The sequence below is a fragment of the Natrinema sp. H-ect4 genome (assembly GCF_041894845.1).
Classification (GTDB): Archaea; Halobacteriota; Halobacteria; order Halobacteriales; family Natrialbaceae; genus Natrinema.
Genome location: NZ_JBHDYC010000008.1, coordinates 172,099 through 227,621 on the forward strand (window position 1 = coordinate 172,099; position 55,523 = coordinate 227,621).

At 61.7% G+C, this 55,523-nt stretch carries 57 protein-coding genes and 1 pseudogene (1 of these 58 running past the window's edge); 24 read left to right on the forward strand and 34 right to left on the reverse strand.

Going from position 1 to position 55,523, the window contains the following annotated elements; all coding sequences use genetic code 11:
- Together ACEWFR_RS12240 and ACEWFR_RS12245 are read right to left on the reverse strand one after the other, a co-directional pair.
- On the reverse strand, positions 1–420 hold the 5' end (the start) of the coding sequence (locus ACEWFR_RS12240) for an MFS transporter (RefSeq protein WP_374061289.1). 870 nt of this gene lie to the left of the window's left edge; 420 of the gene's 1,290 nt are visible here — the first part of the coding sequence; it begins with the start codon at positions 418–420; the stop codon falls past the left edge of the window.
- Between the two features lie 3 nt (positions 421–423).
- Positions 424–1,545: a rhodanese-like domain-containing protein gene (locus ACEWFR_RS12245; protein ID WP_374061290.1), complete on the reverse strand. Its 1,122-nt coding sequence runs from the start codon at positions 1,543–1,545 to the stop codon at positions 424–426.
- 89 nt (positions 1,546–1,634) lie between these two features.
- Between ACEWFR_RS12245 and ACEWFR_RS12250 the strand changes: the two genes are divergently transcribed.
- The 3 genes from ACEWFR_RS12250 (at position 1,635) to ACEWFR_RS12260 (ending at position 4,066) form a co-directional block, all read left to right on the forward strand.
- A complete protein-coding gene (locus ACEWFR_RS12250) occupies positions 1,635–2,369 on the forward strand; it encodes a helix-turn-helix domain-containing protein (protein WP_374061291.1) in 735 nt (244 codons plus the stop codon).
- A 142-nt stretch (positions 2,370–2,511) separates the two neighbouring features.
- A complete protein-coding gene (locus ACEWFR_RS12255) occupies positions 2,512–2,955 on the forward strand; it encodes a pyridoxamine 5'-phosphate oxidase family protein (protein WP_374061292.1) in 444 nt (147 codons plus the stop codon).
- Positions 2,956–3,115: 160 nt separating this feature from the next.
- Positions 3,116–4,066 carry a hypothetical protein gene (locus tag ACEWFR_RS12260; protein WP_374061293.1) on the forward strand — a complete coding sequence of 317 codons (951 nt, stop codon included), beginning with the start codon at positions 3,116–3,118 and terminating at the stop codon, positions 4,064–4,066.
- A gap of 26 nt (positions 4,067–4,092) precedes the next feature.
- Here the strand turns inward: ACEWFR_RS12260 and ACEWFR_RS12265 are convergent, their stop codons facing one another.
- From ACEWFR_RS12265 to ACEWFR_RS12275, 3 genes are read right to left on the reverse strand one after another with little or no spacing between them, the layout of a single operon-like run.
- A complete protein-coding gene (locus ACEWFR_RS12265; RefSeq protein WP_374061294.1) occupies positions 4,093–4,662 on the reverse strand; it encodes a VIT1/CCC1 transporter family protein in 570 nt (189 codons plus the stop codon).
- 13 nt (positions 4,663–4,675) lie between these two features.
- Positions 4,676–4,969 (reverse strand): DUF211 domain-containing protein, encoded by a 294-nt coding sequence (locus ACEWFR_RS12270; RefSeq protein ID WP_374061295.1) that lies wholly within the window; start codon positions 4,967–4,969, stop codon positions 4,676–4,678.
- 45 nt (positions 4,970–5,014) lie between these two features.
- Complete coding sequence (locus ACEWFR_RS12275; RefSeq protein WP_374061296.1) at positions 5,015–7,591, reverse strand: calcium-translocating P-type ATPase, PMCA-type; 2,577 nt, start codon at positions 7,589–7,591, stop codon at positions 5,015–5,017.
- 147 nt (positions 7,592–7,738) lie between these two features.
- Between ACEWFR_RS12275 and ACEWFR_RS12280 the strand changes: the two genes are divergently transcribed.
- Entirely contained in the window at positions 7,739–8,812 is a 1,074-nt protein-coding gene (locus tag ACEWFR_RS12280) for a CNNM domain-containing protein (RefSeq protein WP_374061297.1), read from the forward strand.
- A gap of 322 nt (positions 8,813–9,134) precedes the next feature.
- Here ACEWFR_RS12280 and ACEWFR_RS12285 read toward each other — a convergent pair whose 3' ends face one another.
- Positions 9,135–9,599: a pyridoxamine 5'-phosphate oxidase family protein gene (locus tag ACEWFR_RS12285; RefSeq protein WP_374061298.1), complete on the reverse strand. Its 465-nt coding sequence runs from the start codon at positions 9,597–9,599 to the stop codon at positions 9,135–9,137.
- Between the two features lie 268 nt (positions 9,600–9,867).
- Here ACEWFR_RS12285 and ACEWFR_RS12290 point away from each other — a divergent pair, with 268 nt between their 5' ends.
- Complete coding sequence (locus ACEWFR_RS12290; protein ID WP_374061299.1) at positions 9,868–10,956, forward strand: hypothetical protein; 1,089 nt, start codon at positions 9,868–9,870, stop codon at positions 10,954–10,956.
- Positions 10,957–10,967: 11 nt separating this feature from the next.
- Here ACEWFR_RS12290 and ACEWFR_RS12295 read toward each other — a convergent pair whose 3' ends face one another.
- Both ACEWFR_RS12295 and ACEWFR_RS12300 read right to left on the reverse strand, forming a co-directional pair.
- On the reverse strand, positions 10,968–11,876 hold the full coding sequence (locus ACEWFR_RS12295; RefSeq protein ID WP_374061300.1) for a universal stress protein: 909 nt from the start codon (positions 11,874–11,876) through the stop codon (positions 10,968–10,970).
- 196 nt (positions 11,877–12,072) lie between these two features.
- Entirely contained in the window at positions 12,073–12,777 is a 705-nt protein-coding gene (locus ACEWFR_RS12300; protein ID WP_374061301.1) for a DUF2270 domain-containing protein, read from the reverse strand.
- A gap of 128 nt (positions 12,778–12,905) precedes the next feature.
- Here ACEWFR_RS12300 and ACEWFR_RS12305 point away from each other — a divergent pair, with 128 nt between their 5' ends.
- The gene (locus ACEWFR_RS12305; protein ID WP_374061302.1) at positions 12,906–13,283 is read left to right on the forward strand and encodes a hypothetical protein; all 378 of its coding nucleotides are present in this window, start codon (positions 12,906–12,908) and stop codon (positions 13,281–13,283) included.
- 191 nt (positions 13,284–13,474) lie between these two features.
- On the opposite strand, the gene ACEWFR_RS12310 is transcribed toward ACEWFR_RS12305, so the two are convergent.
- Positions 13,475–13,645 (reverse strand): hypothetical protein, encoded by a 171-nt coding sequence (locus ACEWFR_RS12310; protein ID WP_374061303.1) that lies wholly within the window; start codon positions 13,643–13,645, stop codon positions 13,475–13,477.
- A gap of 131 nt (positions 13,646–13,776) precedes the next feature.
- Between ACEWFR_RS12310 and ACEWFR_RS12315 the strand changes: the two are divergent.
- From ACEWFR_RS12315 to ACEWFR_RS12330, 4 genes and pseudogenes are all read left to right on the forward strand, one after another.
- Positions 13,777–13,879, forward strand: a pseudogene (locus ACEWFR_RS12315) (universal stress protein); the annotation flags it as partial.
- Positions 13,880–14,123: 244 nt separating this feature from the next.
- A complete protein-coding gene (locus tag ACEWFR_RS12320; protein WP_374061304.1) occupies positions 14,124–16,058 on the forward strand; it encodes a NosD domain-containing protein in 1,935 nt (644 codons plus the stop codon).
- Positions 16,055–16,792 carry an ABC transporter ATP-binding protein gene (locus ACEWFR_RS12325; RefSeq protein ID WP_374061305.1) on the forward strand — a complete coding sequence of 246 codons (738 nt, stop codon included), beginning with the start codon at positions 16,055–16,057 and terminating at the stop codon, positions 16,790–16,792. Before ACEWFR_RS12320 ends, ACEWFR_RS12325 begins: the two co-directional genes overlap by 4 nt.
- Positions 16,789–17,697, forward strand: coding sequence for an ABC transporter permease (locus tag ACEWFR_RS12330; RefSeq protein ID WP_374061306.1), 909 nt, complete (start codon positions 16,789–16,791; stop codon positions 17,695–17,697). The genes ACEWFR_RS12325 and ACEWFR_RS12330 overlap by 4 nt, the downstream gene beginning before the upstream one ends.
- A 39-nt stretch (positions 17,698–17,736) precedes the next feature.
- On the opposite strand, the gene ACEWFR_RS12335 is transcribed toward ACEWFR_RS12330, so the two are convergent.
- Together ACEWFR_RS12335 and ACEWFR_RS12340 are read right to left on the reverse strand one after the other, a co-directional pair.
- Positions 17,737–18,333 carry a nitrous oxide reductase accessory protein NosL gene (locus tag ACEWFR_RS12335; protein WP_374061307.1) on the reverse strand — a complete coding sequence of 199 codons (597 nt, stop codon included), beginning with the start codon at positions 18,331–18,333 and terminating at the stop codon, positions 17,737–17,739.
- A 181-nt stretch (positions 18,334–18,514) separates the two neighbouring features.
- Positions 18,515–19,171, reverse strand: coding sequence for a helix-turn-helix domain-containing protein (locus ACEWFR_RS12340; protein ID WP_374061308.1), 657 nt, complete (start codon positions 19,169–19,171; stop codon positions 18,515–18,517).
- A gap of 110 nt (positions 19,172–19,281) precedes the next feature.
- On the opposite strand from ACEWFR_RS12340, the gene ACEWFR_RS12345 reads away from it, so the two are divergent.
- Both ACEWFR_RS12345 and ACEWFR_RS12350 read left to right on the forward strand, forming a co-directional pair.
- The gene (locus ACEWFR_RS12345) at positions 19,282–20,631 is read left to right on the forward strand and encodes a hypothetical protein (RefSeq protein ID WP_374061310.1); all 1,350 of its coding nucleotides are present in this window, start codon (positions 19,282–19,284) and stop codon (positions 20,629–20,631) included.
- Between the two features lie 998 nt (positions 20,632–21,629).
- Positions 21,630–21,986 (forward strand): SHOCT domain-containing protein, encoded by a 357-nt coding sequence (locus ACEWFR_RS12350; RefSeq protein WP_374061311.1) that lies wholly within the window; start codon positions 21,630–21,632, stop codon positions 21,984–21,986.
- Positions 21,987–22,088: 102 nt separating this feature from the next.
- Here the strand turns inward: ACEWFR_RS12350 and ACEWFR_RS12355 are convergent, their stop codons facing one another.
- The gene (locus tag ACEWFR_RS12355) at positions 22,089–23,102 is read right to left on the reverse strand and encodes a nitroreductase (RefSeq protein WP_374061312.1); all 1,014 of its coding nucleotides are present in this window, start codon (positions 23,100–23,102) and stop codon (positions 22,089–22,091) included.
- Between the two features lie 244 nt (positions 23,103–23,346).
- Between ACEWFR_RS12355 and ACEWFR_RS12360 the strand changes: the two genes are divergently transcribed.
- Positions 23,347–23,703, forward strand: a complete 357-nt coding sequence (locus tag ACEWFR_RS12360; RefSeq protein ID WP_374061313.1) for a GerW family sporulation protein — start codon at positions 23,347–23,349, stop codon at positions 23,701–23,703.
- Positions 23,704–23,827: 124 nt separating this feature from the next.
- Here the strand turns inward: ACEWFR_RS12360 and ACEWFR_RS12365 are convergent, their stop codons facing one another.
- The 5 genes from ACEWFR_RS12365 to ACEWFR_RS12385 all read right to left on the reverse strand — a co-directional run bounded on the left by ACEWFR_RS12365 (position 23,828) and on the right by ACEWFR_RS12385 (position 27,160).
- The gene (locus ACEWFR_RS12365) at positions 23,828–24,601 is read right to left on the reverse strand and encodes a 2-oxo acid dehydrogenase subunit E2 (protein ID WP_374061314.1); all 774 of its coding nucleotides are present in this window, start codon (positions 24,599–24,601) and stop codon (positions 23,828–23,830) included.
- Between the two features lie 181 nt (positions 24,602–24,782).
- Positions 24,783–25,418: a DUF1641 domain-containing protein gene (locus tag ACEWFR_RS12370; protein WP_374061315.1), complete on the reverse strand. Its 636-nt coding sequence runs from the start codon at positions 25,416–25,418 to the stop codon at positions 24,783–24,785.
- Positions 25,419–26,561: an NAD(P)/FAD-dependent oxidoreductase gene (locus ACEWFR_RS12375; RefSeq protein ID WP_374061316.1), complete on the reverse strand. Its 1,143-nt coding sequence runs from the start codon at positions 26,559–26,561 to the stop codon at positions 25,419–25,421.
- A 1-nt stretch (position 26,562) separates the two neighbouring features.
- Complete coding sequence (locus tag ACEWFR_RS12380; RefSeq protein ID WP_374061317.1) at positions 26,563–26,802, reverse strand: sulfurtransferase TusA family protein; 240 nt, start codon at positions 26,800–26,802, stop codon at positions 26,563–26,565.
- Between the two features lie 4 nt (positions 26,803–26,806).
- A complete protein-coding gene (locus ACEWFR_RS12385; RefSeq protein ID WP_374061318.1) occupies positions 26,807–27,160 on the reverse strand; it encodes an SHOCT domain-containing protein in 354 nt (117 codons plus the stop codon).
- Positions 27,161–27,514: 354 nt separating this feature from the next.
- Here ACEWFR_RS12385 and trxA point away from each other — a divergent pair, with 354 nt between their 5' ends.
- Positions 27,515–27,955, forward strand: a complete 441-nt coding sequence (gene trxA / locus ACEWFR_RS12390) for a thioredoxin (RefSeq protein WP_374061319.1) — start codon at positions 27,515–27,517, stop codon at positions 27,953–27,955.
- A gap of 111 nt (positions 27,956–28,066) precedes the next feature.
- Positions 28,067–28,606 carry a DUF1684 domain-containing protein gene (locus tag ACEWFR_RS12395; RefSeq protein ID WP_374061320.1) on the forward strand — a complete coding sequence of 180 codons (540 nt, stop codon included), beginning with the start codon at positions 28,067–28,069 and terminating at the stop codon, positions 28,604–28,606.
- A 334-nt stretch (positions 28,607–28,940) separates the two neighbouring features.
- Here ACEWFR_RS12395 and ACEWFR_RS12400 read toward each other — a convergent pair whose 3' ends face one another.
- Positions 28,941–29,411, reverse strand: coding sequence for a cupin domain-containing protein (locus tag ACEWFR_RS12400; protein ID WP_374061321.1), 471 nt, complete (start codon positions 29,409–29,411; stop codon positions 28,941–28,943).
- Between the two features lie 176 nt (positions 29,412–29,587).
- The gene (locus ACEWFR_RS12405) at positions 29,588–29,866 is read right to left on the reverse strand and encodes a hypothetical protein (RefSeq protein WP_374061322.1); all 279 of its coding nucleotides are present in this window, start codon (positions 29,864–29,866) and stop codon (positions 29,588–29,590) included.
- 91 nt (positions 29,867–29,957) lie between these two features.
- Here ACEWFR_RS12405 and ACEWFR_RS12410 point away from each other — a divergent pair, with 91 nt between their 5' ends.
- Positions 29,958–30,311 carry a thiol-disulfide oxidoreductase DCC family protein gene (locus ACEWFR_RS12410; protein ID WP_374061323.1) on the forward strand — a complete coding sequence of 118 codons (354 nt, stop codon included), beginning with the start codon at positions 29,958–29,960 and terminating at the stop codon, positions 30,309–30,311.
- Between the two features lie 41 nt (positions 30,312–30,352).
- Here ACEWFR_RS12410 and ACEWFR_RS12415 read toward each other — a convergent pair whose 3' ends face one another.
- The 5 genes from ACEWFR_RS12415 to ACEWFR_RS12435 form a co-directional block, all read right to left on the reverse strand.
- Positions 30,353–31,996: a TrkA family potassium uptake protein gene (locus tag ACEWFR_RS12415; RefSeq protein ID WP_374061324.1), complete on the reverse strand. Its 1,644-nt coding sequence runs from the start codon at positions 31,994–31,996 to the stop codon at positions 30,353–30,355.
- Positions 31,997–32,067: 71 nt separating this feature from the next.
- Positions 32,068–33,240, reverse strand: a complete 1,173-nt coding sequence (locus ACEWFR_RS12420) for an anion permease (RefSeq protein WP_374061325.1) — start codon at positions 33,238–33,240, stop codon at positions 32,068–32,070.
- Positions 33,241–33,293: 53 nt separating this feature from the next.
- Positions 33,294–33,755: a YeeE/YedE family protein gene (locus tag ACEWFR_RS12425; RefSeq protein ID WP_374061326.1), complete on the reverse strand. Its 462-nt coding sequence runs from the start codon at positions 33,753–33,755 to the stop codon at positions 33,294–33,296.
- Entirely contained in the window at positions 33,752–34,309 is a 558-nt protein-coding gene (locus ACEWFR_RS12430) for a YeeE/YedE family protein (RefSeq protein ID WP_098728040.1), read from the reverse strand. The genes ACEWFR_RS12425 and ACEWFR_RS12430 overlap by 4 nt, the downstream gene beginning before the upstream one ends.
- A 6-nt stretch (positions 34,310–34,315) precedes the next feature.
- Positions 34,316–35,509: an MBL fold metallo-hydrolase gene (locus ACEWFR_RS12435; protein ID WP_374061327.1), complete on the reverse strand. Its 1,194-nt coding sequence runs from the start codon at positions 35,507–35,509 to the stop codon at positions 34,316–34,318.
- 267 nt (positions 35,510–35,776) lie between these two features.
- Between ACEWFR_RS12435 and ACEWFR_RS12440 the strand changes: the two genes are divergently transcribed.
- Entirely contained in the window at positions 35,777–36,022 is a 246-nt protein-coding gene (locus ACEWFR_RS12440; RefSeq protein WP_098728042.1) for a sulfurtransferase TusA family protein, read from the forward strand.
- On the forward strand, positions 36,022–36,612 hold the full coding sequence (locus ACEWFR_RS12445; protein ID WP_374061328.1) for a DsrE/DsrF/DrsH-like family protein: 591 nt from the start codon (positions 36,022–36,024) through the stop codon (positions 36,610–36,612). The genes ACEWFR_RS12440 and ACEWFR_RS12445 overlap by 1 nt, the downstream gene beginning before the upstream one ends.
- A 373-nt stretch (positions 36,613–36,985) precedes the next feature.
- Here ACEWFR_RS12445 and ACEWFR_RS12450 read toward each other — a convergent pair whose 3' ends face one another.
- Positions 36,986–37,717 carry a ZIP family metal transporter gene (locus tag ACEWFR_RS12450; RefSeq protein WP_374061329.1) on the reverse strand — a complete coding sequence of 244 codons (732 nt, stop codon included), beginning with the start codon at positions 37,715–37,717 and terminating at the stop codon, positions 36,986–36,988.
- Positions 37,718–38,381: 664 nt separating this feature from the next.
- Here ACEWFR_RS12450 and ACEWFR_RS12455 point away from each other — a divergent pair.
- Entirely contained in the window at positions 38,382–39,437 is a 1,056-nt protein-coding gene (locus ACEWFR_RS12455; RefSeq protein ID WP_374061330.1) for a hypothetical protein, read from the forward strand.
- Between the two features lie 438 nt (positions 39,438–39,875).
- On the opposite strand, the gene ACEWFR_RS12460 is transcribed toward ACEWFR_RS12455, so the two are convergent.
- Positions 39,876–41,621: a hypothetical protein gene (locus tag ACEWFR_RS12460; protein WP_374061331.1), complete on the reverse strand. Its 1,746-nt coding sequence runs from the start codon at positions 41,619–41,621 to the stop codon at positions 39,876–39,878.
- Positions 41,614–42,438 carry an ABC transporter ATP-binding protein gene (locus tag ACEWFR_RS12465; RefSeq protein WP_374061332.1) on the reverse strand — a complete coding sequence of 275 codons (825 nt, stop codon included), beginning with the start codon at positions 42,436–42,438 and terminating at the stop codon, positions 41,614–41,616. The genes ACEWFR_RS12460 and ACEWFR_RS12465 overlap by 8 nt, the downstream gene beginning before the upstream one ends.
- Before the next feature lie 427 nt (positions 42,439–42,865).
- Here ACEWFR_RS12465 and ACEWFR_RS12470 point away from each other — a divergent pair, with 427 nt between their 5' ends.
- Both ACEWFR_RS12470 and ACEWFR_RS12475 read left to right on the forward strand, forming a co-directional pair.
- Positions 42,866–43,573 (forward strand): YqjF family protein, encoded by a 708-nt coding sequence (locus ACEWFR_RS12470; RefSeq protein ID WP_374061333.1) that lies wholly within the window; start codon positions 42,866–42,868, stop codon positions 43,571–43,573.
- Positions 43,574–43,675: 102 nt separating this feature from the next.
- Positions 43,676–44,677 (forward strand): ArsR family transcriptional regulator, encoded by a 1,002-nt coding sequence (locus ACEWFR_RS12475; RefSeq protein ID WP_374061334.1) that lies wholly within the window; start codon positions 43,676–43,678, stop codon positions 44,675–44,677.
- 39 nt (positions 44,678–44,716) lie between these two features.
- Here ACEWFR_RS12475 and ACEWFR_RS12480 read toward each other — a convergent pair whose 3' ends face one another.
- Positions 44,717–45,580 carry a polymer-forming cytoskeletal protein gene (locus ACEWFR_RS12480; RefSeq protein ID WP_374061335.1) on the reverse strand — a complete coding sequence of 288 codons (864 nt, stop codon included), beginning with the start codon at positions 45,578–45,580 and terminating at the stop codon, positions 44,717–44,719.
- Entirely contained in the window at positions 45,577–46,854 is a 1,278-nt protein-coding gene (locus tag ACEWFR_RS12485; protein ID WP_374061336.1) for an MFS transporter, read from the reverse strand. The genes ACEWFR_RS12480 and ACEWFR_RS12485 overlap by 4 nt, the downstream gene beginning before the upstream one ends.
- A 492-nt stretch (positions 46,855–47,346) precedes the next feature.
- Between ACEWFR_RS12485 and ACEWFR_RS12490 the strand changes: the two genes are divergently transcribed.
- Together ACEWFR_RS12490 and ACEWFR_RS12495 are read left to right on the forward strand one after the other, a co-directional pair.
- Positions 47,347–47,898, forward strand: coding sequence for a DUF998 domain-containing protein (locus ACEWFR_RS12490; protein WP_374061337.1), 552 nt, complete (start codon positions 47,347–47,349; stop codon positions 47,896–47,898).
- Positions 47,895–49,847: a serine hydrolase gene (locus ACEWFR_RS12495; protein WP_374061338.1), complete on the forward strand. Its 1,953-nt coding sequence runs from the start codon at positions 47,895–47,897 to the stop codon at positions 49,845–49,847. Before ACEWFR_RS12490 ends, ACEWFR_RS12495 begins: the two co-directional genes overlap by 4 nt.
- Before the next feature lie 365 nt (positions 49,848–50,212).
- On the opposite strand, the gene ACEWFR_RS12500 is transcribed toward ACEWFR_RS12495, so the two are convergent.
- Together ACEWFR_RS12500 and ACEWFR_RS12505 are read right to left on the reverse strand one after the other, a co-directional pair.
- A complete protein-coding gene (locus ACEWFR_RS12500) occupies positions 50,213–50,392 on the reverse strand; it encodes a hypothetical protein (protein ID WP_374061339.1) in 180 nt (59 codons plus the stop codon).
- Positions 50,393–50,724: 332 nt separating this feature from the next.
- Positions 50,725–50,982, reverse strand: coding sequence for a hypothetical protein (locus ACEWFR_RS12505; protein WP_374061340.1), 258 nt, complete (start codon positions 50,980–50,982; stop codon positions 50,725–50,727).
- 314 nt (positions 50,983–51,296) lie between these two features.
- On the opposite strand from ACEWFR_RS12505, the gene ACEWFR_RS12510 reads away from it, so the two are divergent.
- On the forward strand, positions 51,297–52,442 hold the full coding sequence (locus ACEWFR_RS12510) for a hypothetical protein (protein WP_374061341.1): 1,146 nt from the start codon (positions 51,297–51,299) through the stop codon (positions 52,440–52,442).
- 115 nt (positions 52,443–52,557) lie between these two features.
- On the opposite strand, the gene ACEWFR_RS12515 is transcribed toward ACEWFR_RS12510, so the two are convergent.
- From ACEWFR_RS12515 to ACEWFR_RS12525, 3 genes are all read right to left on the reverse strand, one after another.
- Positions 52,558–53,355 carry a DUF2182 domain-containing protein gene (locus ACEWFR_RS12515; protein WP_374061342.1) on the reverse strand — a complete coding sequence of 266 codons (798 nt, stop codon included), beginning with the start codon at positions 53,353–53,355 and terminating at the stop codon, positions 52,558–52,560.
- 32 nt (positions 53,356–53,387) lie between these two features.
- Positions 53,388–53,999 (reverse strand): DUF1326 domain-containing protein, encoded by a 612-nt coding sequence (locus ACEWFR_RS12520; RefSeq protein WP_374061343.1) that lies wholly within the window; start codon positions 53,997–53,999, stop codon positions 53,388–53,390.
- 693 nt (positions 54,000–54,692) lie between these two features.
- A complete protein-coding gene (locus tag ACEWFR_RS12525; protein ID WP_374061344.1) occupies positions 54,693–55,130 on the reverse strand; it encodes a DUF6653 family protein in 438 nt (145 codons plus the stop codon).
- Between the last annotated feature and the right edge of the window lie 393 nt (positions 55,131–55,523).

Genomic DNA, 55,523 nt, shown 5'->3' on the forward strand with positions numbered 1-55,523 from the left:
GCGCTGGTCGGGGCTGGCGAGATCGATCTTGGCATTGATCGCCATGCTCCAGGTCAGCGCCTGGTTGATACCGAGGAGGATATTCCCGACGGTGATCCAGCTCCAGCTCGGGGCGTAGATGAGGATAATCGGGATCGGGAGCGCGGTGATCCAGCCGAGTACGAGCACCGGTTTGCGCCCGTACTCCTCGCCCCACTTGCCGGCGTAGAGGTTAAGCAGCGCCTTGACGAAGCCGAAGGAGACGACGAACGAGCCGATGACGAAGAACGACTCGACACCGAGTACTTCCTCGCCCAGCACGGGGACGACGGTTCGTTCCGAACCGATCGTCAGGCCGGTCGCAAACACCAGCAAGACGTGCAGCGAGAACTGTCCGAGGTGTTCGCGAATTCCCTGTTTCAGTTTCGTTTGTCCACTCATCGGTTACTCAGCAGCACAGCGGTTGGGGCCTAGCTCGAGCTCGGACAGCTCCTCGTCGGGGACGTCCTCCTGCCCGACGTTCGTGCGCTTGACACGCTCGAAGTTCGGCGGGTGGTCCGGGATGTCCGAGGCGAGCGTCTCGACGAACTCCTCGCGCTCGCGGTCGAGATCCGCGTTTTGCGCTTTGACGTCACCGAGTGTCGCAGTCACCGGCGGTTCAGGCGACCCCGGATCGTGTGCCGGGAGGACGACCGCGTCGTCGGGCCGGTCCAGCAGGCGCTGGAGGCTCTCGTAAAGCGTCGCAGCGTTCCCTTCGACGTCGGAATCCTCGAGCCCGGCCTCGACACCGAGTTCGACGCGACCGACGCTCTCGTGGAAGAGCGTATCGCCCGTGAGCAGGGCTTCCCCCTCGAGATCGAACGAGACGCTGCCTTCGCTGTGGCCGGGCGTGTGGATAACCTCAACGTCGACCGACCCGATCGCGACCGATTCGCCGTCTTCGATCGGGGTCGCGTCGATCGCGATCGCGTCCGTCGGATGGAGGAAGTACGGAACGTCGTGTCGCTCGGCGAGGTCCGCACCGCCGGAGACGTGGTCGGCGTGGGCGTGCGTGTCGAAGACGCCGACGAGTTCGGCGTCGTGGGCGTCGATGATCGCCTCGTACTCCTCGAGGTAGTGGGAGGGATCGAACACCGCGGCCTCGCCGTCCGAAATCAGCACGTGCGAGAGACAGCCCTTCCCGGGACGAGCGACTTGAACGAGCGTTCCCTCGAGGTCGGTCGGGACGGGGGCGCTCCGGTGAACGCGGCTCCACCCGTTCATGCCGTCGGTGAGCGTGCTGGCGTCGTAGCCCATCTCGCGCAGGACCTCTGCTGCGGTCTGTGAAACGATCCCTGCGGTACAGACAGTGACGATCTCGCGGTCGGCCGGGAGATCCTCGAGGGCGTCTTTCGCCGTCTCCGGATCGTCGGTCAGTTCGTCGTAGACGTCGACGTTGACGCTGTCCGGAACGTGCCACTCGTCGTACTCGTCTCGGTGGCGTATATCGAGGACGAGGACGTCCTCGCTCTCGTCGTCGCCGTCCCGCAACCGATCACTGAGTTCCGTCGGACTGATTTCTGCCATCGATACTCATTCATACGGTCAGTACCCGAATAGGAGTGGTGCGGGACATGACCGGCACCGTTAATTTTCTCGAGGCCGAACGACGGTATATGAGTCTGTACGAGGCCTCGTTTCGACTGAAACACGAGTGTCCCTACCGGGAGATCTCGGAGCGATTCCCGGATCTGACGATTCGCGAGTGGTACCTGAGCGACTGTCAGGTGCTCGAGATTAGCTCCGCGGAGGCCCCCACCGACGAGTTGCTGGCGGAGATCCGGAAGATCGGAACGGTCCTCCACGAGTCGATCGACGACTCGGGGACCCACGTCGTCACCCAGTCCTGTCTCTGCGCGCTCGAGGGGTCGATCCTGGAGCGGTTCGAGGAACACGACTGCCTCTACCAGCCGCCGACGATTCACCGGCAGGGGTGGGAGCACTACACGGTGATCGCGTTCGACGAGTCCGATGTTCGGGCCTTGCTTCGAGACCTCGAGGCGGATCGGGACATCGAACTGCTCTCCAAGACCGCCATCACGGAGCAAGGGATCCCACACAGCATGCTGGCACCGGTCGATCGGCTGTTCGAGGACCTCACCGACCGGCAGCTGGCGGCGTTACAGCTGGCGCTGGAGCAGGGCTACTACGAACAGCCGCGAGGAACGTCGCTCCGAGAACTGGCGTCCCGGACGTCCGTCGCCCGCTCGACGTACGAAGAACACCTCCGGAAGGCGGAGAACAAGCTCATGGCGAACGCCGGCACGTATCTGCGGTTGGTGACGTCCGGGACCGCGGCGAATCCGCTGGGGGTCGATCGGTCGGGACGGCCCGAACAGCACGCCGATTGATCGCTCATCGAACGCGACGCGTTCGACGGCTCGCTTCTCCGTCTCCGACGTGATCCCCACACGGCGGGGTCAGCCGCTGTCGGCGCGCAGGACGAACACCCTACCCCCGTTCTTCATGCTGATTGCGCGCGTTCGTTCCCGCATGGAGCATGTCGAGTACGTCTACACGGTCGGGATGACCGACGAAGCGGTCCGAGAGCACCTCGAGCGCGTCGATACCGGGATACTCGCGCTCGCGGCCGACGGCGACGCGTACGCGATTCCCGTCGCACACCACTACGACGCGGGTTCGCTCTACGTCCGACTATCGACCGACGGCTCGAGCACGAAGCTCTCGTACCTCGAGGAGACGGAGACCGCGTGTTTCACGCTGTACGACGTCGACGAGTCCGGCGACTCCTGGAGCATCGTCGTCACCGGGCCGCTCCGGAAACTGACCGGTCGCGAGCGGACGCAGTTCGACGAGGCGGCGGTCAACGAGTCGTTCCTCGAGCTTCGGATCTTCGACGAGGATGTCGCGGCAGTCGACCTCGAGATCTTCGAACTCGAGAGCGAGTCGATTACCGGGCGGCAGACCGGCGACTAACGCGGTCGGTCGGACGGCACAATACCGGCCCAGTGGCCGGCAGCCGGCGTGTTCTCACGGTCTCGCCGTTATTCGCGGCGAGGAGTGCTCGAGGACGGATTCACCGAATCGAGGCTACCGATTTAGGTCCACTGCCGTTGCAGTGATCCGGTGAGTGCGCATGAGACGAAACCCCTTCGCGAGCGATCCGTCAGTCGGCACCGATTCGTCGATGCTGATCGACCGTCAGCTCCCCGAGTACGACGTCACGACGATCAGACACGCGGTCGTCGACGCCGATCCCGAGACGACGTACGAGGCGATGCTCACCGCCGATCTGCTGGACACCGGGCCGATCGTCCGCGCCCTCGGCGCGCTACGAAACGCACCGATGGTGATCGTGCGCCGGATTCGGGGGAATTCCGGATCGCCACCGCCCGAACGAATGCGGTTCATCGACGTTCCGGAGACCGATGAGTGGACGCTGCTCGACGAAACGTATGGGGAGGAGTTCGTCTTCGGTGCGGTCGGGAAGTTCTGGCGACCGGCGATCGAGTGGCGACAGGTGGAGTCAGACGAGTTCTCGGCGTTCGAAGAGCCGGGGTACGCGAAACTCGCGATCGGCCTGTCCGTCCGACCGTACGGCGAGGACCGGACGCTGTTGTCCTACGAGGCGCGCACTGCGACGACCGACGACCCCGCCCGCCGGAACTTCCGCCGGTACTGGCGCGTCATCGGCCCGTTCGCGGGCTACCTGATGTCGCGTGCGCTAGAGCGCATCGCGGCCGACGCTGAAGTCCGTCCGAATCGGAAACCGCCGGAGACGGCGTCCGGCCGCGGCCGCTCGAGCCGACTCGTCCGAGGTACCGTCGCGGCCGCGGCGCTCCTCGCCGCGAGCGCGTACCACGTCGCGATACGCCCCTGGCACCGTCGCTGGGGCACGACTGAAGGCGAAGCGCGAGGTCCCCTCCCGGGCGACGACCTCCTCCCGGACGCGACGGATCAGGTCACCCACGCGATCGAGATCGATGCGCCCGCCGAGTCGGTCTGGCCGTGGCTCGTCCAGATCGGTCAGGGGCGCGGCGTTACCGCGGTCGCCGCGTGGCTGTACCGACCACTGTTGCAGAGCTAACGAGGCCCCGCGGCCGCCTCGGGACGTCACCCGGGCAAGAATAGGTTCAGAAATGCGACGACGATCCCAGCGAGCCCCATTCGGATCCCGGCGACGATCCAGTTCTGTTTCGAGATCGAGCCGAGATACGCACCGAAGACGAAGAGCACGCCGACGCCGACTGCGATGGCGACCAGCGTCGCCTCGAGCATAGAGAGGACGATGCCTTCGGCGAGAAACGGTGACAGCGGCAGCAAAATGCCGATGAGGGGTCCGATTCCGCTCGCGACCGCATTGATTTTGCGAGCGCCCACCCGCCGCTGCTGGACCGCCGTCTCCTCGAGGTCGGTCAACATCGCTCGCTCGATGACCAGCAGTTCGGCCTGTTTCTCGGCCCGTTCGATCTCCCAGACGCTCCAGACGCCGGACGTCCCCAATCCGACGGCCGCGCCGAGACCGATCGTGATCACGGTGAGCCCGTCCGAAATGCCCGACAGGTAGGCCCCGACGACGACGCCGATGCTCGTCAGCGTCCCGTCGAACCCGTTGGAGATGAAGTATCGCCGCGAGATCGACCTGACCTCGTCGTCCTCGAGGAGGTCGCCGATGGAATTCACGTGTCGCCTCCGGTCATTTGTCCTGCGGCGTCTCGACCTGTTCGACGAGGCGATCGCCACAGACGACCTGATCGATCGAGTGCACCGTTCCGCCGAGGTCGGTGATGGCCTCCTCGAGCGCGTTGGCGTCGATCTCGTCGCCTTCGATCGTCAGCTTGAGGTTCTGGACCTCGCGATCGGTCTCGACCAGAACGACGTTGACGGCCTCGACGCCCGGACTGTCGGCGACGGTGTCGGCAAACTCGAGGATATCCGGCTCCTGTGGTTTCATGACGTCGAGAACGAGCCGCTTGATTGCTGCGGTCATAAGGCGTACCGTCGTTCTCGACGCCCTTAGTGTCGAGGGAGGCTTTCATCGCTCGATTCGTCGGACGAGCGTGGCGACCGCGACGTAGGCGGGCAGACACACCGCGAGCACGACGCCGATGAGTCCCCAGTCCGCCGGCTCGAGCGGCACGGTTCCGAAGTACCGGTTGAGCGGCGTGTACAGCACCGCGAGCTGGAGAACGATCGACACCGCGACCGCGATCGTGAGCCACGGATTCGACAGCATCGGCGTCTCGCGCAGCCAGCGGATGACGTACAGGCCCACGATCTCGAGGAAGACGAAGGCCGTGAACACCATCGTCATCGCGTACGGCGTGATGGACGCCGCCCCCTCGAGCGTGTAGAACATGAGCGCGAGCAAGACGAGCGTCGTGGCGGCGCCCATGCCGCCGATCAGACCGAGCATCGGCCGCCCGATGATCCCTCGATCGGGCTCCCGCGGCGGCCGCTCCATTACGTCACCGCTTTCCGGATCGGCGCCCAGCGCCAGCGCCGGCAGTCCGTCGGTCAGCAGGTTGATCCACAGTAACTGCACGGCCGGCAGGATGAGATAGCCATATAGCGAAGCGATGAAGACGATCGCCACCTCGGCGACGTTCGCACTGAGGAGGTACGCGACGAACTTCCAGATGTTGTCGAAGATCGCCCGTCCGCGTTCGACGGCCCGCTCCATCGTCGCGTAGTTGTCGTCCAGCAGGACGATGTCCGAGGCCTGCCTGGCGACGTCCGTCCCGCGGATCCCCATCGCGACGCCGACGTCGGCGTTTTTCAGCGCCGGCGCGTCGTTGACGCCGTCGCCTGTCATCGCGACGTCGTTCCCCTGCGCCTGTAACGCTCGCAGGATCCGGACCTTGTGATCGGGCGACGTCCGCGCGAAAACGTCGACGGCCGCCACTCGCTCGCGGAGCGTCTCGTCGTCCATCCGTTCGACTGCCGGGCCCTCGAGTACGTCCGTCCCGATCCCCAGCGACTCCGCGATCGCTCGCGCAGTCCGGACGTTGTCGCCGGTGACCATCTTCACGGCGATGCCCGCGCGTTTCGTCACGTCGATCGCATCGGCGACCTCCTCGCGGGGCGGATCGATCATCCCGGTCAGGCCGACGAAGGTCAACCCGTCCGCGAGGTCGTCGGCCTCGGCCGGGTCGTCGCGATAGGCCATCGCCAGCACGCGGAGCGCGTCGTCGCCGAACTCGCGGACCGTCGTTTCGATCCGCTCGCGCCGATCGTCGGACATCGGTTTCGCCCCGTCGGCGGTCAGGATCCGGTCGCAGTTCTCGACTACGACCTCCGGCGCACCTTTGACGTAGCCGACGTCGTCGTGGACGGTCCCCATCCACTTGCGTTCGGAGGAGAACGGTACCTCGTCGGTCCGTGGATTGTCGGACCGGAGCCGGTTGACGTCGAATCCGCGGCCATCGGCCGCCTCGAGCAGCGCCAGTTCGGTGGGATCGCCGCCCTCGTCCTCGAGCGTCGAATCGTTACAGAGGGCGCCGATTCGCAGGAGGAGTTCCGTCCGGTCGGCGCGGACGTCAGCGTCGGTGTCGGCCGAATCGACGTCGATCACGGTGTCGTTCACCCAGAGCTTGCTGACGGTCATCTGGCCTTTCGTCAGCGTCCCCGTCTTGTCGGTACAGACGACGTCGACCGCGCCCAGCGCTTCGACCGCCGGAAGCCGACGGACCAGCGCATTTTCTTCGGACATCTTCCGGACGCCGAGGGCGAGCGTCAGCGTGACGACGGCCGGCAACCCCTCCGGAATCGCCGCGACGGCGAGCGACACCGCGGTCAGCGCGGCCTGGACCGCGGTCGTTCCGCGCACGAGTAACAGCGGCGCGACCAGCGCCGAGAGACCGAGCACGCCGAGTCCGAGGGTCCGACCCAGCTCGTTGAGTTCGTCCTGCAGGGGCGTACGCGTCTCCTCGGTCGCGGCGAGTTCCCGAGCGATCCCGCCGACTTCGGTCGCCATCCCCGTCCCGGTGACGACCACGACGCCCTTCCCTCGAGTGACATTGGTCCCCTTGTAGACCATGCTCTCGCGCTCCGCGAGGGGCGCCCCTGACTCGACCGGCGCGGCGGATTTCGTGACCGGGACACTCTCACCGGTCAGCGCCGCCTCGTCGGCCTCGAGGTCGGTCGCCTCGAGCAGTCTGCCGTCCGCGGGAACGACGTCACCGCCGCGAAGAACGACGATATCGCCGGGGACGAGTTCCGTGGCGTCAACCTCGCGCACCTCGCCGTTCCGGCGAACCCTCGCGGTCGGGGACGCCAGTTCGCGCAGCGACTCGAGGCTTTGCTCGGCACGATAGTCCTGGACGAATCCGAAGATGCCGTTGGCGACCACGATAATTGCGATCAAGACCGCATCGACGGTGTGTCCCGCCCAGACCGAGAGGACGGCCGCGGCCAGCAGCACCCAGATCAGGACGCTGTCGAACTGCGCGACGAAAATGTCGATTGGTGACCGTCCGCCGCTTCGAACGACGTCGTTCTCGCCGTGTTCCTCGAGTCGGCGTCGGACCTCGTCGTCCGTCAGTCCGTCGTGTCTCGACTCGAACCGATCGACGACGCGCTCGGCGGGTAGCTCATGTGGGTCTTCGGACACGACGCGGTTTTACAGGCGAAACACCATAGCTGTATGCGCTGGACGGACTCGCGACCGCCGTCTGGACGCCGGTCACCGGCGCTTGCGTTCCCACGGTGAAGTAGGTGACGGCAATTTTATACGACGCTAAAGCGAAGCCCCGATCGAGTGAACTCCCTCGAAATCGGTCTCAGGCTGTTCGCCGGAATCGGGCTGATACTCGCGAACGCCTTCTTCGTCGCGATCGAGTTCGCCCTCACCCGCGTCCGACAGTACCCGGAATCGGCGTTCGACGAGCCGGGACTCCGACGGGCGTGGGAGATGACGGACGACCTCGAGGTCTATCTCACGAGTTGCCAGGTCGGGATCAGTGCGACGAGCATCGCCGTCGGAATCATCGCCGAGCCGGCCCTCGCGACGCTGGTCAGTCCACTGTTCGAGACCACGACGCTCGCGTCCGCGGGCGCTGGCGCCGTTATCGCGTTCGTCATTATCAACCTCCTTCACCTCACCCACGGCGAACAGACGCCGACCTACCTCGGCGTCGAGCGGACGAAGTTCGTCGCGAGATACGGCGCGACACCGCTGTACTGGTTCGCGTGGCTGCTCTCACCCGTCATCTGGTTCGGCGACGCGGTCGCGAAGTGGACGCTCCGACGGTTCGGCGTCGAGATGACCGGCGCGTGGCTCGAGACCGAGACCGAGATCATCGAGACGCGGGCCGACCTCCGGAACCGACTCGCGTCCATCCTCGAGCGGGGCGAACTCCCCGACGAGCGGCGCGAGGAGATACTCAACGCGTTCACCGTCGGCGAACGGCCCGTCGACGACGTCATGACCGACATCGACGACGTCGTCTTTCTCTCGCGGACGGCGTCGGTCGAGGAGAACCTGGACCGGATCGGGTCGAGCCGACATACGCGATTTCCGCTGATCGAGGACGAACCCGAGAAATTCGTCGGTATCATCTACGTCCCGACAGTCGTCGACCGGATCGACGACCTCCGAGCCGGTTCGGTCACGTTCGACGACCTCGCGACGCCGCCGATAACGCTCTCTGCTGACACGCACGTCAGTGACGCCATCGACGACCTCCAGGCGGCCCATCAGGAACTCGCACTCGTCGAAGCCGACGGCGACATCGTCGGGCTACTCACGGCGACGGACGCGCTCGAGGAACTGGTCGGTGCGTTCGACGATCCGCTCGACACGGTGGACTTCGTGGCTGACCGGCATCGGTGAGCGACTCCCGGCCAGTCCAGCCGAACGCACCACGGAGGCCGACCGATGGCGAACGGATCGCGACCACGTCGCTCACGATCGACCCACGAACAGGGATACCCGACTCCCACTCGAGCGGGTCACATGGCCGAATTCGCCCTCGTTCCCCCTCGATGGCAGCGAGCTGTCAACCGTCACGCTCGAGATTTCAAGACGAATGCGTTCTACGCGTCTTCTGCTGGGTATCAGCATCGTCATCGGAACTCTCTGAGTTCTGCTTGGCTCGAAACCGCGAGCGCTTTTCGAACGGCGTGACTGTCGTCTGTGTCGGTCAGTGAACCGATCAGACGACGCTCTCGCGCGATCCGACGAACTGACCGCGGCCGGTCTTTTCGGTAACGTCCAGTTCGTACCACACCGTCTCGTATTCGGTGACCGGGTTATTGAACACTTCGAGGGCTGCTTCTTCGCCGACCTCGGAGAACAGCGTCGCCGCGTCGGTCAGATCGGAGTGATCGACCTGTCGGATCCGTCCCCGGAGAACGACGCTCTTCCATTGATCTTTGGTGGCCCACTCGTAGACCGTGAGGCTCGCGACGTTCGTCTCCGTGACGAACGATCGTTTCGTGCTGTCATCATCCATTATAAATCGGAAGAAACACCGATTCGAACCGCTGTCGTACGCGAACGCGATCGGGATCGTGTAGGCCTGCCCGCCTTTCGCGATACCCAGTACGCCGAGGCCCTGCTCCCGCAGAAACGCGTCGGTCTCCTCGGCGTCTAGTTCGACACCGATGTCTGGTGACATACCGCATCGTACGACGGCAGGCGAGAAAAAACCGGCCCCGGTCGACCGTCTCCCTCGAGACGGCCTTGCAGGACGATCTCTCGAACGGGGATCGGTGGTGGGCTACCGCCGATGCGATGGGGGGAGACGAAAGCCGCACGGAGAAGCGCCGCCGACCGATACTCGGCGAGACCGTCGCTGGTGTGCACGTAACCGCCCGTCCCCAGCAGGAACGCGAACCGACCAGTGGCACCCATCGTTTTGATTCCGTCGCCCGTACCGTGTACCGATGAGGCGTAGATCGGCCGGACCGAACTCGAGTCGAGCGTCGTTTCGATCGGTTCGCTTCGTAGTTCTGTTCTGCTTCGCAGTACTCTCGCTGTTCTTCGCCGTCCAGTTGCTGGGCGCGTCGATGCGTACGCTCTCGCCGGCCGTTCGACCGATCCTGACCCGACAAACGGGTCCGCTTTCGTTCGTCGGGATCAGCTGGCTCTCCGCGTACGTGATGTTGAACGGATCGATCGTGGCGGCGATCGCGCTTTCGCTGTACTCGGCCGATCTGATGACCGTTCTCGAGCTGTTTCTGCTCGTCGCGGGATCGCGCCTCGGCGCCGCGGGGATCGTTCTGTTGATCGGCGCGCTGGAGTACCTCCGAGCGTCGGAATACTCGCTTCCCGAGGCGATGCGGCTCGGGACGTTGACGTTCCTCGTGAACCAGACGATCTACGTACCGGCGACGGTGATCGGTGCGACCGCGGTCTGGTTTACCGAACGGAGTGCGTGGGAACGCGACGTGGCCGTCGACGTTCGAGCGGGCAGTGCCGGCGTCTTCGAGCCGGTCACGACCGCGACGATCGACCACTTCGGCGCGGCACCCAGCGCCCTGCTGGCCGTGATCGCCCTCGTCGGGAGTTTTCACCTCATAGACACCCTGTTGAACGGTTTCTCCGTCAACTGGCTCAGAGAACGGGTGTTCGTGTATCTCCGGCACCGCTGGCTGTCGTTCGGTTTCGGGTTCATCATCACCGCCGTAACGACGAGCGTAGCATTCTCGATGGGCCTGATCGTACCCGTCTACAATCGGGGCTACATCCGACGAGCCGAGATCGTCCCGTACACCATGGGTGCCAGTATCGGAACGCTCACGGACACCCTGCTGGTCGCGGTGGTCCTCGAGTCCGGCGCGGGGATCGCGATCGTCCTGCTCCTCTTCGGCGCGGCGGCCGTCACCACGGTCGCGGCGTTCTCCGTGTACGACTCCTACTACGCGTTCCTCGAGGCTGTTCAGGACGCACTTCTCGAGAGCGACCGTGCGTTCGCGGCATTTATCGCGATGCTCGCCGCCGCTCCGTTTGCGCTGGTGATCATTCCTGGGTGATGTGAACGCGACTACGACCCCTCAGATGCCGATTCACGGACCGTTAGGACGGGGACCGGAGCCGTTCGAATGAGGTGCTCGGTGACGCTTCCCAGCACGTACCGATCGAAGCCCGTCCGGCCGTGGGTCCCGACGACGACGAGATCGATGTCCTGGTCTTCGATGTACGAACGGATCGCCTCCTGGACCGACGGCTCGTACGCGACCGTTTCAGCGGCCGGCTCGACGCCACGGGTTTCCGCGACCGACGACGCCTCATCGAGGATCTCGTCCGCAGCCGCCTCGAGCATCGCCGTTTTGATATCGGAGCGGACGTCGACGCCAACGCTGACGACGTCGACGACCGTGAGGAGGTGAAGCGCCGCGCCGGTCGTGCTCGCGACGTCGACGCCTAACTCGAGCGCGTCCCTCGCACACTCGCTTCCGTCGGTCGGGGCCAGCACGTGTCGGTACGGATACGTCAACTCGGTTTCGGCGTCCGGGCGTATCGTCAGTACAGGGCCGTCCGCACGCCTGACGACGCGCTCGGTGGTACTGCCCAGCAGGAACCGCTCGAGCCCCCGACGGCCGTGCGTCGGCATGACGGTGAGGTCGATATCGTGCGACGCTGCGTAGTCGATAATCTCTCGATACGGTTCTCCGTTCTCGACCGCGGTGACCGCGTCGATTCCCCGGCCCTCTGCTCGGTCGGCGGCGTCGCGCACGATTCGGTCGCCCTCCCGTTCGAGGGCGTCGACAACGTCGCCCTCCATCTGAAACGGGCTGTACAGCACCGTATCCATGACGGTGAGAACGTGCACCGTCGACCCGTGTTCGGCAGCGATATCGAGGACGTGCTCGAGCGCGGCGGCCGCCCCCTCACTGCCGTCGGTGGGAAAGAGGAGGCGGTCGAACGTCGCGCTCGTTTCGGGAGCGGTCACGTTCGGACACCTGCCGTCGCGTTTCGGGGTCCGGATCCGATTCTCGTCCGTAACAGTCGTCGTTCCGTCTCGCGGCGTCCCATGACCGTCCGATACGCGAGAAACGGGGATAAACTGCAGGGGTACCTGGACAAAGCGGCACAGCAGGTGTGGGGCACGTTCCGGCTCCGCCCCGACCGGTGTCGTCGCTCCCGGCTCAGCGGTGCCGGCCGATTTCCGCCTCGTGGAGTTCGTCCTCGGCCTCCCACGTCCGCGGACGGACCGTGACGAACACCGCGAGGAGGTAGTACGCGGCGATCGTCGCGGTGACGACGAGACCGGAAACCCCGCCGATGGCGGCGCTTTCGGGCCACGGTCGGACGGCGAACGCCGTGACGCGGATGACCCACGCACCCAGGATGATCGTATAGAGGAGCAGGTAGATCCGACGAAGGCGGTGGGCGATCGCCTCTTCGGTGGAGATCTTGATCGTGGGGCGTCGGTAGTCCCGACTCAGCTTCTCGCGCCACGACGGATCGACGACACCGGCGGAGGGGTCGAGCCCGTACGCGAAGACGTTCTTCTGGAGCGTTCGGACGCGCCCGCGCCAGATGTCGTACCCACGGTAGCGATGGGCCTCGATGACCAGAAACGCAGTCACCGCCGCCGCACCCAGCAACACGACGTAGTGGGGGTTGTTCCGACTCGAGAACGACCACGTCAGGATTGCGCTCATCATGACGATCGCCCAGTACGTCGTCTGATCGAGCCGCTCGCGCCAGAACTTCATCCGGTGGATCTCGCCGCGGTAGAGGTGGGCCATGGCCGAACTCGGTCCCATGTCTTCGTCCAGGAGGCCGGCCCCTATCTCCCGGTGTTCTGCGTCGTTCGGATCGACGTCTTTCGTCGACTCTCTGTCCATCGTTGTTGATCGTTCTCGAGCGACGACGAAAAGCGAGGTGGATTCCGCCGCGCAGCGGCCGAATCTCAGCTGGGAAGAATGTGGACTCGAGTATATCCCGTACCGACACGTCTGTCCCAGTGATACACATGAATTTCGGATCGATCGGTCGTCTCGTCGCCACCGGTCTGGCGACCTTCCTGCTCGTCACCGTTACGGTGACGGAACTCCTCCAGTCGCGCATCGAATTCTCGCTGCTGGTCGGTATCCCGGCAGGGCTGGTCGCCGGCGCGGTCGCCGGTGGCGTCGTCGCTTGGGGATTCGCCGACGGCGCGCCGGAACGGCGGCGGCGGATCGCGTCCTCGTTTGGCGCCTTCGCGATGACCGTTCTCGTAACGATCGTCGTGGGACTGCTCCTTCCGATCGGGATTGCACTGACCATCGTCGTCGGCATAGTCGTCGGTCTGCTGACCGCCGTCGGGGCCTACCGCCACGACGGCGGCCGCGCTCGTGCCCGCCGAACGTGACTCCGTGTGCTTCGGCGACGGGATACGCAGTTTGGGGGCGAGAACGAGCGCAGCGATCGTGCCGAGAGCGTCGCCGATTTCGACGAACGCGACCATCGATCGGAGGCAGTGAGGACCACCGAACGGAGCGCGACGGCGATCACCAGCAGTCGCCATGCGCTCCAGTCGGTAAGCGTGCCGGCGGCAACCCCTTACAGATGTCCGAAGACGCGGGTTCTCGTCTCCTCGATATCGACGATTCCGCCGAGCGGCGTCGTTCCATCGCTGAACTCGGCGACGCCGGCCAATTCCGGAGACATTGCCGTCTCGCGGTGAGGGACGAGTCCGCGGGCGGCCATGAGCAGCGCGGCCGGATACAGCACACCTCAGTCCGTCGGCCCGTTCCGTTCGGAGCCCGACAATAGCGAGTCGAACACCTTTCGTTGCGTTTCCGAAAGTGCTGATTGAACGTCGCCGAGGCGATGTCGAACGCCTCGGCGACGGCAGGACCCGGACGACGATCCTCGTCGACTCGCGCGGTCACAGCAGGCTCCGCAGGCTCCTGCCCGGGAGCGTCTCCGAAAGATGTCGTCGCGCGGGCGAACAGGAACTCATAGCTCGTTTCACCGTCGCGCACCGCGTGAGCGCCCGGGCTCACCTACTCGTTGACTGAGCCGATTCCCAGCCCCGGAGCCCCCACCCCGATTCCGATCGGCCCGGACGATTGCTGTCGTGACTCCGTGCCACGCCGGTCCCGACCTCTGCTGGACTATATGCGGCCGGCAGTCGGGCACGGCCGCTGGAGACAGCTTTCGAGTGGTGGACCAGAGGCGCTTTTTCCTCCACGTTCGAACTGCACCTGTGTACTGGCCGTCCCGAAAGATCGTCCTGATCGCCGTGATGCTCACCGCCGCACTCGGTACCGGCAGTCTGTTCGTTGGCGGCACCGATCCGGCGCCGCCGGATCCGGTCCCGTTCGACGAAACCGTCTCCGTCGGACTCACGCTCGAGGCGGAACAGAGCCTCGACGAGAACGTCACTCTCCCCCGGACACAGGTGTTTTACTCGCAGTACCAGTACGTCGTCGGCTACTACGGCGTCGAGACGTTCGTCGACGCCAAACGTCAGGAGGGACACGATCAGCGGTTCGGATATCCGCTCGCAGTGTACGTCACCGACTACGGCGACGCAACGGTCGAGTTACAGGATGACGGGTATCCGGTCACCGACCGACCGCTGCCGTGGATCGATGCGACGGACGCGTGGTTTGTCGTCGGCAGCGAGGCGCGGACACCGTCGGGCGAAACCGTCGTTCCGTTCGCCGACCGAGCGGATGCGGCGGCGTTCGCAGCGGCGCATGGCGGCGAGGTGTACACGTGGGAGGAAACGCTCGAGGAGTCGTTCGACACCGACGATGCGACAGTCGTCCGCGACCGCGTCGACGAGCAGGACCGCCGCGCCGACGCCGTCGTGGAGTCGGCAGTCGCGCAGGCCGACCGACCAGTATCGACCGTCGTCGGGGAGGATGTCGACACCGTCCAGGAGGGCATCGACGAGGCGCCCGCGAACACTACGGTGCTCGTACCCGAAGGCACGTACGAGGAGACGCTCCGGATCGATCGGCCAATCACGCTCGCCGGGGAGGGGGCGGCGACGATCCGCGGCGACGAGAACGGATCGGTCGTGACGGTAACCGAACCGCGGGTCGGGATCCGGAACCTCGAGATCACCGGCGTCGGGCCGCTGACCTCCGGCGCCGAGGAGGTCCCCGGAGCGTCGATCGCCGAGGACGCCTGGGACGACAAGTTCATGACCTACTACACCGGCGCGGACGCCGCCATCTCCGCCCACGTCGCCGCCGAGCTGTCGGTCGAAAACGTGTCAATCGAGACGCCGTCGAACGGGATTATCCTCCGTGAGAGTCCCGATACTGTCGTTCGTAACGCGACCGTTCGGGGCAACGAGCGCTGGGAGGACGGCTTCGCCGGAATCATGGCGTTCCGGTCGCCGGGCGTAATCGAGGAGACGACGCTCGTCGACGGGCGGGACTCGATTTACGCGTACCGATCGGAAGGGATCGTGGTTCGGGAGAACGAGATAGCGGGAAGCCTGCTGGGGGTCCACCTGATGCACACTGACGGCGCACTGCTCGCTGACAACCGCCTGACCGATGTCGTCGATACGGGGATCTACGTCATGACTGGACCCGAGCGGAACGCAATCGTCGGCAACAAGGTCAGGGGCGCGGAGACCGGGTCCTACATCGGCGGCACCGATACGTACGTCGCCGAGAACGTCTTCGAAGCCACCGACGTCGGGCTGGAACTGGCGGCGGCCGCGTCGATCTACGAGCGAAACGTCTTCGCGGGGAACCGACTGGGCGTCAACGATCGGGTGATACTCCCGACGAACCGTGTCGTCGAGAACGACTTTGTCGGCAACGACGACCACGCCACTGCCGGTGCTGGGCCGCTGCGCATCTGGTCGCACGACGGACGCGGTAACTACTGGCAGGGCGGGACCAGTATCGCGGACGGCGACCCGCCGTCCCGATCGTACTCGCCGACCGACCCCGTCGACCGACGGATGCACCGTACCGACGGCGCGGCGACACTCGCCCGGGCGCCGGCGCTCGACGCGCTCACCGGGTTCGAGGAGTCGGTGTCCGGACTACGAACCGGCAGCATTACCGACGTGGCACCCACGTGCGAGCCGAACAACCCGGAACGACTCGAACGGACCGCCCAGGCCGATCGCGCTCGGGGCTGTGACGGACCACTCACGATCGAACCATGACTACAGAGACACCCCTACTCGAGGCATCGAACGTCGACTTCGCATACGGAGATGTGACCATCCTGCGGGACGTTTCCGTTCCGATTCGATCGGCGGCTGTGACGGCGCTGATCGGGCCGAACGGGACCGGAAAGACGACGCTGCTCCGCACGCTCGCTGGGCTCCAAGAGCCCACCGGGGGAACGGTCGCGTATCATGGGCCAGAGGCCGCACGCGAGATCGGCTACCTGCCCCAGCAGCCCGAGTTTCGGCCCGGATTCACCGTCCTCGAAACGCTTGCGTTCTACGCGTCGCTCGTCGGCGGCGGGCGCGACGAGGCCACGGCGCAACTCGAACGCGTCGGGCTCGTGGATGCCGCGGACCGACCGGTCGAGGCGCTCTCCGGCGGCATGACGCGACTCGTCGGGATCGCACAGGCGACGATCGGCGACCCGCCGCTGGTCGTCCTGGACGAACCCGCATCCGGACTCGATCCGGGGATGAGCAAACACGTATTCTCGGTCGCCGACGAACTCGCCGCCACTGGAACCGCGGTGGTGTTGAGTTCGCACGATCTCGAACTCGTCGAGCGAACGGCCGATGAGGTGGTCGTACTCGACGGCGGCACCGTCGTCGGGCGCGGAAATCCCGCGGCTCTGTGCGACCAACTCGAGGCCGGCTCGTTGGAGACCGTCTACGAGGAGTCGATCGTCGGCGACCTCAGTAGCGTTCGAGTGCAGGGTGAGACTGCGTGACTGGCACGCCAAACTCGGTGAGCGAAGACGTCGCGTCAACGGACACCGACGCCGATGTGCCCGCGACGAAATCGACCGTGGCGACCGAGCCGCCAGACTCGGGCAGCCGAATCGAACGCGTCGTCGTCCGCGAACTCAGGACCGTCTCCCGGACCCGAACGTTTGTCGTCCTCGGGGCGGCGCTCGCGGCCGTCCTGGTCGGAATCGCGTGGGTCGGCGGCGGTGTCAGGGCAGGCTTCGTGCCAACCGTCGTCGACCTCCTGACGCCGCTCGAACTTCTCGTCCCGATCGTGGCCGTCGCGTTTGGCTACCGGGCGATCCTCGGCGATCGGCGTCGGGGCGAACTCGACGTTCTCGACACGTATCCGATCGCGCCTCGCGAACTCGTCCTCGGCGTCTACGTGGGCAGGGCCGTTGGCCTTCTCGGTACGGTCGTCGTCCCGCTGTTACTCGTCGGCGGTGCGGTCTTCGTCGGTCGCGAAGAGCCGTTCAGCCGGTATGCCTCCCACGCCGGTGCCGACTCCCCGATCCTGTTCGCGCGGTTCGTTGCGCTGACGGCCCTGTTCGCGCTGTCCATCCTCGCCGTTTCGCTCGCCATCTCGGCGCTCGTGAGTGGGACGCGAAGCGCTCTCGCACTGTCCGTCGTCGCGCTGGTCGTCCTGCTGGTCGGACTCGATCTCGCGCTCGTCTACGGGTTCACCAACGGCTATCTGGCTGATTCATCGCTCGTCCACGCGCTCGCGGTGAGCCCCCTCAGCGCGTATCGCGGACTCGTCTTCGAGAGCGCTGTCGTAACGGCGTCGGGGACCGGGCCGCGGACGGCGTCGCCTGTGGCCAGCCTGCTGGGCCTTGCGAGCTGGACGGGCGCCTCGCTCGCCGTCGCGACCTGGGCGATACAACGGTAGTCTTCGCTCGAGAAATCGATTCCGTCGAGTCGTTCCCGATCACATCAGCGACATTAGTAGTTCCTGCGTCACGTCCTCGTGTTCGTAGCGATCGCCGCCGTACTCGTCCTGGAATGCGGCCGCGTCGTCGGGATCGGAAAATCCGATTATCGACGCGCCCATCGCGCCCTCGACCTCGCTATCGACGACGTACGTGAGGTCGGCTGCCGGCGCGAAGTACTCCGCTTCGACGTGGCTGCTGATTTCGGGCGCGTCGCCGCCGGTGTCGATCTCGTAGTCGACGCTCGAGTAGTCGGTCACGTACGTCGCGATCGGGTCGGACTCCTCCTCGTGGTCGAACGTGAACGCGTACGTACAGCGGGTGCTGCAGAACTGTGCCGGACGGTCGTCCCCGAGCAGTTCCTCGGCGTCTTCGTAGAACGACTCCCCGACCGGGCCCGGGTAGTCGACGATTGCCATCGTACAGTTGTCACAGCTCGTCCCGGCCTCGATTGTGATCGGGTCGGGGGCGTCTGCGTCCTCGTCCCCGCCGAGGCACCCGGCCAGTGCGGTCAGTCCAGTGAGAGCCGACCCGACGAGAACCGTTCGGCGAGACACGCGTCGATCGGCACCGTTGTTGGAAGGGAACCCATCCATATGCACAATTGGGAGCAGGCCGATAAGGCTAATCTGGTCCAATCGCCGAAATAGCGGCTGCTGGGCGAATACTGCGATTCGTCCGCACCGACGCGACAGCGGCCGTCGGCTCCCCGTCCGACACTCGCCATCCGATGGCGTCGCCGGCTCACGCGCGGGTGAACGAGACGATAGATCGCACTCACTGCTCGTACGAGGCGCGGCTGACGTGTTCCTCGGCGAACCAGTGGGCGATCGAGCTTTCCGCCCGGTGCAGGACATCGCTACAGGTGGACTTGGTCACGCCGAGAGCCGATGCGACCTCCGTCAGCGTCGCCTCGCGGGGAACGTCGTAGTACCCTGCCTCGAGAGCGGTACGGAAGACCTCGAGCTGTCGATCCGTCAGCGGATTCTCCGCGCGGGTCGCGTCGACGGCGCGGACGTACTCGATGCGATACTCGATGCCGCGCTCGTCGAACGCGTTGCCGAGCGTCGACAACCGATCCGAGCTGGTCGTCAGCTCCCACGTCACTGCACCGTCTGCAACCGCGAACGGGGTCTCCATCGGAACGCCGGCCCGCTGCATGGGACCGAGCAGCGACGGATTCGACGTCTCGACCTGCAAGAGCGCTGTCTCGTCGTGTTTCCAGAGCAACTCGAGGTCCCGGATATCGCTCCGGTCGTCGATCGCGGCGAGTATCGGGACCGGATTCGGTGCCATCAGTTCGATAACACCGATCGCGACGTCCGATCCCGGCAGCACTGAACTGACTCGAAACGTCGTGTCGGGATAGGCCGTCGAAATCTCGTGGATCCAGAGCGATTCGGGGAGGGAGACAGTGAGTTTCGCTCGCGGCATCGGTATCTACAGTCGGGGCTCGAACGCCGTAGGGAAAGCTTCGAACATGTTCGAACCGATCCCCGATGTTCGCGATAACCGATACACGACGGCCGGGCAAACGAACGTGTATGGCCGAAACGAATCCGCGCGACTCGCACCAGACCGACGCCGAACGGCGGTCGTCCAGCCGGCCGACCGACGGACCGTCGCTTTCGATGACGCCGTTTCACGTCGCCGGCATCGCGTTCCTGTTCGTCGGATTCGCGCTCGCCTGCTACCAGGGACTTCAGGGGTTCGGACTCGTCCCGGCGGTGTCGTGGATCACGTGGACACATATCCACTTCGTCACGATCGGTGCGTTCACGCAGTTGCTCTTCGGCACGCTGCCCCAGTTGGCGGCGCGGAAACTCGAGCGTCCGGGACCGTCACCGTCGACGTTCGGCGTCGCGTCCGTCGGATTGAACGTCGCGCTGGTGCTCGCCTGGTACGGGCGCGCCTTCAGCGAGCCGCTGTGGTTCGACGTCGGTCTCGGGACGATCTGGCTGCTCACAAGCTGGCTGTTCGCCGTCGTTCTCGTGATGGTACGCAGAAGCGACGGCGGGCGAGCGCGCGACCCGACCATTGGCTTCTACCTCCTCTCACCGTTCGTCTACCTGATCGGGCTCGCGTTCGCGTTCGGACTGTACAGCCACGGCTGGGACGCCCCCGGCGGCTGGTACGGACTCCGGGAGGCACACGTCCACGCCAACGCGTGGGGCTTTCTGGGCCTCGCGGCGATCGGCACGCTGTACGACCTCTTCCCGCGGCTCGTGGACGTGGAGCTGTACAGCGAGCGCCTGAAACGCTACTCGTTTCCGCTGTTTGCGCTCGGTATCGTCCCGCTCGTCGTCGGACCGGTACTCGGCATGGGGAAGACGGTGACCGCGATCGGACTGATGCTGTACGCCGCCGGCTACGTCCTCTACATCTACACGCTCGCTCGAACCTACCGGGCCGGCACGCCGAACGGGACGGCGCTCTCGGTGCTCGTCGCGCAGCTGTGGATCCTCGGCCCGGCGAGTTTCGCTCCATTCATCCTGTTCGGCGTCCCGCTGGGAATCCCCGACCCGTGGATCGAGACCGGTGCGCTGCACTTCTTCTTCCTCGGCTGGGCGCTTCCGATCGCGCTCGCGGGCTCGCTGCTCGTCGCCCGCTCGCTCGAGTGGTCCCCCGGAATCGCTCGAGGTGACGGCAGCGACAGCCGCGTCGACGGACTCGTCCCCCCGAAGCGTCTCCCGTCGGCCGTCGGACCGAAGTCCGTCCTCGCCTGGAACCTCGCGGTCCTCGTCGTCGGGATCGGCTTCTTCTATCAGGACCAGTCGTGGTCGGCGCTACTGCACGGCTCGGGATTCGCCGTCCTCCTCGGACTCTGGGGCTACTATCTGTTCAAAATCATCGAGCAACGGTGGGCGGTGCGGGCACATGCGTCGCCGGCCTGAGTGCGATTCCGAACTCGGTCGGCACGAGTGCCGTGTGCACCACTATCGTCTGGATGGGTGTTCATCGCTGCGAACAGTTGGTGGACCACGTCAGTCCGACTGCCCGCCGGGTGATCGTCGGTCGTCGACGGAGTTCGGTTGCGGTTGGCGAGCGGGATTCAGGTGCATCCCGATACCGTACAATATCAGGCCGAGGCCGACGAAAATGGGCGAGGGGAGTATCGATTCGATCGCCTGCGAGGCGCTCTCGAGATTCGCCGGCAGGACGTCCCAACCGCCAGGAGGAATGCACTCACGATCACGAGAAAGCCGGTGCGGACTGCGCGGGAGTACGTTCCTATCTGTCGAATGCGACCCTCGATCTCGTCGGTGGAGGAAGTCGATTTGTCGGAACTCATGGCCGTCTGCGAGTGACTATAGTAGCCACTGAAACGATTCACACACTGATCGTATAGCTGTCGGTCGATCAGGCGTGCAATGACTTGCAGTGGCTACTATAACGGCTTCGATCGAATAACGGGTTAACTTGCAGTCCACCGATCGACTCATTCACACCATCGCTGTCACAGCACTCGCCCGGATCGATCGCCGATTGTCGAAATCGTCGTGCTCGACGAGGCGTTGATGCTGCTCCGATTCGGCGTTCCGAACCGATAGCGGTCGAACGAGATGACCGTCCGAAACGCCCGCACGAGTATCGAGCATGACCTCGACACGCACCACGGAGGGTTCGTCGAACCGGCAGACGACTACTACCCTCGCTCGAGCACCGTTCCCTCCACGAGGCGGGTATTCCGACCGTGTCGGACGGCGAGTTCGAGTTCGCCTCTGACGAATTCGAAGCGCGACGGCGGCTACTGTACGGACTCGTCGAGTCCGACGCTCGAGCGTGGCCGTCGAGGAAAACCGACTGCTTTCCCTGACGCAGACAGACGACCAGTTTTCAGTGATCGGTATCCACCATACCGTTCAAGGCTGTGGCAACCAAAGGAGGATATATGGCAACCGACGATTCTCTGATTCGGACGCTGTTGATCGTTATCGCTGCGATCCTTCTCCTGCCGGTTCTCATGATGGCGATCACGATGCCCATGATGGGCGTCTGGGGTGGGGGCCACATGTGGGACGGCTGGATGTGGAACGGCACTGGAGCCACGTGGATGTGGCCGCTCATGTCGCTCATCCCGTTACTGGTCATACTCGGTCTCGGATATCTCCTGTACAGCGCGGTTCGCCAGTCCGGCGGGCAACGGGCGGATCCTGCACTCGAGGAACTGAGAACCGCCTACGCCCGCGGCGACCTCACGGACGAGGAGTTCGAGGAGCGCCGCGAACGATTGCGACGGGAGAAGTAGTACGCGGGTGGACGCATTCCGGGCCGAACGCTGCCCCTTTCGGCCGACAGTGTCCTCGTTTGCTGTCGGGCTCCGATAGTCGGGACGAGCCGTCGCTGAACGTCACGGTTGTGTCGAGAGGACCGTCTCGAGCGGCCATCGTGGCGTGTGATCCGTCGGTTCATCTGTATAACCCAACCGAAACAGATGCTGCGGAACATCATCGCCGGTCTCTGCCAGAGCCCCGAGCTCGTCTCGTTTTTCGGGACGTTCCAGAATCTGACTCATCGGGTGCGTGGCAACGGAGTTAGCGCTGGCAGCGAGCGCCAACCGTTCGTATACTTGCCCGGCTTTGATCCGTGCTGCTGGATCATCGGTTTCCGTGACGAGGAGTCCGAGGACGGGAGCATTCCGAATCAGCTTCGAATTGTTCCGACTTTCGCGATCCCCGAGGTCGAAAGCGGTCACGACCGCCTGTGAAATACGAGCCATAAGCCATGGCTGGCCCAGTGCGCCAATCCCGAGCCAGTAGCCGAGTTCTTTCCGGTACTCTCGGTCGTCCATCTGACGCAGATCTGCCGCGGCCTGTAACTCCCCGATCGATCGCTTCTGGTCCGAGTCCTCGATCAAGTGGAGCGAAACGTCGTCTTCGACGACACACTGACGGAGGATATCTCGCGTGGACTGCGGAAGCGACCGCTCTTCGAACAGATCGTGGCTCGTATATCGCTCCGTGAGTTGGTCGAACAGTCCCGGAGGTCGGATATTCGATGGAGTCCCGTCGGAGTGAAGCGTTACGGTGGCGATGGGGGCCCCATCGCCGGCATCGTTGTACTCGATTCGATAGCCGAATCCGAAGTGCTCCGCTGCAATACAGAGGTTCTCGATGGCACAGCCGAGACTGATCTGTAACTCGCGTTTGTCGTGATCGGCTACCTCGAGCCACCGTGCATCGTCGGCGAAAATACGGATTCGACCGTCGCGTACGGCAAATCGCCACGGCTGCGAGTTGTGACTGGACGGAGCAAGGATCGCGTATCGAAGCAGGAACCGCGCTCGTTCCTGGATCGACCCGTCGGATGGAAACTCGTCCTCATCTAGCTCCCAGACCGCGGTCGTTAACTCGCTCGAATTCATGGGGCGACGTCATCGACAGGGGACATAACGTTCCGGGTCGGTTCGCTGACGGAACTTTCTGCGACATCGCTAGGTACGCCGAACGGGACGGTTGACAAGTGGTCTCAGTGCTGTACGCACGGTATGCCCGCGACGAGGGAGAGAATACCGGAGCGTTCGTATCGAAACGGACCTCGGTTTCGACGGGACCGGTAGCGTCGGGGGGTGACGAAGCTATATCGATGAGTCTCGTCGCTACGCGTGTATGAACGACCGAGAACGACTCTCTGCAATCGTTGCCCGTATTCAGGACCACGCAGGCGTCACTCAGGTGTACGGCGATCCCGTCAGACACGACGGGAAGACGATCATTCCCGTTGCAAAGGTAGCGTATGGATTCGGTGGCGGGTACGAATCGAAAGACCGCGAGGCCGATACTGCAGCCGAGAAACGAGAAGACGGCGAGGGAGGCGGGGTGGGCGGCGGCGTTTGGGCAACTCCAACCGGCGTCGTGGAGATAACGAACTGGGATACGCGATTCATTCCGCTCAATGATATAAAGAAACGTGCGGCAGTGGCTTTTCTGTGCTTCGCTCTCGGGTATTTGCTCGGCCGGAAGTGAGGAACGTTGATACTATTGAACGTCCCGTGGAGCGGATCTACTACGCGTTGGTCGCCCTCGCCGCGATCGCGTTCACGGTATTGCCTGGTACTGGAATCTCCTCTGGTACCAGATGTGAGGCTACTCAAAGCCCGTGAGCGGCCTCGAGAAGTTCCGTCAACCGCTGGACGAACCGCGCAGCGGGCGCCCCGTCGACCACATCGTGGTCGAACGTCACTGTGAGGCTGAGGTACTCTCGAGGTTCGATCTCCTCGTCGACGACACCCGGCTTAGTGGCGATCCCGCCAACTGTTAGCTGGAGCGTGTAGTTCGTCGGACTGATTCCCCAGCCGCCGCCCTCGCCGAACATTCCCACGGACGTTACGGCGACTGTGCCTGCGATTCGTTTCCAGCGTCGCGGAAACAACTGTGGAAGTCGCCAGAACTGCCGTCGGATGACCCCGGGAAGCCGCATAGCCAGGGAGGCCCACGGCGGCTGTGTTCCCTCGTCCGGGTTCCGCTGTCTCGTCCGAATCTCCTCGTGAATCGACCGTAGTGACCGGCGATTCGCCGCCCTGACGACGTAGGGCACGCCGCTTCGCTCACCGTCGATTGCCGTCTCGATTATCACATTGACATCGACATCGTCGAACGAGACGATCCGTCCCCGCCAGTCGCGGTACGCCTGGACGTGCGGATGGTCTTCGATCGCTCGCGCCAGACAGTACATGAGAAACGCAGTGAACGAGAGACCCTCTCCCGTTTCGGCTTTTCGCTCGCGGATGCGTTGTCTGGCCTCAGTTACGTCGATCTCGACGAGCCCGTGAACGACGTTGCGCCGACCGGCCACCCGCATGTAGTCGATCGTCCCTCGACGCTGAAGGGAGAGTGGCTTGACTGACTCGCCCTGCTCGTTCATGAGCTCTCTATGGTTGGACGGACCATATCTCTTGGTTCATCCCGACTTGGCGTTCCCCTCGAAGTCACGTACGAACACGTCGCGAGCCGATAATACCGTCGCCGATCGTGGTATCGAGTCTGACGTGCGAGAAGTTCGACGGATTTCGCGCTGATACTCGAGGCGAATGCAGTGACGGACCTTATCGCTCGGACTGCTCCCGTCGCCTCCGCCCCGTATTGCGAGCGACGGCGATCACGAACCCCAGACCCCGCCGAACGTCGAGATCTCTGAGGGCACGCACCAGCCCGCGTACACCAAGCGGTTTCGTCGGTTCGTCACCCGCTTCACCCACGGCCTCGAGCACGTCCTCGAGCGTCCGGGCCACGTCGTCGGTCGCGGTGTCGGCCACCTCGCCGAGGCGCGTCCCGGTCGCCGCGAGGTCCGTAACCATCTCGTCGTCCATCGCATTCGATGCGAGCGCGAGCAGGTCCGCCATCGCCAGCAGGTCGTCGAGCGTGCCCGACCGCTGCAGGCGAGCGAGGGTCTCGATCGCGTCGGCCAACTCGTCGGCGTTCTCGCCGGTCGCCTCGCCGAGTCGCGCGGCCTCGGGCGTCGCCAGCCCGTCGGCCGCAGCACCGAGGTTCGTCGCCGTTCCGGTAAGTTCCTCGACCATCCGGTCGTCCATCGCGGCGGTCGCGAGGTCCGCCGTATCGAGCAGTTCGTTGACGACGCCGAGGCGCTCGATGAACCGGGCGACCTCGTCGGGGTTGTCGGCGACGAGGTCCTCGAGCGTCGGCTCCCCGGCGTCGACAGTCCCGGGTTCGGATTCGGACATCTACAGCAACCCCCGCGCGGTGAGCCAGTAGGACTCGTTGTAGCCGAGTTTCGCCCAGTGGAGCGGTTTCGACGGCTCGCGGACGTACGGCTCCTCGCCGTAGGAGAACTCGATGAACGTGGCCTCGTCCATTCCGGCCTCGAGGAAGCAGACGGTCTTCCCGTCGTAGGTCGCCGTCGGAACCGTCCCGCGGGCGCGGCTGGCGATCCGATCGGCGACGACGCCCGCCTCGTAGTGGGCGACGCTGCCGGCCTTGCTCGTGGGGACGTCCGCGATGTCGCCGATCGCGTAGACGTCCTCGGCCGCCGTGGCCTCGAGGGTGTGCCTGTCGACGTCGACCCAGCCGTCGTCGCCGAGGCCCGCGTCGGTCACAAGATCGCTGCCCCGGTGGGGCGGGATGGCCACGAGCAGATCGTACTCGAGTTCGTTGCCTTCGACCGTCTCGATGACTTCCGCGTCGGGGTCGACCTCGTCGACGTTGAAGAACGTCTCGAGGGTGATGTCGCGCTCCTCGAACAGGTCGGTCGCCCAGTCGGCGACGGACTCGAGGCCATGAGCGCGGTTGATCGGGTACGTGTAGGTGATTTCGACGTCCTCGCGCCGGCCCCGCTCGCGGAGCCAGGCGTCGACCATCAGCGGGAACTCGACGGGCGCCGCCGGACACATGTGCGGGACGCCGACGACGCTCAGGACGAGGTGGCCCTCGGTGAAGTCGGCGAGTTCGTCCCGGAGCCGCTCGGCACCGTCGGGGCCGTAGAAGTGGTGGCCGCCCTCGGCGAGTCCGGGGACGGCTTCGGGCTCGAGGTTCGCACCGGTCGCCAGCACGAGCTGATCGTAGTGCAGCGAGGTCGTCCGATCGGCGAAAGACAGGCGATTCCGATCCGTGTCGACGCCGGTTACCTCCTCGATCGTCAGGGTGACGCGGCGGTCGACCAGCTCCTCGATCGGCCGTTTCGCGTCGTCGACCGTCTTCTTCCCGAAGGGTACGTACAGGAACGTCGGCTTATAGACGTGGTTCGGGTCGGCCGTGATCAGCCGGACCTCGACGTCTCCGGCCTCGATCTCACTCTGTAGCTCGCTCGCGAGCCGATTCGCGAGGACCGTCCCGCCCGTTCCGCCGCCGACGATAGCGATTCGGTGCATCTCAGTTGACCTCCAGGTAGATACTCCAGTACTCGTCGCGCTCTTCGATCTCGAGTAAGTCGTGGCCGGCCTCCTCGAGCCACTCCGGAACGTCCGTCGTGGAGTTGCGCTCGGTGGTCTGGAGTTCGACCACGGTTCCCGAATCGAGATTCTTCACCTTCCCGATGAGGTCCATCAGCGGGCCGGGACACGATGCGTCCTTCGAGTCGATCGTCACGTCCGGATCGTTTGTGTCAGTCATTGGTCTACGATTGCAGGTTGTGTCGTCGTCGCTCGAACTCCTCCTCCGAGAGCTCGCCGCGTGCGTAGCGCTCGCGGAGTTCCTCGAGCGCGCGGTCGGGTCGGTCATTGCGGTCGGTGCGGCCGCCCCGGCGCCGACTGCCGGCCCAGACGACCAGCAGGGCTAGTAGGCCGAGCAGGACGACCGGCCAGAGGAACATCCAGCCGCCGAACGCTCCCCAGCCCCCCATCGATCCGCCGGCACCGCCGCCGCCGTGGGGCTGTGCGGACGCCGTCGCGGTCGCGGCGACGAGGAGGACGGCGCCGAAGGCTGTCGCTCGGCTCGCATACCGTCCGATCGTTTCGTATGGGTCGGTCATCGTTCGATCACACTCGAAGAGTAGTATTGTATAGTGATGCCACTATCGAAAAAATTGCTTGTGCAGGAATAGGCGATAAATATATATCCCGGCGACCGGTCTCGAGCGGTTTCCCGCTCACCGAATCGGCCCGTAACGGATCCGCGGTGAGCGATTGCATTGGACGACCTCCCCAAACAGGATCCGTGTCGGCGGAGTAGTATCCGCCTCCGTTCGGGACGGCTCGAGACGACCGCCGCGAGCATCGATCAGCTGGTCACGTCGCCGCGGCGAGGAATCCCGGACGCTCCGCCGGCCCAATATTGCCCTTAATACACAAAATCATTATAATCGTGGAGCCCGTACTGCCGACCGATGAGCGAGTCCATCGACGACGAACGAGAACGGATACGCGAACAGAAGAAGCGAGAGATGCAAGAACGTCTCGAGAACGGCGGGAGCCTCGACGCGGCCGATGCCGACGGGGAGGGCACCGCGCCCGACAAGCCGATCGCGATCACGGGGCAGGGCCACCTCGACGAGGTCGTCGAGGAGCACGACGTCGTCCTCGTAGACTGTTATGCCGACTGGTGTGGCCCCTGTCAGATGATGGAGCCGACGATCGAATCCCTCGCCGCGGAGACCGACGCTGCGGTCGCCAAGGTCGATGTCGACGCACACCAGCAGATCGCACAGCAACTTGGGGCTCGCGGCGTCCCGACGCTCGTCCTCTACGCGGACGGCCAGCCGGTCGAACGCACGGTCGGCGCCCAGGACCGCGGGACGCTCGAGGGATTGATCGAGCAACACGCGTAGCGAAGCGCCGACCCGGCTCACGGCGGACGATAGCGACCACCAGAACAGTTCCCCCGGTCCGACTCCCGACACGGGACCGGCGACGCGACCGCGACACACTGACGTTCACTCATGTCCACTGACTGGAGACGAGCGATCGAAACGCAACGGGAAGAGAAAGACCGGTACTTCGGCGACGATCCGCACTCGCCGATCCCGGACGCGGAACGCGAGTCGTTCGACGGCCTCGAGTACTACCCGGTCGACGAGGACTACCGGTTCGAACTCCCGCTGGACGAGTACGACGATCCTGAACGGGTCACCGTCGGGACGAGCACGGACGGCGAGCAAGAGTACCTGCGCTGGGGCGAGTTCCGCGTTACCGTCGGCGGCGAGGACGTCGCGCTCCAGGCCTACAAATCGGACCCGGACGACGAACGGCTCTGGGTCCCGTTCCGGGACGCGACCAGCGGCGACGAGACCTACGGCGCCGGTCGGTACCTCGACCTCGAGTACGACAGCCATCGAACGAACGACGGAAACTGGGTCCTCGACTTCAACGAGGCGTACAACCCGACGTGCGCCTACTCCGATCGATACGAGTGTCCGCTCCCGCCGACGGAAAACTGGCTCGAGGTCCCGATCGAGGCCGGCGAACAGGCGTTTCACTGAGTCGTAGAACACGTCCATACCAGACGTGTGAATTCGGACGAAGCGCGACGGCCGAGTCACGCTCACCGGTTCTGTACGTACCGACACAGAAACAGGAAAACCGATAGTAGCCACTGCACGTCACTGCACACCTGATCGCACGACTTCGTTTCGATCAGTGTGTAAATCGTTTCAGTGGCTACTATACCTACACCAAGCGAGGGACGAGTAGCCTCGAGCGCGGTAGGGTGGGGTAGGTAGCCGGTCGGTATTGATTCGGCCGGTTACACACCGTTCGATGCCCACAACCTCCCACGCTGGATCCGTACACGGTAGCGCGGAGCGGACGTCAGTACTAGACCTCGAGTTCGGTGCCACAGTCCGGGCATTCCATCGCTGGTTCCCCGTCGATCATCGTGAACTCCATGTACTCGCTTTCACCACAGTTTTGACACGGCACTGCGACCCGGACGTCGGTCGACTCCTGTGGAGTGCCGAGGGCGAGCGCGCGGAGGGTGTCGTCCGATTCGTTTCGACCCTGCTGGTATTCGCCCGCATCGAACCGGATCATCGCTCCCTCGCTGACGGTGACGGTTTCGCTATCCGCCGCTAGCTCCGGCTTTGTCTCGAACGTGGCCTCTCCCTCGAGCACGAAAAACGACTCCTCCTGGTCGAGATGCGTGTGAAGGCTACCGGCGAATTCCTCGCCCGGCTCGAGTGCGTAATAGTTCATCGAGAAATCCTGGGCGTCGAGTGGCTCCGACACACTTTGTCGATTCTGGGGTCCCGATTCCGGATTCATGTCGTCGATATCGATTTTCTGCATACGACCATAGATAGCAGTCTCAGGGGTGAAAAGTATACTGCGACTCGCAGGGTATTCGAGTTCGAATCTCGTCGTGATCGAATACGCAAGCGCTGGACGAGCTATTTCCGAGCAGAACGGGCGAGACGGGAGATAACGGCGGACAGTATCCGTCAACTTTCAGAATCTCGTCGTGTTCATATCGTCTCGTCAGGATCGTGCTCGGCTGCCATCCGCGTCGCTTCTTCGGCATACCGTTCCCGGTCGTCAGCGTCCTCGACGGTCGCGAGATCGTCGGGAGAGACGTCCCGTGCGGCAGTGACCGTGTCCATGTCGATCGCCTGCGCTGCGATCTCCCGCCGAAAGGCTCGAGCGCCGTCGGGAGTCGCGTACGTGAGGATGATCAGATCGCGGTTGTTGTACCCGCGCTCGACGAGCCACACGCGAACGTCGTCCGACTCCGACTCAGATGACATAGGAACCCAAACGAGAAGCATGGCGGTAATCTTTGGGACCGAATTTTAGTGACTCCGGAGCCACAGCCACATCGAAGAGCGAGTTTCGAGAATGCCACCACCGACGCTCGTCTACGACGACGATTGCGGCGTCTGTACTCGCGCGGCGCGGTTCGTGGACCGCCGCGCGGCGATCGACATCGTCGGCTTTTCGGAACTCTCGGACGACCGACGAGCCCGTTTGCCGGCCGACTACGAGGAGTGTGCGCACCTCGTCACCGACCGGACCACCTACTCCTGTGGCGAAGCGATGGAGCGTGCCTACGAACGAACGGGCCTCCCGCCGTCGCAGCTGTTCCCGCTGTTCCGTCGCGTTCCGGGATACGCCCGCGTTCGCGAGTTCGTGTATCGACTCGTCGCGTCGAACCGACCGTTGATCAGCCGGTTGCTTCCGTCGGTCGTGTGAGAGCGCTGTCGGTCCGTCGACCTCGAGTTCGCCGGCTACTGCTACACCCCGCTGAGGAATTCCGTTTCAAACCGACGGACGCTCTCGTCAGTCCCCGCGAGGACGACCTCGTCGTCCGGCTCGAAAGTAAACGTGTCGGGATCGAAATCTGCGATCGTCTCCCCGTCGCGGACGACGACGAGGACGGTCGCGCCGGTCTCGGAACGGACGTCAGCGTCGGCGAGCGTTCGGCCCGCCAGTCGACCGACGGGGAGTTCGACGACGTCGATCTGCCTGCCGACGGCTAACACCGACTCGTCCTCATAGATCGTCGACGCCAGCATGCGGCCGCTGACCGTCGCCAGCGACTGAACGTACGCCGCACCCGCTCGATACAGTTTGCCTTTGCTTTCCGGTTCGTTCGCCCGCACGATCACGTCGACGTCCGGGTTCAGGTCGCTGGCAATCAGCATCGTGAAAATCGCTGTCGTGTCGTCGTTGAGAGTAACGATCACGGCTGACGCGTCGTCGATACCGGCCTCGCGAAAGACGGCGGGCTCTCGCGCGTCGCCGACGATGTCGACGCCGGCTTTCTCCTCGCTGTCGATCACGGTCACCTCCGTGTTCGTCTCGGCGAGGACGTCGGCTGCGGTCGACCCCGCCTCGCCGTATCCGGCGACGAGGACGCGCTGGACCGAGAGCGACTGGATGGACGACGTCGCCTCCTCGCGCAGGGCCGTGATCCGTTTCGGTTCGCCGGCGACTAACAGCCGGATGTCCTCGTTCAGTTCGATCTCAGGAACGATCGGACTCTTGAAGTCGCCGTCGACCCAGACGCCGACGATGTCGACCCCGAAACGCTCCCTGAGTCGCGCCTCGTCGACAGTTCGGTTGCAGAGTTCGCTTCCCGTCTCGATGGAAAGTTCGACCAGTTCCAGGTCGTTGCCGAGTTCGATGCCGTCGTCGACGACCGTCGTCACGACCGTCGGGACCTGCTGGGCAAGGCTCTCGCCCAAGAGTTGCCGGGGCGACAGGACGCTGTCCGCGCCGGCGATCCGATGGTACTCCTCGAGCGCCACGTCTTCGGCGAGCGTTACGGTTTGGACGTCCGGGTTCACCTCTTTCGCCGAGAGAACGATGCTCGCGTTGACGTCGTCGGCCGCGTCGGCCACGACCGCCCGCGCCCGATCGACGCCCGCGTTCTCGAGGGTCTTGATCGACTCCGGATCGCCGTGGACGACCCGGTGGTCAGCCTCGTGGAGGGCCGTCGCCCGTTCGACGTCGGATTCGACGATCACGTACTCCTGTCCCCGGGAGTTCAGTTCCGCGACGAACTCCTCACCGCGCGGCGTGTACTCGCAGATGACGACGTGGTCGACCGCGTCCGTCGTCGTCGGTGCCGACGGCGAGAGCGCGTTCCGAAGCCACGGGACCGCAAAGACGTCGGCCGCCGTGAGGATGAGCCCGATCCCGGCAAGTTGCATTCCGATCATCAACAGGTTCATCTGTGGCGTTTGCCACGGTGCGTCTTCGCCGTATCCGGTCGTCGTGTACGTCTGGAAGACGATCTCGAGGGACCGGTACAGGGGCTGCGGGCGGTCCTCCCACGCGCCCATTCCGTGGTTGTACAAAAGCGTGAAGAAAACGGTCGTCACGGCCACCAACAGAAGGTAGTAGCCGGTACGACGTGATTTCAGTAGCGACATACGACTACTACTCGAACCGATCGTGTTGAGCGTATTGGATGGCGGAACCGAGATGGTTCGACGCTCGACAGTCAGAAACCGGCGACCTGCATCGACCCGTAGCCGAGTCCGAACGCGAGCACGAACGACCCGACCCAGGCGGCGACGGTAACTCCCAGCTTTCGGGGGTTGACGCCGGCTCCACCGGCGACCGCGAGTCCGCTACCGACGATCGCGCTCACGACGATCTCGTTGAACGAGACCGGCACCCCCAGGAGGACCGCGGTCTGTGCGATGAGAAACGAGGGGACGAGCGTCGAGATCGACCGGCGCGGCCCCAGCGACGCGTACTCCTGCGAGATCGATTTGATCATTCGGGGTGCACTCGTCCAGGAGCCGACGAGGATCCCGACGCCGCCGCCGAGCAACACCGCGATCGGCGACACCGACGGCAGGTCCTCGAGCAGCGGGAACAGCGGTCCGACGGCCAGCCCGACCTGACTCGCGCCCGCTGAGAACGCCACGAGCGCGCCCAGCGAGAGCAGGAACCGGCGCAGACCGCCGGCCTGATCGCGACCGATGTCCCAGCGGACGAGGGCCGCTGCGACGGCTCCGAGGCCAATCGAGGCCGCGGCCGTGGCGGCGGTTCCGCCGAATGGTATCGCGGTGGTCCCGGCAGCGGCGAGCGTTCCCCCGACCGATGAGAGAAACGCGAACTCGAGGTTCGCGACGACCGTGCCGACGATTCCGGCGAGGAGTGGAACGCTGACATCCTCGGGAACGTCCGGTCGCGGAAGAACGCTCGCAATACCGTAGGCGATTCCCCCGCCGACGAACGGCGTGAGTACCCAGACCGCGCCGATTTCGGCGTACTTCCCCCAGGCCGGATCGCCGCCGAGCGCGAATCCGACGCCGATGACCGCTCCGGTCACGGTGAACGCGGTCGCGATCGGATACCCGGTGAAGATACCGATCGCCATCAGTCCGGCGCCGATCAGCAAGACGACGATGACGCCGCTGACCGGGAGGCTGATTCCGTCGATGAGGCCGCTCCCGACAGCTTCGGAGACGCTCCCGCCCTGTGTCACCGCGCCGGCGAAACCGAGGATGCCGACCAGAAACGCCGCGCGCATCGTCGGAATCGCGTTCGCGCCGACGGCCGGTGCGAAGGGCGTTGCGCCGCTCGAGCCGGCGCCGATCACCCACGCCATGAACAGGCTCGCGAGAGCGGCGGCTGCGAACAGTAGTATCGTTCCCGGATCCATTAGTGTACGAAAAGTCTCTGTTTCAGTTTGCAGAACACGAAATGTAAACGGCGTTAGTCGGCACCCGTTGGGGCCGCGTCGGCCGCAGCGCGCTTGCTGCGCCAGACACCCTGCAGGTAGGCGCCGGCGAACATGCCGACGAGTGCCCACAGGATCGAGATGTTGCCGACGCCGAGGCTGGCGTAGGCGGCGCCGGGACAGATTCCCGAGAGCCCCCAGCCGACGCCGAAGATCGCGCCGCCGATCAGGACGTTCCGGTCGAACGGCTTCAGCCGCCGTTCGTACCGGTCACCTGTCAGCGGCGCGCTGTCTCGGATCCGGGGCATCACAGCGAAGGCGATCCCGGAGACGATCGCCGCGCCGAACATGACGAACAGCAGTCCGAAGTCCTCGAACTGCAGGAAGTTCAGCACGACCTCCGGACGCGCCATCTGGCTGAACCCGAGCCCGAACCCGAAGATCAGGCCGCCGACGAGGATCAGCGGCATGAACAGCGGGTGACGGTTCTCGCTCATGGCGACACCCCCAGTGCCGCGACGATCTGTGCGGTCACGATCGCGACCGTCAGGAACGTCGCCACGCCGACGAGTGAAGTCTTCGACGCCGAACCGACGCCGCAGACTCCGTGGCCGGACGTACACCCTTTGCCAATTCGGGTGCCGATCCCGACGAACACGCCGCCGACTAGCAGCCGCCAGGCCTGCACGTCGGTCGACCAAAGCGTCACGCCGCCGACCTCGTACAGTTCGCCAGTCGTCCCGGGCTGGTAGAGCGAGGTTGTGATCACTCCAGACTGGACCGTCGCTGCGAACGCCAGCCCGCCCAGAATGATGCCGAGCGTGAACACGACGCGCCAGTCCCGGGACGAGACGTACTGCTGGAACCGCGACTGCCCGGAGACATACGACAGCGTCGACTCGAGGAACGTGCTCGCTCCGGCCGGGATGCCGGTCCCTATATAGATCACGACTGCGCCGAGACCGACGAGTAACCCGCCGACGGCGTAGCGACTGATCCCGTTGGGGAACAGCTCGGCGGCCAACTGGAGTGGGACTGGGTCAGCTACCATTGGGCGTTAGTCACCGGCGAGCGATTCCTGGCTCGCGGCGCAGTTGTTCGGACCGAGCTCGAGTTCGAACGCCTCCTCGTCGTCGGCCTCCTGCTGGCCGAGGTTCGTCGGAATGATATCCTCGTAGTTGGCCGGACGGGGCGGCATGTCCGAGAGGATCAGTTCGACGAACTCGTCTTCGTCCATCGTCAGGGCGTCCATCTCTTCCGTGAGCTGGCCGACCGGTGCCGTAAAGGTGCCGTCGTCGGCGGGCTCGGCTGCGTCGCTGAAGTGCGCGCCGCCGATGAGCGTGTCGTCGGGCAGGGTCAGCACGCGTTCCTGCAGCGACTCGTAGAGCTGACTTGCGGCCTCGGGTGCGCCGTCGTCGCCCTCCTCTAAGTCCGGGCGGGCGACGCTCTCGACGAACAGCCCGTCGCCGGTGGCGAGCAGCGAGTCGTCGATCAGGTACGAGGTCATCCCGGAGGTGTGGCCGGGCGTGTAGACGGTCTCGATCGTCGCGTCGCCGACCGCGAACTCGTCGCCGTCCGCCGCGAGAGTCATCTCGTCGGCGTAGGTGACGCCGCGGTCGACCGCCGCATCGGGGATGACGCCTTCGACGCCTTCCGCGTCGAGATTACGGACGCCCGAGATGTGGTCCGCGTGGATGTGCGTGTCGATCGCGTACTGCAGGTCGGCGCCGAGGTCGTCGACGTCCTCGAGGTAGCGATCCGTGAACGCGCGCAGCGGATCGATCACGGCCGCCTCGTCGCCGTCGACGATGAGGTAGCCGAGACAGCCGCTCGAGGGCCGCTGGTACTGGTAGAGCGTCCCCGCGCCGTCGTAGCGTTCGACTTCGACGCGTTCGTAGATGCGCGCCCAGCCGTTCATCCCGTCCTCGAGGTGATCGACGTCGTAGCCGCGCTCTTTCAGCGTCCCGGCGACGTACTCGCTCGAGCCGCCCTTTGCACAGAGGACCGTAATTTCGCGGTCGTCGGGGATCTGCGCAAGAACGTCGTCGTCGATCTCGTCGTCCAAGAACTCGAAGTACGGAATGTTGATCGACTCGACGGTCTCACCGTCGATGCTCCACTCGTCGTACTCCGATTCCATACGAGTGTCAAGGAGCGTGACCTCCTCGCCCGCATCGATTTGCTCTTTCAGCTCCTCAGAGCTGACCGATTCGATTTCGACATCCGGCATTGGCAGGTCCATGTCGTCCATGTTGTACGGTTTCCAGTATCGGCTACTGGCACTTAAGGGTTTGCATAGTATTTCGCAATACCTACAATACATCGAGCACAGCAAGTGCGGACCAGATCGACAGTAAATAGTGTTGTTTGTGCGCTCATAGGCGTTAAGAACACTAGTAATGCCGGATACCGTAGTTTAGTGCTCGGTGGGGATGTTCGTGTATTGTACAATAATCGATGCCCTTATGTGGCACCGCCCAATATTGTATGATAGCTCCAATACGGGGCACAGAAAACAATGAGTTCGGAATACCAAACCACAGAGACGCTAGACGTGAAAGGACAGTCGTGCCCGATGCCCATCGTGAAGACCAAGCAAGCAATCGACGATCTCGAGGCCGGCGACGTGCTCGAGGTTGTCGCAACGGACTCGGGCAGCATAAGTGACATTCAAGGGTGGGCCGACGGTACCGGCGGCGTCGAACTCCTCGACCAGGTCGAGGACGGCGATCTCTACACCCACTACGTGAAGAAGACGGAATAATGAGTACGGACAACCCAACGACGTCGGCCGACGAGACGGACGTCGAGTTCGACGCCGCCGAGTTGCAGGCGCTGCGCGATCGCGTCGAGGAACTAGAAGAATCGATGGCAGCGGTGGACACTGGCGACGAGCAAAAGAAGATGACCATCGTCGCGACGCAGGGAAGCTTCGACATGGCGTATCCGCCATTGATCCTCGCGAGCACGGCGGCCGCCTTCGGCTGGGATGTCGTCGTCTTCCACACGTTCTGGGGGCTCGACATCCTCCACGAGGAGAAGTCGAGGGACCTCAAGCTGAGTGCCGTCGGGAATCCAAATATGCCGGTTCCGAACGCCGTCGCCGCACTCCCCGGGATGGACGCGATGGCAACGAGGATGATGCAGAAGAAGATCGACGAGAACGGGACCGCCACCATCGAGGAATTGATCGATCTCTCGCTCGAGAGCGGCGTCGACCTGCAGGCGTGCCAGATGACGATCGAACTCATGGACTACGACGAGGACGACTTCTACGACGGCGTCACGACGGGCGTCGGCGCGGCCACCGCGCTGCAACACATGGCCGAATCCGACATCCAACTCCTCGTGTGAACGACCCCGGTCTATTCGCTTCTTCTGGTCGCTCCGTGACAGTAGTTGCCGAATCAACTCGATAGCCGGATTGAGACAGCGCTGCAGTACCGATGCACTGATCCTCGAACTCGAGGATGCGACCCATGCACTGACCCGGTTGATCGAGCGAGGCTACTTTTGAGGGGGTGACGGTAAACTCCGTGTGACGACGCCAGAAGACGGTAGTAGCCACTGAAACGATTCACACACTGATCGGACAGCTGTCGGTCGATCAGGCGTGCAATGACGTGCAGTGGCTACTATAGGTGATTTCAGCAGATCGAGTCTGCCATTCTGGCGCTTCAGTCGGCGCGTATCGGTGCTGAACCCGGAGTATACGTGCAAAATCGTCTCACATCGTCCGCGCGAACACGATGAACAACGCCAGACCGACGCCGACCAGGAGGGTGAGCATCGAATGTTCCTTCTCGTAGGACTGTGCTTCGGGGAGCAGATGGGCTGCGGAGACGTAGATCAGCACGCCCGAGACGAATCCAAGCAAGAGGCCCAGATCGCTTTGTCCCAACCCGCTCACCAGTGGATAGGCGACGAAGGCACCGATCGGTGTCGTCAATGCCGCGATGAAAAACGCGTACGTTGCCGCCGTTCGTTCCGTCACGTCCCCCTTCAGCAAGACGAGATACGTGATGACTCCCTCGGCGAATTCGTGGACGACCAGTCCGGTTCCGGCCAGAACGCCGGTCAGCAGCGAGATGTTGAACGTGACGGTGTAGACGACGCCGTCAACCAGCGAGTGAATCCCGATGCCCTCCGCAGCAGTTACCCCGAACGCGAGCGTCTCCTCTCCGGTGCGATGTTTGATCACGTGGTTGGAGAGATACATGAAGAGGAAGCCAGCCAAGGCGGTGAAGCCCGCGTCAGCGTTGTTCTCGACCGCGTTCGGGAGGGCATGAATCAACGGCGTCGTGATGAGAATCCCCGCAGCAAAGCACATGAGATACGGGAGCGATCGTTCCGCCCACTCCCGGTGTCGAAATATCGCGATGATTCCTGCACTGTTCACCAGCGCCGCGATAATGGCAAACGCTGCAATCCAGTAGAACTCATCTGGAAACGCTATCATGGCTGATTCCTATAGTAGCCACTGCACGTCATTGCACGCCTGATCGACCGACAGCTGTCCGATCAGTGTGTGATTCGTTTCAGTGGCTACTATATTTTCGTTCGGGGGTCTCAACGGCTCGCTCTTGGCCACGAGAAGAGACATCTGACTCGCCAATCCGAGACGCTCTGGCTGTCTCATACCGAAAACTACAGTGGTTGAATGGTAAAAGCAGTGTTCGTCCGGCTGACATCATCTTGGACCCGGATACACCGTTATACAGAAGCGATGCCGCCGTTGGGCTCTATAGGCATTGTTGAGATACTCAATCGGTGACAGTTTTCAGACTACCTGCTGAATACATAGCGTGTATCTCACGTCCCCACATCACGGAGTACTGAGAGAGGCGTTAGCGGGGTGTTTGATCGCTGATCAGCGGGGGTTGTGAGGCAGTTTCGCACAACGGCTCCTACGCGGTAGCGGTAGGCGGAGAACACAGCACGAACCTGCACCGGGAGTAAATCACATCCCAATAGATATGTGTAGAAGCCACTATACTATACACGATGGAACACAGGAGTCAGAATCATCGGACGTGCCGTCGAGTATCAGCACACATTCCCGCTATCCAGAGAGGCACAGACGCTCTGACTATCGCAACCAGTCCCGGTCGCCGAGAACGACGATGACACTCTACGATCGCGTTGCAGACCTGACACTGACGATCGAGACCACTAACCGGACCAGCCGTCGCCGAGAGATGGCAGGCGATTTCACCCGCGTTACGTCGACGTTCGTCCTGCTGGCCGGAGACGAGTTCGGCGCCGGGGAAGACATCACCTACGATACCGTCGATCACGAGGTGTTGCCCGAGCCACCAGTGTTCGACCTCACGGGCGAGTACACGCTGGACGAGTTCTCCCGGACGCTCGAGGATATCGACCTCTTTCCGACGAAACCGCCTGAACGGGAGATATCCCGGAACCATCGGCGGTGGGCAATGGAGAGCGCCGCGCTCGATCTGGCGCTCAAGCAAAACGATACCACCCTCGCGTCGCTGCTCGGTCGAGAACGGTCGCCAGTCCGATTCGTCGCCAGCACCCGATTGCCGGACGGAAACCCGACGCGAGTCAAGGAAACGCTCGCGGTCAACCCCACCTGCGAGTTCAAACTCAGTCCGACCGCTTCGTGGAGCGAGGAGACGTTCGCGACGCTTGTAGAGACTGACGCGGTTCGCGTCCTCAACCTGAACGGGCAGGCCGAGGGGTTCGTTGGGAGACAGCCTCCGGATTCCGACCGCTATCGACGAGTGTTCGAGACGTTCCCCGATGCGCTCGTGGAGGATCCGGCCGTCTCCGACGACATCCAGGATCTACTTGCAGCGAACGCAGACCGCCTCTCTTGGAACGCGCCGATCCAAGGGGTCGCCGACCTTCGCGACAGCCCCTTCGAGCCGAACTGGTGTACCATCACGCCGTCGCGGTTCGGAACGGTGCAGTCGCTGTTCGAGACGATCGAGTACTGCAACGATCAGGGAATCAGTATGTATGGTGGCGGTCAGTTCGAACTCTGTGTCGGCCGCGGACACATACAGTTGCTCGCGTCGCTGTTCTACCCCGACGGCCCAAACGACGTAGCGCCGCGCGCATACAACGAACCGGAGGTTCGAACAGAGCTGATCGAGAGCCCCCTCGAGCCACCCGCAGACCCGGACGGACTGGAGTGGAAAACGCTCGAATAGACGACGCTCTTTCGTGGGGAGTATCCCGCGCTACTCACCCGTTATGGTTCTCAGCAAGGGTTTCAATACGGCCGCTCTATGCGAATCAGTTAGACGGATTCTTGACTGTGTCGTTGCCAGCGTCTCGTAGTGGCTTCGACACTCGATTCTCGCCGGACTGTCTTTCGGCAGATCGCCAGCCAATCAGACACTGACTGGCCAGTATACGATCCGACGCCGTTGTACGATCGGGCCTCGCTCCCCGCGCTGGAATCGGACGTGCGGTCGCACCAACGTGGTTCAGACACGACGATTACACCGCTGTTGAGCTGTCCGTCTGTTCACTCCCGCTGGCGTATTTCACATTCAACGCGCATGACTACGACGCAGGGTCGGCCAGCTACGAGATGCCCACCCTCTATGTCGCGCCGGTGGTAGCACTCGTGCTGTCGTGTGCTGTCAGTGCAGTTCGTGGGTCTCGAACCTTCGTATCGCCCTGTGATAGGCGTGCCAGGCGACTAGTAGCCCACCGAAAGCCAGCAGCATGCCGAATCCGCCCCGGAAGGCAGTGAGCGGGAGTTCCCGAATTGTCGCACCAGCATCGGTCAGCGACAGCGCGAGGGTGGTGAGCACTCCGCCGTTGGCGACCAACCCGAGAATGAATCCCGGAACGGAACCGATCCCAGAGAGCGCCAGCCTCACCAGTTCCGGTGCTGCCACGAGCCCAACTAGCGCTGCGCCGGGAAGCAACAGTGACACAACGTGAAGCCCACCTGCGAGCAACCGGGGTGGTCGTACTCCGTCGCTGTTGCCGATGCGAATGGCGCTGTAACGCGGGAGCCACATCCCGATTATCGGTGCGAGTGTCGCCCCGACGACGGTGAGGAAGCATCCGATCAGTGCCAGCGCTATCGCTGCCAGTAGTCCGTATCCTCCAACAAGTGCCATACCAAGCGTGACGACGGTGATGACGGGCGTAAACAGCAGACTCGGGACGATGAGTCCGCAGACGAACGCCCGACCCGAAACAGCGGTCAGGGTCGTCGGCAGGACGGCTCCCTCGTCGCCGAACGGGTTGAGACCGAACGCCGCGCCGGCGGTCCACCCCAGTAATACGGCGGTAGTTGGTCCCAGTATCGCGAGCGAGCCGTACCCCTGTAGCATCATGTTCACTACTGCCGAGCCGCCACCGAATACCGGGATCAGCAGGAAGTTTAACCGCTGGGGTTCCCGGCGGGCTCGCAACAGAGACCATTCAGCAACGTGACGGGTTGGACCGGTAATGAACGGTACGCCGAGGGGGCTGACGGCCCGCTCGAGGGCTCGCTGATCGCCCTCCGTGCGGGTGGAGACGGAGGTCTTGTCGGTGTCAGAAACGTCGATTGGTTCGTCGAACCAGAACGAGATTGCAATATGCTCGGCCAGCCAGCTTCCACCGACGAGCACCACACCAACCGTGGCCACTCCCCCGAGAGCGTGTGTCGACGACCAGCCGATGGGCGTGCCAACCACCAGCAAGTCTGCGAGCCACCCAGTCGGAATCACTCCGAGCGTGGCTTGACTGATAGAGATAGGCAGTTGCGGTACTTGGTACAGGAAGTAGATGCCGAAGAACAGCATCATAACCGTCCCGCCAAGCACGCCCTTGTGACGAGCAACGAACGCCACCTTGGCCACGAGCCATGCGGCACAGTACCCCACCAGGCGACCGGCCGTGACAGCGCTGGCGACGTACAGACTGCCGACCAGCGGGACTGTCAGAAGGGGCAGTGGTGAACTGAAGGCGTACGCCCCGGCAATGGCGAGGAGGAGGCCGACCGGAAACGCGTACGTCAGCACTCGCAGGCTCTCGGCGACGATGCCCCCGACGACGGCGGTTCTAGGTGAGACGGACGTCAGCACGAACGCATCGGCGACCGGTTTACTGTGTGCCGTTGTCGTCCGCTGGGCGAGCATGAATACACCAAAAATCCAGAGCATGGCGAGCGTTCCTCTCCCGAGCCGGTTTATCGAAACCTCTGGATCCGTCCCACGGAGTTCTGGAACGAACAGGACCGCGAGTCCCGTTAGTAGGAGCGTCGGGAGCACGACACCGCCAGCCATCAAGATCAGCCGACCAGTGTCGTCCCGAATCGCCCGGACAGAACGCTGATAGTCGAACCAGCCCATCCGAATGGCATGCCCGAACCAGCCGGATTCAGCCATCGGTGTTCTCCTCGACGACCCGCTGGTTAGCGGTATCGGCGGCGCTGGCCTCACCGTCCGCCTCTCCTGCGGTACCGCGCTCGTCGGTCGTGAGTTCGAGGAACGCATCCTCTAGCGAGCGCGTCTCACCGGTCTCTGCGCGGCGTTCGAGAGCAGCGGGCGAACCTTCAGCGACCAACCCTCCGTCGTAGAGAATTCCGACCGTGTCGGCGACCGCTTCGACAACAGGGAGGATATGCGTCGAGAGAAAGACGGTCGTTCCCGCGTTGGCGAGTTCCGTAATCATCCCCCGGAGCGTCCGTGCAGCGCGTGGATCTAGCCCGGATGTGGGTTCATCAAGGAAGACCACATCGGGTTCGTGGAGGACGGCCTGTATGTAGGCGGTTTTCTGCCGCATTCCCTTCGAATAGTCCGCGATCCGCGTGTCAGCATCCGCCGTGAGATCTAGTTTGTCGAGGAGTACATCGATTCGGTCGCGTGTCGCTTCCGCGGGGAGATCGCGGAGGCCGGCGGCGTACTCGAGCTGTTCGTAGGCCGTCGCCTGGTCGTACAGTGGTGGTTCCTCGGGCAAGTATCCGATGTGCGTGCGGAGGCCGTCTCGGTCTGTGATTGAGACGCCAGCAACGGAACCGGTTCCCCTGGTTGGACGTGCTAGTCCAGTTAACAGTCGCATCGTCGTGGTTTTCCCTGCGCCGTTTGGCCCGAGAAATCCGTAGACCGATCCACTTGTAATAGAAAGATCTAGACCACTAATGGCGGTCGTATCGCCATATCGCTTTGTTAATCCTTTCGTGAAGACGGCAGGCTGATCGCTCATAGGATAGTGTTTTACACGTATAGTATAACCTTTATCGTAACGCCTCGAGAATAGTGATAAACAGACACCCATCTAACTTACCGTCTTCATCATCGACTGACCTCGAAGGAGTAGTCTCGGACGTCATTGCTTCCGCCGCGTCCCACAGTGGAAACGGTATCTGTGGGCAGTCACCGGTCGCGCAGTCGATCTCGAGCAGTCGCAAACCGAACGGGGTCCGTGTGGCCAGCCGCAGCCATCTCGTTCGCCGACTCGAGATAGAGAGTCATTGACATCCTCCGCCGCGTGAACGTGGAGGAAGATCCAATGGCCTCGTGTTCATCAGAAAAGACACCAGCGCACGATAGAGGCACGTAGAGACCACGTAATGGAAAGGAACTATGACGTATCTCCGTAATATCGTTCACACACTTCGGGAATAGAAAACATGGTAGTGTCACTCTTCATGGGATGGCGTCACGTCTGCTTCGCCAATTGGCCAATCGATCCGGGACTCGTCGAGCCACACCTCCCGGAACGACTGACGCTCGATACCTGGGATGGGCAGGCGTGGCTGTCGGTGGTACCGTTTACGAATGTCGACGTCCGACCACGGGTCTTCCCCTCCGGAACGGGAGTTCCACTCCCCGAACTCAACCTTCGAACCTACGTTACGTACGATGGGAAACCAGGAGTGTACTTCTTCAGTCTCGATGCTGATGGCATCGTGGGAGTTGTTGGTGCCCGCCTCTTTCACCACCTCCCGTACTACTACGCCAACATCAGTCTCACCGAAGAGAACGGACGGATTCGATTCACGTCTCGTCGCCGTCACCCTGGAGCAAGGCCGGTTGCGTTCGAAGCGACGTACGGACCGAATGGCGGTCGAATCGATGCGAAATCAGGAACGCTCGCTCACTTCCTTACGGAGCGGTACCGCTACTATACCGAAGCCTCGGATAGATCTGTCCGCTACGCTGATATCCAACACGAATCGTGGCCGTTGTACGACGCCGACGTCGAGATCGTGGAGAACACGCTTTTCGAGGCAAACGGGTTCACGGCCCCGGATTCCGATCCAGTTCATCTGTACAGTCCCGGCGTCGAGACAATCGCTTCCAAGAGCAAACGGGTAACTACGCCACGCTTTCTGTGAAGAGTCTATTTTAGCTGTAATTGAGGGCTGTAAGTCCCCTTCCTCAGCGAGCGCTGACGGCGCGAGCAGGGAGGGGGCCGATCGGGTGTGCAATGACTTTCAGTGGTTACTAGACAACAAATCCACGATTTGGAATTAATTCCTGAAGAAACTGATTTGACGGAGTTGGACGCTCTTATCTCGGTGGAAGTACAGATGGATAGTAGTAGATTGAATATGGTAGCCGATCAGAATAGTCAAATCGATCAGGGAGTAGTTGACGCTATTACCGCGCTCGGAAATTCCAAACGGCTGGAAATATTACTCGCGTTGGATACGGTGGAACAAGAACATCAGAAACCGTGGCATACGAGGTCCTTTACGGAACTGTACGACGCGGTTGACGTCGATAGCACGTCTCAATTTTCGTATCACCTCGATCAACTCGTCGGACAGTTCGTCAGTGAAACGCCTGATGGATACCGACTTACATATAGTGGGAACAAAATCGTTCGTACGGTCATCTCCGATGTGTATGAAAGCACTTCCAAATTCGAAGACAGCGAAGTCTCCGGTGCCTGTTTGTTCTGTGAAGAGGCATCACTGCTAGCAACACTTGACGCCGAGCAATTCCGTATTCGCTGCACCTCGTGTGACGCGATCCTCGTAACCGATTTCTTTCCGAAGAGTCAAACGCGTGGCCGGACAACTGCAGAGATCATCGAAAGCGTTGGCTACCGCATCTGGAGTATGCACATCCAGCTACGAGGGGACGTTTGTCCGGAGTGTTTTGGCCGCGTTGATACGGATTTTGATGTGTACGAGCACAATGGGAAAACACATCACCTCTATAGTAGCACGTGTCGAGAGTGTCAACATATAATAAGTATTCCAATTGAAGTGACGGCTGCGTTTCACCCAGCAGTCCTCCACCAGTTTTGGGAGCACGACATTTCGCTACTGGACGTTCCACTGTGGGAGTTTTTCGAGTATATCACATCTGACGTAATTGTAACGAATATCGTCTCCGATGATCCGGTTACAGCTACGTTCGAAATCACGCTAAACGATGAGACGATTCATCTCAAGATGGACGATACAGGAACAGTTTCGATTAGAAAGTGAAGAGACGATTCGTCGACTTCTTGCCTGTTACTCCCAATGTCACTCCGGAAGCGATACCGGTTCGAACTCTTGTAGTCCGAAGTACGTCAGTACGACAGCGCCCAGTCCGGTCAGGAGAAGCCCGCCCGCAATCAGGTCCCCGAGGATTGGAATCACTCCGATCACCTGTAAGAGCACCATGATACCAACGACTCCAAGACCGGTCGACAGTCCGACTCGTGGGATATTCAACTGTTGACCAGCGAGATATCCCAGTGCGATGATTCCGTAACCAATGGTCAACAAACCGATTAGAAGGCCGAGTATGCTCACAGGGAAGAGGATCAGGGTGAACGCCATGAAGACGAACACGGAGAGGAACGTTACGGAGAGAAGTGCTCCCACGGTGAGGCTGATCAGTGGATGATCGTGCGCGGCTGCCCCGACAGTATCGAGCAGTGGTTCATGTTTTCGGGAGAGCAACGCCCCCACAAGCGCTAGTATCAGCGTCGTCACCACGACCGGCGTATACGCGGCGATCGGGCCGGGTTCAGAGGATTCAAACGCGACAGTGGTCCGCTCCGTGATGGTTGCTTCGGCGGACAGTTCCTCGCTCCCACCGATGTGCTGGAGTTCTCCGCCGATCGCTGCACCGTCCTCGGCGACGAGTGATCCGGAGAGTTGCGTCACGTCACCCTCGACTGTTCCATGGACCCGAAACTCGCCACCGATAACGTAGACCGGACCGGACACCACTTCGCCGGCCGGCACCGTGACCGTCGCGTCCCCGACGATCAATGCACCTCGGTGCTCGGTCATCTCGTGGTCACCTTCAATAACGAACTCAGTGGTCTCGACGTCTGCCCCACCCGTCGAGATCATGAGCAACACGATTATCAAGAGCGGGATGAGTTCCAGATTCATGGCGTCATCCCTCCACGAGCCAATTCAACCATCCGATGCACGTATAGCACCACCGGCAGTGTAACGACGAACAGCAGTGCCAGCGCGTTCACGTACGTCAGATGGCTCAGCAGTGAGAGTCCGACCCCCTCGGAGTACAGCGCTAGCGAGGTACTCAAGAAGGTCGCCAGCCACCCCGCTATCCCGACACCGAGGGCCGTGTGCGTGCCGATCGTCTCGGGCGTCGAAAGATCCGGCCAGAGTGCAAAGTTGAGTGTCGTGTAGAAACTGACCGCGAGCACGTAGAACATCGGCAGTACCAGTGGTGGGGTATCACCCGCACCAAACTGAATATGGAAGACATACAGGAGGTGCGTGAACGCGAACAGGCCGAACACCCAGAAGAACAGCCAATTCCGGTCGAAATTCGTGTAGATGACGCCAGCAGCGAGCGCCCCAATGACGTGCAAGACAGCGATAAACAACCGGACGCTTAGGTCGGGGGATTGCCAGGACGTGTAGATATACAACGGCGTTTCGATGATCCGGAGAAAGCCCAAGCTATCGATGAAGAAGACGCCAAACATCAGCACAACCGGTCCCACGAACGCGAAGCTGACCGTTCGAACCGGTATTGGCCGACAGAATCGGCCAGTTCCGAACGCGTCGCGTTCGTGTTGACTGGCGAGACTATCGACGAATCGGAACCGCTTGACTGAGAGAACAGCGAGAACGAGGACAGCTGGGCCCATCATCACGCTCATGACGAGACTGAACTCGTCGATTTGCCACTCGATTGGATACAGGGCCGCGACGAAAAACGACAACCCTGCCACGATGGCAGCGACGTATCCCCGATCCCTCACAGGAACGAAATCGAGCATGAAACTGAACGACACCGGAATCCCGACGCCGAGCGCCATCGAACAGACGATCACCCAGAGCACGAACTGTTCGATCGTACTCACGTATGGGGCAGCGATCGTCAGAAGCAACTGGACGAAAACGACCAGAAAGAGCAACCGAAACTTCATGTACAGGTCCGTGCTCCATCCACGCCGATCCATCAGGACGCCGCTGGAGACGGCTGCAACGAGGGTGAAAAGCGCAAGTATGGCCATCACTATCGACACGTCCCCGGGGGACATACCGATCTCCTGTGTTCCGAGGTTGGTCAGTCCCAGTTGGACGAACGTGAGGTTGTAATAGTACCCGGCCGTGAGCGCAGACACGTAGATCAGATATCCAGTGATGGGAATCCACTGGCGCTCTCGGACGAACTCGAGGAGTTTCATGGAGTGCCGTAATCCTCTCTCTGGTATAAATATTGTCTCCAGGGATACATATTGGCAGTACTGTAACTAAAATATATTTGAGGTGTTCTCTATCGTAGCTACTGCAAGTCACTGTACACCTGATCGCACGACGGCTGTGCGATCAGTGTGTGAATCGTTTCAGTTGTTACTATAGTATCCTTTATAGAATAGCATCCACTATCTCCACTCTATGTTGAAGAACAGTTTTTCGTGACAGATCCTATTGCCTGCCCAACGAATTGACGTGGCGCAATCTCGAGAGGATTATACTAGTATAAAATAGTACTTTCATCTGGGTTATCTGTGGTTTTAGTGAGCTTCCTATATCTTCTTCGGGGGCGAACTAGCGATTGGTGAACACACATGACTCAGAATACAGCGTATAGCCAGACCACTGATGAAATCCATAAAACAGCGTCAAATAACCGGAAACGTGCAGGTGTTTTCTTCGTTGTACTTGCCGCCCAGTTCATGACGGTTATCATGCTTACAGCAGCGATGGCTCCAGACTATGACTTCAGTGGGGCCGCTATCAGTGATCTCGGCGTCATTGCCGAGACTGCGCTCGTATTCAATAGTTCGCTCGTCGCAGTCGGCCTGTGTAATCTCTGTGGCGGGTTCTACTTCTACCGGACCCACGGAAAACGCTGGCTCTTCGCCATCTTCGCACTCGCCGGTATTGGGGCGGTCGGCGCCGGTGTCTTCCCGCTCGATACCGGCGGACTCCACTCGCTGTTCGCGCTCCTCGCGTTCGTATTCTTCAACGTACAGGCCATCGGGACTGCAACTCGACTCTCGGGGATAATGCGATCCATCTCGGTCCTCGCGGGCGGTGTCGGACTCGTGTTCGTCGTGCTCATGGCGGTGGGTGACGCCGGCAACGCAGCGGCGTTCGGCCCCATCGGACACGGCGGGACGGAACGGATGATCGTCTACCCGGTCATGCTCTGGCTGGTTGCTTTCGGTGGCTATCTGCTTGGGAGTCCCGACCAACCTGTTGCAACCGCACATCGAGGCGAATGAGTGACAGTCCGATGGACTCTGTTTCGCGCCGAGACGTTCTGAGTGGACTCGCGGCCAGTGCTGCTGTCGTTTCGACGCCCGTAGCTGCCAGCACGGACACCGAGAGTAGGGCCGTTGCCCAACCTGATACGGGGCCACTCGCCGATCCGAACGCTTTCGAATCGTTTCTCGATGGTCTCGTACGTGCGCAACTCGAGGCTCACGATATTCCAGGGGCGACAGTTGCTGTCGTCGATGGTGATTCGGAGTTCGCAAAGGGATACGGCGTCAGTGACGTCAGGTCGGAGACACCAGTTCGCGCCGATGAAACGCTCTTTCGTATCGGTTCCGTGTCGAAACTGTTCACATGGACAGCCGTGATGCAGGGCGTCGAACGTGGGCGACTCGATCTCGACATCGACGTAACCCAGTATCTCGATGAGATCGACGTTCCCGAGACGTACGAGCAACCGATCACACTCAACCACCTCGGGACGCATACACCCGGGTTCGAGGATCGGGCTCATGGAACGTTCGTATTAGACGAAACCGACCTCCAACCACTGGAGCAGGCCCTTGTCGAAGAGCAACCTGCTCGCGTCCGTCCGCCGGGACAGCTTACTGCGTACTCGAACTACGGCGCTGGCCTCTCCGGTCACATCGCAGCAATCACCGCTGGGATGTCGTTCGAGAACTACGTTACTGAGGAAATTTTTGATCCGCTCTCGATGAATCGGAGCACGTTCGCCCAGCCGGTTCCGGACGGGCTCCGGGTGGATCTTGCAACGGGGTACACAGCCACAGATGACGGGTTCCGAGACGGCGACTTCGAGTTCGTCGGTATGCCACCAGCAGGTGCAATGAGTGCGACTGCGACCGACATGGCACGATTCGTCCGGGCACATCTTCAGGACGGAACTATCGATGATGACCGGATACTCCAATCAGAAACGATCGCGGAGATGCACCGCCGTCGGTTTGCCAACGACGAACGAGTGAACGGGATGTGCTTCGGTTTTTACGAGATGAGTCGCCACGGTGTACGGGTAATTGGTCACGCCGGAGACACTCAATTATTTCACAGCCTCCTTTTTCTCGTTCCCGAACACGACGCAGGGGTGTTCGTTTCATACAATAGCCCGGGAGGGATCGATGCCAGAGAGGAGTTCATCGACGAATTCGTTGAGCAGTATTTTCCCACGGAAGAGCCGTCAGTAACGGTTTCGGATAGCACACTAACGCGAGGGACCGATCTCGAAGGGACGTACAGAACGCTCAGGGTTCCGTCTACGACCTCGGAGAAATTCATCGGCGCCACCGAGACCGTCTCCGTCTCTCTCGACGATCGAGGACGGCTGATAACGACGCACGGCGACGAAACGAAACGATGGATCGAAGTGGAACCGCTCTTCTTCCGCGAAGCCGACGGTCCCGACCACCTCGCATTTGGTGAAACTGACGGAAACATCACACATCTGTTTTTCGGGAGTCGTCCAGCGTCGGCATACGAACGACTTTCGATAGTAGAACAACCACGGGTTCACGGTGCGATTGTTGCTTTCTCTGTGGTGGCGTTCGTGACGGCCATCGGTGGATGGTCTGGGGCAGCCATCTGGCGCTTATATCGTGGTACGGAACGATCTCGGGGAGACTCTCCACTCCGATTTGCACGGTGGACAGGAGGCATAGCTGCTGTCAGTTTCCTCCTGTTCGTAATCGGTTTCGCGGGAGGGCTGGCGATGCGACCAACTGCGTTTCTGTATGGAGACCGGCTACTGTTTCGCCTCCTCACTATTCCCTCACTCATCGGGGCAGTAGCGAGCGTTTTAACCGTGGTATTTGCAGGTATCGCCATATGGAACCGAGAATGGGGGCGCTGGACGCGGATTCACTACACAGTAGTCGCGCTCGCTGCAATCGCGTTCACATGGCTGCTCTGGTACTGGAATCTTCTCTGGTATCAGATGTGACCGGTATAGTAGCTACTGAAAATCACTGTACACCTGATCGAATGACTGCATTGCGATCAGCGTGTAAATCGTTTCAGTGGCTACTATCGGACGATCGCTGGCGTATCGAACTCACAGAAGAGTAGCTACCCGATTTCAGCGGGATATGAATGGGTTAGTAGGGCGATTCCAACGCACTTGGAATCGGAGCGGGGTTGATATAGGACAGGACGAACATATTCACTGTCGCGTTCCCACGGCGCGACACGATCCAATCACCACCCAACCCCATTGATCCAGTTTCTATGCCGCCAGGCGGCCATCCCCCTGTGCCTATCCGGGCGGCATTTTGAGGTTTCTCACAGCGATCAAACGCCGAGCGATAGCTATCCAATCTCGAGTGCGTCGACGGCCTCGGCGGGCTCGACGTCGTGACCGACGAGGCGATCGGCGGCCAGCTGCAAGACGTGTTCCGCGAGTTCGGGATCAGCTTGCTCGTAGTGGACGCTAAACTCAGTCAGTGCGACGGCGATCAAGAGATCTTCGCGTCTATCGGAGAGGGACATCGCTGTCGTTGGCCGCAGCTTCCCGTATAGAAACTCTCGCGTCACAAAAACGCCAGCCAGGGGCCAGCGTTGAGCCCCCATCCCCTGTAGGTGATCTGTCGCCAGGGGAGGGTCCGAGACCGGTGTGCGTGACAATTGGCTTCACGTCGGAACGTGATTCGATCTCGGAAGACGAGGGACCGTATGTCTCGTGTCGGACGGATTCTGTCAGGTAACGACTGAACCCATTCCCCTCGTCATCATCATGTTGAGTCCGTTTTCGAATAGCTCTATTGGCTGGATACGTTGGTAACAATGATGTTACCGGCAGATGATCGTAAGAGTAGCCTCGTTTACTCGTCGGCCGATTCGTCGTTCTCGTCCTCGTCCAGATGCCGTTCTTTCCGGGCGACGTCGGTAGTCGGCCAGTTCTCCCGTTGATACTCTCTAGCGTGTTCGGTGTTGACGTGCTCGAGGCGTTCGGTTGTATCGCCGGCCGTAAAGTCGCAGTCGTCGGGCGATGGACACTCGTGGATCCGAACGCTGGAGTGGCCGTTTGAGTCAGTTATCTCTGCGTAGTTTGAGAAATGGTGGTACGTACAGATACTCACTGAACGGTCAATACGAGCCGTGACAGGTCTCGTAGTCCGGTTACTGACCACGGATCGCGAAATAGTCCGTTGGAGAGACGCTCGACTAGTCGTTCTGTCTGTCTTGTCCTCTAAATTCGGTTACATATAGTATTACTCGCGTTTGTCGCACAACAATTACGTACGATTCCGATCCGCAATCAGAGTGTCATTAAAACATCATCATACTAAACGGTTAATTAGTGGTATAGCTTGGAAGAAGTTAGTGTCAACACTCAGAAATTGACAGTCAAATATATTAAAGAGATAGTGATTGTTACGACTGGGGGAAGTGAATGGGAACCAATGAGAATGCGCGAGAGAATGGCAACACGTCGAGAGGGACAGAGGATCGAGAAGTAATCGAAGAACTCCTCACGGAGACGTCGCAAGTCGTCAGTCCCGACGCAGAACTGTATTACTTTCAGATTCAATTCACCGATGACACCCAGCGAATCGCTCATCGAAAGAAGATCCTTTCTGAACTCGACAATGCGCTCGATATCTGGACTGCGCGGCCGGAAATCGAGGAGATTGGGTCGTCTGATCTCGGAATAGGGCTACTGATCGAAACGCGGATAGACCCGAAAACGATCGTCGAAGCGCTCGACAATGACTGTCTCGACACTGTTGATTATTGGACAATCGATCCAGATGCATTCGAACTCGATGTCGCTACTACCCCGAAGTCCGAGAACGAGGCCGTTACAGCCGAGTTCGACCAACTCCGCCAGCAGTATGCGGACGGGTCTGGGGGGAACGCAGGCAATCTCGGGAGCGAATCGTTCGAGTTCACAGAGCCGCAATCCGTCCGCTTTTCTGAAGACGAGATCGAGTTTGAGGAATTATTAGGCGAGACCAATGATAAGAACGGTGTCACGTCCGAGGCCCCAGCGCAACACCACCGTCCTGAGTCACTCGTCGAGGCACTCGTCGCTGAACTTGAGGACGGCGTCGCGGCCGACGATAACGCGGCGAGGCTCCGTGAACTGCTTGCCCAGAAGCAGTCATCTAACAGCATCGCAGTACGACTGGAACACGTCCAATCGCGGATGGACACCTTCACCGCATATCTCGACTCGCTCGAAGAATTCCTCGACGAAGAGGGGACGGCACAGCAACTCCTCGAAGAGCTGCGAGCCGACATCGATGGCCTCCGTGACGAACTCCAGACGGCGGCCGACGAACGGGAGGAACTCCGGAGACGAGTCGCGGAGCTGGAAACGAATACCCCTTCGACTGACGAAGTTGAAACGGAGTTCGCCCAAGTCAAGCGCAACGTGGAGACTGCGTCGACTACGTTGCAACAGGAAATCAATGACCTCGATGCGCGTGTGAAGACGATGCAAGCGGATCTCGACGAGCAGACTGCGTGGCGTCAGCAACTTCGTGCTGCAGTCACTACGACCGATTCCGACGGTGAGGTTCCTTCCGAGCAGTGACGCCGCTTGAACAGACGCAAACAACCGCGTAGTTCTCTGCCTGTACCGATCGATGTGTGCCTTACCTGTACTGAACGACAACTACGTGTGCATGCGTATCAGACGAAAGGCTGTCCTAAACCAGTGAGAGCACGATAACGACACTGCCGCCAATACCAGCAAGAAAACCGACCCCACGTGCCAGTTGCTCACCCCACGTAACCGTCCGTTCGAGCGAGAGAACAACTGCGATGAGTGCCATCCAGACGATATTCATTGAACCCACGATCATCATAAACGCGAACAGCGCCCAACAACACCCGACACAGAAGACGCTGAACTGCCAGCTCATCCGGACGGCACCGCGCACCCCCGGCCGGTACTGGCCCAGAAGGAACCCGAGCGGTGACCGACAATACCGCAGACACCGATATTTGTATGGTGAGAGCTGGTACCCCGATAAGAGTAGCAACGATCCACCCATCAGAAGCCCACTGTGGGCGTTCGCGAGACCGACAATCGGCACCAGCGCATTGACAACAAGCGGGACAACTCCTGTTAACGTCCAAACGAGTGCGTACGTCCCGATAAACGCCCCAACTCGCGTTGCTTTACCTGCGGCCGTCGTCCCCTCGAGCGTCTCGGCGTAGAGTCGGAAGAGCGGGACCGACGACGGGTACATCATGGCGACCATCATTACCCCCCACATGAGCAGGTACAGGCTGATACCAGTCACCCCATTCGAGAGCGCCATCGCCTCCGGTGCTCCCGGGTCGGACATGTGCATTTGCACACCCATCTGTCCGCCAGGCATCGGGAGCCAGCGACCAATGACTGCTGCCCACGCGAGCAGCGCGATTACGTAGGTAATGAGCGCGACAATCGGGATGCGCCGGTGGGTGATCCGATCCCGAACTGAGTCATGTGTCCCCATGATCGATTGACTATCTCGCTGTCCTACTGCCCTCAGGAGTTCGCCAATTCGAAGTCGCCGAGGTAGGCGTTGTTTCCGGAGACGTCCCACGTGAACTGGTCATCGTAGGAGACCGTGGCCGTGGTTGACTTCCCGGTCTGTACCTCCGTACTCTTCGTCAGTGGGTGGGGTGAGATCGTCCCGACTTCCTCGTTGAACCCGACCGCACCGCTCGCGTCCATTTCGATGGCATCCCCAATCTCAACGGAGAAGTCCGCACCGTCCCGCGAGAAGCTGATCGGAACGGTTGTGACGTCGGCGGATCGGACGTGTGTGTCAGCGACGGGCGCCCAGATGCCACCGGCGCGGCCGGAGTAGATGTCCTCGAGGGCCTCGCGCTGATCGTCGCTGGCTGTCTCGTCGATGAGTAACACGATGTCCCACTCCGTCTCGGGGGCGAACATGACTCCCTCATCGGTCGAAATGAGCATGCCGACATCTACCCCACTTAGGTCGACATCGCCGTAGCTTCCCTCCTCGATATGCCACGCCAATGAGACGGTACAGACGTCATCGTCCGGTGATTCCATCCATACACACTGGCATGCAACATCGCAGTTGCAGGCTTCAACGTAGTCTCCCTTGATGGTCCATTCTTGTACCATTGATGAACACCGTGATATACGCCATCAAGTAACACGATAAAGCTATCTGGTGAAAAGATACCACCTGGTGAAATCGTTGGGTTGACCTTCCTATTCACCTGTCAATGTACTCCATTAGTAATCATCCGTTCGCGTTATCTCGTCCTGTATTGAGCGATTCTGCCCACCCGATGATGGAAGAGACCGTGGTGCATTCGCGCCCTGTATCCAGCAGACGACTTTGAGTAGATTTCAGAGAAGTCAATAGCCGATCTGGCAACTGGTTCGTCTATACTGAGCGATTGGTCGCTCAAGGCCTGATATCGGAGAGTATCGGGGTAGAACTATAGTAGCCACTGAACGTCACTACACACCCGATCGCACGACTGGAGCGCGGTTCGGAGCGAGCGCGGTTCTCGCTCACTACGTTCGCTCCGAACCGCGGGGATGCGAACAGTGAGCGAAGCGAGCCGTGAGCGAGCACCGCGAGCGAGAACCGCGGACTGTGCGATCAGTGTGTAAACCGTTTCAGTTGTTACGATAGTTCAGTCCTGAGACGCTCGATTTCTGCTTCGAGTGTATCGATACGCTTGTTCTTTTGTTCGAACGTTGCCTCGAGAAATATGACTATACGGTCCTGTTGAAATTCGATTCTTTAGACATAGTATCGTCTGAAACAGTAGTTCGCTAAAGCCTGCGCTTGGCCTCAACGATTCACTCACACATTTCTTCGTCATACCGGCGGACAAGACTCCCAACGTACCAGAATTTCAATATCATAGAAGCCAATCCACCCAGCGTTGCTCTAATCGGCTGTTTCCGATAAGCGGAGACAAATGAGTAACCCGTCACCGAGATGTTGAGCAGGTTGAGTACGTTCGGATATGATACCCCAATCACACTCTGTTCTTGCTCTTCCGTCCACCACCTTTCGGCAAGCACTACTTGAGTCATCCACGCATCGTTGTTCTCCGGTGATGAGAACAGCAGCGGGTTGATCGCTGTAAATACCACCGTGATACCTGCGAGTTTCCAACTTCGATGATATACCGCATAGAGAAGGACGGGGAGCACGAGTACACGACTCCAGCCGCTTTTCGGATTCGAGTGTCGCTCCCAGAAGGGGTCCTCAAACTCCGCAAGTGAGGGCATACCTAGAGAGTAGGGTACTGGTAGCAAATAGATTCGGCATCATGTCGCCACCATAGATGGCCTGTGAACAGCCTGTACTGGCCGCAACGGGACGAGGGATGTCACTTACTGAGGATTTCAACAGAGCCGACCATACCAGACGAAACGGAGCGTCTCATCTCTTATGAGTGCGAGGACTGTCGGAACGGGTAGTACGAGAAAAAGTGACCGCCCGCCTGTCCCCGATACGTCGTCGACGACGGCGCGGAGGTGGTCGTTGCGGTCGTCTGTGTAGAACGTAACAAAGGCGAGGTCGTCACAGACCGTTATAGTAGCCACTGAAACGATTTACACACAGATCGTATAGCTGTCGTTCGATCAGGTGTGCAATGACGTTCAGTGGCTACTATAGGT

Excerpts from the sequence above, each read along its gene's own strand:
- ACEWFR_RS12490 (WP_374061337.1), top strand. The coding sequence starts at position 47,347 with ATGACGGTTATCATGCTTACAGCAGCGATGGCTCCAGACTATGACTTC.
- ACEWFR_RS12270 (WP_374061295.1), bottom strand. The coding sequence starts at position 4,969 with ATGACCGCAGCAATCAAGCGGCTCGTTCTCGACGTCATGAAACCACAG.
- ACEWFR_RS12440 (WP_098728042.1), top strand. The coding sequence starts at position 35,777 with ATGAGTTCGGAATACCAAACCACAGAGACGCTAGACGTGAAAGGACAG.
- ACEWFR_RS12385 (WP_374061318.1), bottom strand. The coding sequence starts at position 27,160 with ATGACCGACCCATACGAAACGATCGGACGGTATGCGAGCCGAGCGACA.
- ACEWFR_RS12300 (WP_374061301.1), bottom strand. The coding sequence starts at position 12,777 with ATGGACAGAGAGTCGACGAAAGACGTCGATCCGAACGACGCAGAACAC.
- ACEWFR_RS12370 (WP_374061315.1), bottom strand. The coding sequence starts at position 25,418 with ATGTCCGAATCCGAACCCGGGACTGTCGACGCCGGGGAGCCGACGCTC.
- ACEWFR_RS12325 (WP_374061305.1), top strand. The coding sequence starts at position 16,055 with ATGACTACAGAGACACCCCTACTCGAGGCATCGAACGTCGACTTCGCA.
- ACEWFR_RS12380 (WP_374061317.1), bottom strand. The coding sequence starts at position 26,802 with ATGACTGACACAAACGATCCGGACGTGACGATCGACTCGAAGGACGCA.
- ACEWFR_RS12435 (WP_374061327.1), bottom strand. The coding sequence starts at position 35,509 with ATGGACGACATGGACCTGCCAATGCCGGATGTCGAAATCGAATCGGTC.
- ACEWFR_RS12250 (WP_374061291.1), top strand. The coding sequence starts at position 1,635 with ATGAGTCTGTACGAGGCCTCGTTTCGACTGAAACACGAGTGTCCCTAC.
- ACEWFR_RS12420 (WP_374061325.1), bottom strand. The coding sequence starts at position 33,240 with ATGGATCCGGGAACGATACTACTGTTCGCAGCCGCCGCTCTCGCGAGC.
- ACEWFR_RS12345 (WP_374061310.1), top strand. The coding sequence starts at position 19,282 with ATGGCCGAAACGAATCCGCGCGACTCGCACCAGACCGACGCCGAACGG.
- trxA (WP_374061319.1), top strand. The coding sequence starts at position 27,515 with ATGAGCGAGTCCATCGACGACGAACGAGAACGGATACGCGAACAGAAG.
- ACEWFR_RS12480 (WP_374061335.1), bottom strand. The coding sequence starts at position 45,580 with ATGAATCTGGAACTCATCCCGCTCTTGATAATCGTGTTGCTCATGATC.
- ACEWFR_RS12500 (WP_374061339.1), bottom strand. The coding sequence starts at position 50,392 with ATGTCCCTCTCCGATAGACGCGAAGATCTCTTGATCGCCGTCGCACTG.
- ACEWFR_RS12285 (WP_374061298.1), bottom strand. The coding sequence starts at position 9,599 with ATGTCACCAGACATCGGTGTCGAACTAGACGCCGAGGAGACCGACGCG.
- ACEWFR_RS12335 (WP_374061307.1), bottom strand. The coding sequence starts at position 18,333 with ATGGATGGGTTCCCTTCCAACAACGGTGCCGATCGACGCGTGTCTCGC.
- ACEWFR_RS12445 (WP_374061328.1), top strand. The coding sequence starts at position 36,022 with ATGAGTACGGACAACCCAACGACGTCGGCCGACGAGACGGACGTCGAG.
- ACEWFR_RS12340 (WP_374061308.1), bottom strand. The coding sequence starts at position 19,171 with ATGCCGCGAGCGAAACTCACTGTCTCCCTCCCCGAATCGCTCTGGATC.
- ACEWFR_RS12525 (WP_374061344.1), bottom strand. The coding sequence starts at position 55,130 with ATGCCCTCACTTGCGGAGTTTGAGGACCCCTTCTGGGAGCGACACTCG.
- ACEWFR_RS12405 (WP_374061322.1), bottom strand. The coding sequence starts at position 29,866 with ATGTCATCTGAGTCGGAGTCGGACGACGTTCGCGTGTGGCTCGTCGAG.
- ACEWFR_RS12470 (WP_374061333.1), top strand. The coding sequence starts at position 42,866 with ATGGTAGTGTCACTCTTCATGGGATGGCGTCACGTCTGCTTCGCCAAT.
- ACEWFR_RS12510 (WP_374061341.1), top strand. The coding sequence starts at position 51,297 with ATGGGAACCAATGAGAATGCGCGAGAGAATGGCAACACGTCGAGAGGG.
- ACEWFR_RS12355 (WP_374061312.1), bottom strand. The coding sequence starts at position 23,102 with ATGAATTCGAGCGAGTTAACGACCGCGGTCTGGGAGCTAGATGAGGAC.
- ACEWFR_RS12455 (WP_374061330.1), top strand. The coding sequence starts at position 38,382 with ATGACACTCTACGATCGCGTTGCAGACCTGACACTGACGATCGAGACC.
- ACEWFR_RS12245 (WP_374061290.1), bottom strand. The coding sequence starts at position 1,545 with ATGGCAGAAATCAGTCCGACGGAACTCAGTGATCGGTTGCGGGACGGC.
- ACEWFR_RS12365 (WP_374061314.1), bottom strand. The coding sequence starts at position 24,601 with ATGAACGAGCAGGGCGAGTCAGTCAAGCCACTCTCCCTTCAGCGTCGA.
- ACEWFR_RS12415 (WP_374061324.1), bottom strand. The coding sequence starts at position 31,996 with ATGTCGCTACTGAAATCACGTCGTACCGGCTACTACCTTCTGTTGGTG.
- ACEWFR_RS12375 (WP_374061316.1), bottom strand. The coding sequence starts at position 26,561 with ATGCACCGAATCGCTATCGTCGGCGGCGGAACGGGCGGGACGGTCCTC.
- ACEWFR_RS12255 (WP_374061292.1), top strand. The coding sequence starts at position 2,512 with ATGGAGCATGTCGAGTACGTCTACACGGTCGGGATGACCGACGAAGCG.
- ACEWFR_RS12305 (WP_374061302.1), top strand. The coding sequence starts at position 12,906 with ATGAATTTCGGATCGATCGGTCGTCTCGTCGCCACCGGTCTGGCGACC.
- ACEWFR_RS12520 (WP_374061343.1), bottom strand. The coding sequence starts at position 53,999 with ATGGTACAAGAATGGACCATCAAGGGAGACTACGTTGAAGCCTGCAAC.
- ACEWFR_RS12450 (WP_374061329.1), bottom strand. The coding sequence starts at position 37,717 with ATGATAGCGTTTCCAGATGAGTTCTACTGGATTGCAGCGTTTGCCATT.
- ACEWFR_RS12290 (WP_374061299.1), top strand. The coding sequence starts at position 9,868 with ATGAGGCGTAGATCGGCCGGACCGAACTCGAGTCGAGCGTCGTTTCGA.
- ACEWFR_RS12260 (WP_374061293.1), top strand. The coding sequence starts at position 3,116 with ATGAGACGAAACCCCTTCGCGAGCGATCCGTCAGTCGGCACCGATTCG.
- ACEWFR_RS12395 (WP_374061320.1), top strand. The coding sequence starts at position 28,067 with ATGTCCACTGACTGGAGACGAGCGATCGAAACGCAACGGGAAGAGAAA.
- ACEWFR_RS12360 (WP_374061313.1), top strand. The coding sequence starts at position 23,347 with ATGAACGACCGAGAACGACTCTCTGCAATCGTTGCCCGTATTCAGGAC.
- ACEWFR_RS12425 (WP_374061326.1), bottom strand. The coding sequence starts at position 33,755 with ATGAGCGAGAACCGTCACCCGCTGTTCATGCCGCTGATCCTCGTCGGC.
- ACEWFR_RS12485 (WP_374061336.1), bottom strand. The coding sequence starts at position 46,854 with ATGAAACTCCTCGAGTTCGTCCGAGAGCGCCAGTGGATTCCCATCACT.
- ACEWFR_RS12350 (WP_374061311.1), top strand. The coding sequence starts at position 21,630 with ATGGCAACCGACGATTCTCTGATTCGGACGCTGTTGATCGTTATCGCT.
- ACEWFR_RS12410 (WP_374061323.1), top strand. The coding sequence starts at position 29,958 with ATGCCACCACCGACGCTCGTCTACGACGACGATTGCGGCGTCTGTACT.
- ACEWFR_RS12515 (WP_374061342.1), bottom strand. The coding sequence starts at position 53,355 with ATGGGGACACATGACTCAGTTCGGGATCGGATCACCCACCGGCGCATC.
- ACEWFR_RS12465 (WP_374061332.1), bottom strand. The coding sequence starts at position 42,438 with ATGAGCGATCAGCCTGCCGTCTTCACGAAAGGATTAACAAAGCGATAT.
- ACEWFR_RS12460 (WP_374061331.1), bottom strand. The coding sequence starts at position 41,621 with ATGGCTGAATCCGGCTGGTTCGGGCATGCCATTCGGATGGGCTGGTTC.
- ACEWFR_RS12495 (WP_374061338.1), top strand. The coding sequence starts at position 47,895 with ATGAGTGACAGTCCGATGGACTCTGTTTCGCGCCGAGACGTTCTGAGT.
- ACEWFR_RS12400 (WP_374061321.1), bottom strand. The coding sequence starts at position 29,411 with ATGCAGAAAATCGATATCGACGACATGAATCCGGAATCGGGACCCCAG.
- ACEWFR_RS12430 (WP_098728040.1), bottom strand. The coding sequence starts at position 34,309 with ATGGTAGCTGACCCAGTCCCACTCCAGTTGGCCGCCGAGCTGTTCCCC.